This window comes from Hymenobacter terrestris (assembly GCF_013377905.1).
GTDB lineage: Bacteria > Bacteroidota > Bacteroidia > Cytophagales > Hymenobacteraceae > Hymenobacter > Hymenobacter terrestris.
Window position 1 is genome coordinate 1 of record NZ_JABKAV010000015.1, and the last position, 57,671, is coordinate 57,671.

Sequence of the window (57,671 nt, forward strand, 5' to 3'; positions counted from 1 at the left end):
GTGGGGCCCCTGCGAGGCCGTCGGGGGGGGGAAACCGGCTGTTCGGGGGAGCCGGCCGGGCGAAGTCGTTTAAGTTGGGGTTGAGCACCGCGGGGCGGCGGAAAGGGGCATCGGCGGGGGGCCCACAGTAAGTGGTTCCTTAGGCCCCCCCCACCCCCCCCCCCCCCCCGGCCAGGCCTCCGCCTACTACCTCCCCCCCCTCGACCGCCTGCACAACGAAAGTCGCCCGGTGTGGGTGCGCACCACCGGCCGTGCCGCCGAGATAATTGTTGCCCAGGCCCCACCCGAGCCAACGCCCGAACCGGCCCCCGTAACGCTGCCAACGCCCCAGCCGAATCCGGCTCCGGCAGGCGAAACCCCGGCCCCACGTCCGCCCGTTGTGCGGCCCGCCCCAGGCACTTCGGCTCCCTCCAAAGTCAAGATAAAAACCAAGACGAAAAAGCGGGGTGGCTTCTTCGAGCGCGTCTTCGGTGGCCGGCGGTAGCCTTCTCTTATTTGGCTGTTAGCGTAGAGTCTATAGTGGATATCTTTTGTTCAAGAGAGGCAGACATTGCGAACAAAAAAAGGGCACTGCACTCAATCGAGTGTAGTGCCCTTTTTGCTTTTTCAGTTATCAGCTAACTACAGCGCCTTTATGGCCAGCATAACGGCTACATCCGTGGTAGAAGTGCGGTTGATGTTGGTGATGGTGAAGATGGCGTACTGGTCGAGGCCACGCAGGCGGGCGATGATGACGTCGCCGACGAGCACATTATCGAGTTGGGCAACCTGGCTGGCGGCGGCTGTGGCTTGGTAGGTCTGGCGGATGCTGCTGAGCGTGGCGTTGCTGTAAGCCGCTGCGCCGCCGGTGGCCACACGCACAAACTTGGTAGTGTTGAGAGCCTGCAAGCGTACAGCATTACTGGCCGTACTGGTGATGGCCACGTCTTTGGTCGCGATGGGCGCGGTGGCTGCTACCGCCCCAAAGGTCGTCAGGTCGAAGGCAGCCAGGTCGCCGCCGGCGGTGCCGGTGTAGCTAAGCGTGGCGGTGCGTGCGGCGGCCAGAGGTGTGGCCGCTACGGGCGTGAGGGCGGCCACTGTGGCCGTGGCCGAGCGGGTGCTTGGCGGTACACTCAGGAAGCGGCTCTTGGCTTCGAAGCGGAACACCACCGGCTGGCCCGCGCTGCCGGCTGGTAGCGCGGCATCGACGTTCACGGTGGTGGCGGCGCCGCTCTGGGTGCCAGCTACGGGCACGCGCTGGCGGGCAAAGCGCCGCTCGGCGGCCGCACCCACCTTCACATACGTAATCAGGCTGTCGATATCCTTATAGAGAGTACCGGTGGCCGTGAAGGAAGAGGCCGTGTTAATGCCGCCTTCGTTGATGACTACCGGAAAGCGCACCACGTCGCCGGGAGCAGGGGCGGCACCTGCTGGCAGGGTTACGTTGGTTGGAGTATTGAGGCGAACGGTAGGCGTGGCCTCAGCCAGCCGAAAGCTGAAGTTACGGCCCTTGATCTGGCCGTTGGTGCTCACCAGCAGAGCATCCACTTTCACGTTGGCTTTGTTGGCACCGGCCGGCACCACGTAGTTCACCACCAGCGTATCGGCCTGCCGGATGCGCGAGAAGGACGTTTTGTACGGAATCGTGGCAACCAGCGTCGAGTCGCGTCCGGGCTCTATTTTCTGGTAAATCAGGATTTCCTTGAGCGGGTCGGTTTGGGGAGAGAAGCGCAGCTCGAATGGCACTACCTCGCCGGTGGCGTATTTGCTGGCCGTGCCCAGGGCGTTGGTGGAGAAGGTAGGGAACTGGGGCCCGACTTCGGAGTAGTACGTATCCAGCTCCTTCTCGCAGCTGCTCAGCAGCAGCACCGCCGCCAGCGGCAGCAGCCGGGCCAGGCGGGAAAACAGAGGTGTAGGGTTCATATCGAAAGGGGAAAAGTCGAAAGAGAGGATGGGGAGAACGGGTAAGGCACCCGTCATGCTGAGCCTGCCGAAGCATCGCTACCGTAACACTAACTCAGCCGTGGTAGTCAACGCTACAACGAAGCGGTAGAGATGCTTCGGCAGACCCAGCATGATATGTACTTTGGCAACGTCAGCATGCCAGATACTTCGTGGCCTCAGTACAGGTCGCCTATTAAGGCCGGTCGAACCACAGGGGTTTGCCGATGTAGTCGTCGTTGGTGGTGGCGCCGGCTTCGGAGAACTGGCGGGCCACTTCCTCGGGGTTGTACAGGGTTTCGGTGGCACCTGGCAGCAGGCGACGCGGGAAGCGCAGCTTGGGGTCGGGGTTGCCTGACAAGTCTGCGTTTACGCTGTTGCCGGTGGGGTACTGAAAGTTCACGTACACGTCGGAGCTGAAATCATAGCGCCGCATATCGGTCCACGACTCGGGGTTGAGGAACATGGCAATGTACTTCTGCTCCATAATGGCGCGGGGTACGGCGGGGTTGGTGGGGGAGGCCAGTTGTTCGGTCGTCTGGGCCACGGCGGCGCTGTTGAGGTAGGCCGTAATCTGGGCTGGTGTGATAACGGGGAATGTAACGGCCGGCGCGGCAAAAGTGCCACCCACGCCAATTTTGGCCATGTGGGCCCGAATTCCCTCCTTGTAAGCCGTTAGGGCCCGGGCCTTATTGCCGGCTTTAAAGGCGGCCTCGGCCTCAATGAACTTGAGCTCGTGGTAGGTAATTACCTCGAAGTAGCCCAGGTCGCGGGCGTACCAGCTGGCGTAGAAATCGGTGAGCGTGCTGCCCGGCGTGAGGTTGGTGCCAGCAGGCGTACCGGCGCCGGGAGCCGCCCCGGTACTGGTGGTAGGGGCCATAATGCCGAAGCGTGGGTCAGTTACGCCCGGAAACCTAGTGCCGTCGAGGTAGTCGAGGAAGTTGTTTGAAAACGTAGCCGTGCCGAAGTTAGCGCGGCTGGTGCCGAAGATGTTGGTGGAGTTGACCAAGGGCGCTACCGCCGCCTGGAACTGCAGCTGGGCATCGTCGGCCGTAGCCTTAAAGCCCTTGTCAACCAAGGCCAGTACAGCATTGGGGTCGTAGCTGGCTTTTTTGGTGAGGTGGTTGAGCTGCCGGGCCTTAAGCGAATAGGCCAGCTTAACCCACTTAGTCGGGTCGCCCTTGTACAGAATGTCGCCACTCTCGCTGGGCGAGGTGCTGTAAAGCGGCCGCATGTTTTCGATTGCCGGCTTGCTCATCTCCACAATGCCCTCATCGAGCAGCTGGTTGATGGACGCATACAGCTGCTCCTGCGAGTCATACTTGGGCTTGTAGTTGGCCCCGCCCTGGTAGGCTTCGGAGTAGGGCACGTCGCCCAGCATGTCGGTGAGGTGGGCCAGAATCAGGGCCTGCATAATCTTGCCCGCGCCCACGTAGTACACCGAGCCCTCAGCCTGCGCTGCCTTTATCATGGGCGGAATGTTACCGCCCGACTGAAAGTAGGAGAAGTTGAACGTGTTGGTGCTCTGGGCGTTTGTAAAGCGGTACTGGTCGTTGCCGCCGCTGTTCACGGTGCGGCTCACAATGTACTGCTCTATATAAGGCGTGCGCAGACTGGTAAACATCTGCGTTTGAATACCGTTGGCGATGATGTTGGGCAGCAGGAAATTAGGCGTGGCCTCGGAGGGGTTGTTGGGGTTGTCGTTCACGTCGAGAAAACTCTCGCACGAGCTCAGCGCCCCGGTTCCACCCACGAGCAGCCCCAGAAACAGAAGATATTTTTTCATGTTAGAAATTATTAGCTGATGGGAGACTTGCCGGAGTGATAATCGAGACGCAGCATGTTGCGGCTTTGTTCCGGCAGGCTACCGGTCAAGTTTAGAAAGTGACGCGCAGGCCCATGTCCACGCCGCGGGTGGCGGGCACGTTGCCGTAGTCGAAGCCGTTGGAGCCGCCGCCGCGCACGCCTGAACCGGAGGCCGCCGTTTCGGGGTCGGCCCCGGTGTACTTGGTCAGCAGCAGCAGGTTGCGGCCGGTTACGTTCAGCTCCAGACCTTTGATAACACCGGTGCGCTCCAGCAGCGCGGCTGGTAGCGCGTAGCTGAGCGTGGCGTAGCGCAGGCGCGTCCAGGAAGCATCCTCAATGAAGGGCGTACCTACAGCGCCCAGAATGTTCTGGTAGTAGCCCTGGGTTAGCTCGACGGGGCGGGCGTTGGGCGAGTAGCTACCATCGGAATTGGTCACCACGCCATCAAATACCACCTCCTTGTAACGTTCGGTGGTACGCGGGCCGGTGCCGGTAACGGTGCTGTACAGGTCGTTGCCGTTCACTACTTTGCCACCCACCCGGAAATCAAGCAGGAAGCTCAGGCCCAAACCTTTATAGCTGAACGTGTTGGTGACCTGGGTGGTGAAGCGCGGGGCCCGGTTGCCAACGTAGGTAAACGTATTGCCCGGAATAGGATAGCCGGTGGTGGGGTTGATGAGCATCTTGCCGAAGTCGGGGCTTTCGGGGTTCGTGACACGCTGGAAGTCGTAGGCGGCAATGCCCGTAATGGGGCGGCCCACAAAAGCGCCGCCCTGGTGCACATTGGTGATAAAGGCATCCGACTGGAACACCACCGTCAGCGGCGAAGGCAGCGACTCGGTGCGGTTGGTGTTGTGGTAGAAGTTGGCCAGAATATCCCAGCTGAAGCCCGAATCCGAACGAACGGGCGTGCCGCTGAGCGTGACTTCCTGGCCCTCGTTGGTTACTACTCCGCCGTTGATGTACTGCAGAATAAAGCCCGTGGCCTGGCTGACGCGCGGGGCAATCAGCTGATCTTTGGTGCGCGAGAAATAGTAGTTGAAATCGAAGCCCAGCCGGTTCTGGAAGAACTGCAGGTTAACGCCGGCCTCGTAGGAGCGGGTCTGCTCGGGCTTGAGCAGCGGGTTGGAGCCGAAGAAGTCGTTACGGAAGCCGCCCCCAATGTAGGTATTGCTCGTGAGTGGCGACAGCACCCGGTAGGGGCCCGTGTCGCGGCCCACTTGGGCCACCGAGGCCCGCAGCTTGCCGTAGTTGAGGATGCTGTTCTGCTCTAGGCCCAGCGTGCGGGTAAACTCGTAGCCAAGCGCCGCCGAGCCGTAGCCGAAGCCCTTGCCGAACACTTTGCCCTCATCAGGCCGCGGCAGCGTAGACGATTTGTCATAGCGGCCCTGCAGCTCCACAATAACCTGATCGAAGAGCGTGGTGCTAAGCTGGGCGAAGTTGCCCACCAGCCGCCGGGTGCTCACCCGCTGCAGGGCGTTGCGAAACGCCGTGTTGTTGATGCTTACGAAGGTCGGATTCAGGAAAACCAGACCCAAATAGTCCACCGCCTCACTGCGGCTCTGTTCAATGGTATTGCCCAAAATCAGCGAGCCGCGCAGATTTTCGCTGAACGTGTGCTGGAACGAAGCCAGGGTAGTGGCCGTAATCAGCCGGTTGAGGTCCACGGTTTCGGCAATGCCGCCGTTCTGGTTGCCCACTTGCGAGGTGCCCACCGCCCGCACCGAAGTCGAGTGGGTGGTGGCCAGGTCGGTACCAATGTTGTGGCTTACCGTTAGGAAGGGCAGCACCTTGAAGCTAAGCTGGGTGTTGCCCAGAAACCGGTTGGTGCGGTCAGTCTGGGGGTTGAAAACGGCCGACCAGTAGGGGTTATCCGCGTCGACGTCGGTGCCGTTGTTGGGCGGCAGCAGGCGGCGACGGCTGCCGTCGGCATTAAGGTAAACGCGGGCGTCATCATTCTGGGGCCAGTTAAGCAAACTCAGCAGAAAACCGCCCTGCGAGCCAAACAGCCCCGGGCCCTGTAGGGTGCGCCGCCCGCCCGAGTTCAGGTACTGGGCCGAGCCCGTTACGTTGAATTTGGGCGAAAGCTGGGCCGTGCCCGAAAGACGTACCGTGGATTTGTCGTACTTGTTTTCGGGCGTTACGCCAGTCTGGTCGAGGCGCGAGGCCGACACGAAGAAGGTCGCCTTCTCGGTGCCGCCCGACATATTCAGAAAGTTCTGGAAGGCATAGCCCTTATCAAAGAAGTTGGGCAGGTTGTCGAACTGTGCCTGCCCCGGCGCGAAGCGCGGCCCCCACGAGTTGCGGGTGGTGGCGTCGAATACGCCGTTCGAGCCCTGCTGGTACTGGTCCTGCGTTTTGGGCAGCCGGTTCACCTCATCCACCGAAAACTGCGTGCGGTAGTTGATGGTAGTGCGGCCAGCGGTGCCCTTTTTGGTGGTGATAACCACGGCCCCGTTGGCGGCGCGCAAGCCGTAGAGGGCGGCGGCGGCCGGTCCTTTCAGCACCGTCATGCTGGCAATATCTTCGGGGTTGAGGTCGCCGGCGCGGTTGGGCGTACCCACCGAGCGGCCCAGCAGGCCGTTGAACTGCGAGCCTCCGCCCGGTGCCGTGCTTTCCTGAAACGACGAGTTGTCCATAATCATCCCGTCGATGATGAACAGCGGCTGGTTGTCGCCATCGAGCGAAGTGCCGCCCCGGATAACAATGGCCGAACCCTCGCCCGGTGAGCCGCCCGACGAGGTGATGTTGACGCCTGCCACCTTGCCCTGCAGCGCATTCACAATGTTGGTCTGGCGCGAGTCAATAATGTCCTTGGCCTTCACTTCCTGCACAGCCGTCACAATGTCGCGCCGTTCTTGGGCAATGTTGTAGCCGGTAATCACCACGTCGTTGAGAGCGGTGGTATTCTCCTTCAGCGCAATACTAATGGGCCCGTCACCGGCATCCACAGCCCGCTCCTGGGTGGTGTAGCCTATAAAGCTGAATGAGAGTGTACTACCCGGGGCAGCCATTACCGAAAAACGTCCTTCAGAATCGGTGGTAGCGCCAATGGTGGTGCCCTTCACGATTACCGTTACGCCAGGCAACGGCGAGCGGTCGAGGGCGGCCGTTACAACGCCCGTTACGGTACGTTGCGCCGTTGTCTGGGCCCGAACCACCTGGGGCGGGAGGGCCAGCGCGGCTCCCAGCGCGGGGGCCAGCCAGTAGAGTTTTTGCATGATGCAGGAAGAAAAGTGGTGGGAAATGCAGCAGCGGCCGGTATTGCCTACAGCCAATGGGCTGGCCGCACCGGGCTGAGAAAAGCCGTCGGCAACGGTACAAAATGCGAAAAAAAGCACAATCGGCCCACCTAAGCGGCGGACTAGGGTACTAAGATGCTGATAAAGCTGAAAAATGCCCAGCTTGAAAGCAAGTATATTGTTCGGTAGCTTGCCCGCCAGATCGGCTACGAACCGGCGCTATTGGCCGTGTCCAGCGTCGGCTGCGTTCTATTGCGTCCGCTTATTATTCCTGCCCATGCCCACCGCTACCACCCAGGCCGCTCTCGATACTACCGGCGCGCAGCCGCTGGCCGAGGCCTCGCAGCCGGCCCGCCTCATCAGCCTCGATGTGTTTCGGGGGCTGACGGTAGCGGCCATGATTCTGGTGAACAACCCCGGCGACTGGGGCCACATTTACGCCCCGCTGGAGCACGCCAAATGGCACGGCTGCACGCCCACCGACCTCATTTTTCCATTTTTCCTATTTATCGTGGGCGTCAGCATCAGCTACGCGCTGAGTGCGGCCCGGCAGCAGCCGGCCACCCACGGCGCGGCCATGTGGCGGGTGCTGCGGCGGGCGGCGGTGCTGTTTGGGTTGGGACTTCTGATGGCGCTGTACCCGAAGTACGAGTTTGATACAGTGCGAATTCCGGGGGTGCTGGCCCGGATTTCGTGGGTGTTCCTTGCCTGCGGTATCCTGTTTTTGAAAATCAGCCGCCGCCAGCAAATTGGGTTGCTGATTGGGCTGCTAGTAGGCTACAACGTGCTGCTGCAACTCGTGCCGGTGCCTGGTTTCGGGCCAGCTAACCTAGAGCCCGAAACCAACCTCGGGGCCTGGCTTGATAGGGCGGTGTTTACCGAGGCGCACCTCTGGAAGCAGAGCCGCACCTGGGACCCCGAGGGCCTGCTGGGTACGCTGCCCGCCATTGCCACCGGCCTGCTCGGGATGCTGGTAGGCCAATACCTGCGTCGCCGCGAACTGGAGCCGGCCGTGCGGGTGGTCCAGCTATTTGTGGTCGCCACCGGCCTCATCGTGGGCGGCCTCATCTGGAACCTATGGTTTCCCATCAACAAAAGCCTCTGGACCAGCTCCTACGTGCTCTACACCGGCGGGCTTGCCACCGCCGCGCTGGCCCTACTCTACTGGCTCTGCGATGTGCGGGGCCGCCGCGGTTGGTGGACGAGCTTCGGGCAGGTGTACGGCGTGAATGCCATTACCGTGTTTTTCCTCTCGGGCATCGTGGCCAAAACCCTTAATGCGGTGCATGTGGGCGAAGGAGTACCGCTTAAAGCCTGGCTCTATAATACCTTTTTTACGCCCTATTTCAGCCCGGTAAATGCCTCTTTGGCGGGCGCGCTGGTGTGCGTTTTAATTTGGTTCGGGGTGCTGTGGGGGATGTACCGGCGCAATATTATCGTGAAAGTCTGACCGCGTGAGGCCGGTAACCGCTGCAAATTCGTCGTTCTTCGAGCTCGCGAATTTTGCGAACTACTAGATGTTAGCTGCTGGTTCTTAGTATTTCGCAACCTAAGTTTGTTAGCGAATCCAAGGAGCAAAACATCAATATTTCGTACCTCTGCAGAATGAAAAGAACCTTTTTGCTGCTGGCCGCCGCCATGGTGCTGGCCCTGCCCGCTTCGGCCCAGACGACGACGACGGCCCCCGCCGCTACCCAGCTCTCTGTCGGTCACCGCCGGGCAGCCGAGGCCCTGCTGACCGCCACCAACTCCGAGCAGAACATAACGCTGAACATCGACCAGATGCTGGCTGCCCAGCTAGCGCAGAACCCCAGTATAAAGGCCGTGGAGCCCGAAATGCGCAGCTTCTTCGCCAAATATATGAGTTGGGCTTCGCTAAAAGAAGAAATGGTGCAACTGTACGCCAACGCCTTCACCGAGAAGGAACTCCAGGAGTTGACCAAATTCTACCAGACCCCCATTGGCCGCAAAACCATCGAACAGCTGCCGCAGATAACCGCTGCGAGTATGGAAATCGGGCAACGCCGCGTGAAGGAGCACCTGCCTGAATTGCAGCAGGCCATTGCCGAGAAGATGAAAAAGTAGTTGCCCGCCCCCGAGTGGCCGTGAAGCAGTTGCTTAGGCCGGCCACTGGTAGCCCACGAAATCCTCGCGCAGCTGGGTTTTGCGGATTTTGCCGGTGGCCGTGTGGGGCAGTTCCTCCACGAACTCTACGGCCTCGGGAATCCACCAACGGGCTACTTTTCCTTCGTAAAACGCCAGAAGTTCATCGGCCGAAACCTCGTGGCTGGGTCGGCACACCACTACCAGCAGCGGCCGCTCGCTCCATTTGGGGTGAGGCCGGCCGATGACGGCGGCTTCGGCCACGGCAGGGTGGCCCACGGCCAGGTTTTCCAGCGCAATGCTCGAAATCCACTCGCCGCCCGACTTTATCACGTCTTTGCTGCGGTCGGTTATCTGCATGAAGCCAACCGCGTCGATGGTGGCCACGTCGCCAGTGCTGAACCAGCCGTCGGTAGTCAGCTGACCGGGCGTATCGGTGCCAAAGTAGTCGGCTACCACCCAGGCACCGCGTACCAGCAAGTCGCCGAAGGCCACGCCGTCGTGGGGCAGCGTCTTGCCCGTGTCGTCCACAATCTTCATATCCACCCCATAAATCACCCGGCCCTGCTTGGCCAGTAATTCGGCTTGCTCTGCCGCACTCAGGCTCGACTGCTGGGGCTTGAGGGTGCTGACGGTACCCAGAGGTGAGGTTTCGGTCATGCCCCAGGCGTGGCGGATTTCCACGTTCAGCTCCTCGCCGAAGGCCTTGAGCAGTGCCGGTGGGCAAGCCGCTCCGCCCACAATCATCTTGCGCAGGGTAGTGAACTGCAATTCCTTTTCGCGCATGAAGGCCAGCAGCCCGAGCCAGATGGTGGGCACGCCGGCCGAAAACGTCACGCCTTCCTGTTCGAACAGCTCGTAGAGGCTGGCCGCATCAAGCCCCGGACCGGGCAGCACCAGCTTGCAGCCCAGCATGGGTGCCAGGTACGGAATGCCCCAGGCATTGACGTGGAACATGGGCACGACGGGCAGAATCACATCCTGAGCCGAGCAGTTGAAGCAGTCGGGCAACCCGGCGGCAAAGGTGTGCAACAGTGTGGAGCGGTGCGAATAGAGCACGCCCTTGGGCTCGGCCGTAGTGCCCGAGGTGTAGCAGAGCGAGGAAGCCGTATTCTCGTCAAACTCCGGCCACTCATACACTTCGGATTCGGCCGCAAGCAAGTCTTCGTAGCAGCGCAAATTGGGTAGCGTGGTGCTCTCGGGCATATGGGCCCGATCCGTCATCAGCACCCAGTTCCGCACGTTGGGGCAGGCGGGGGCTAGCTTCTCGGCCAGGGGCAAAAAGGTGAGGTCGAAGAAAATTGCCTGGTCCTGAGCGTGGTCGATGATGTAGGTGAGCTGCCCGCCAAACAGGCGCGGATTTATGGTGTGGCACACGGCCCCCATGCCCGACACGGCGTAGTACAGCTCCAGGTGGCGGTAGTTGTTCCAGGCCAGTGTGCCCACGCGGTCATCGGGTTTTATGCCCAAGCGGCCCAGTACATTGGCCAGCTGCCGGCTCCGGCGGCCCAGCCCGGCGTAGGTGTAGCGGTGGAAACCGCCCTCGGCCAGCCGGCTCACAATTTCGGTGTCGGCGTGCCACTTCTCGGCGTGTTCGAGCAGCCCGGCAATGCGCAGGGGCTGGTGCATCATGAGTCCTAGCATCTTCGGAGGGCTTCTGTGGTGGGAGCCTTCAAGCTAGGGGTTTTCCGGCAGATTAGGGCTTGAGCGGTAGTTGGCCAACAATGCCAGTCAGAAGCTAAGGCAGTTTATACCACAAAGTACCACCCTCCACAAAGCCTACTACTCCGCGCTGGCGGGCGTAGTACAACCGCGACACCAGCCGGACGCCGGGTAGCGTAAGTTGTGGGTAGCTATTCTCCGCCACCAATACCTGTTGGTAGGTAGTCGGGCCGACCGTGAGCGTAGGCAACAGGCTCACACCCTGGTAATAGCGCTGGTTAATTGGCTTGCCGCCATTCACCGAATCAATGGGCAACGTTGCTTTGTAAAATCCTTCCCAACTGAGCTCCGAAAAAATCAGGCTTGGTGCCTTGCGGTCTGGGTTGTAGGAAAGTTGGAGATTCAAAAGCGGAATCCGGCTGGTAACGGAGTCAGTTCGTTGCATCCGCACTGCTATCCGCTGCACCAACACTGCCGTTTGGCGGCGAACCGGCAGTGGTATGTAAACGCTGCCCGTACTCATTTCTTCCATCACGTCAACAATCTCTGGGATTTTATACGTGCGAATCCGGTTGTTGTGGTCGTTGCCAAAGCGCAGCACGTCTCCGGTGCGGTAGGGTTGCCAGGCCAGTTGCTCGGCCGTAAACCGATATTCCACGAGTGGCGGCTCCTCCGAAGTAAGACAGCTGGTGCAAAACATCAAGGCGCAAAGCGAGGTAAGTGTGGAAGATTTCATAGGAGGCTAACTTGGATAAAGATATTTTTAGCTTAGATCAGCATATGACACGCCAAGTTGCATCAGCTGATCAATTGGATAACCCGCGTATCACTATTCTTCCACCGTCGTTTCCACTGGGGCCCGCCGAATACTCTCCAGCGCCACCTGCAACACGTTGGTGCGCACATTCATGGAGGATATCTTATTGTTGCGGCGCGTCGGGTTCACGCGGTTGGTGAGCACGATGCAAATCAGCTCCTCCTTTGGGTCAACCCAGAACAGCGTGCCCGTAAAGCCGGTGTGGCCGTAGCTAGCAGGCGAGGCGCTTTTAGCCGAGTTCAGGCCCGGGTTGGTGGCGGGCCGGTCGAAGCCCAGGGCGCGGCGGTTGTCGGGGCAGAACTGGCAGCGGGTGTACTCGGCCAGGGTTTCGGACTTGATGAGCTGCTGCCCGCCGTAGCTCCCGTTCCAGGCGTAAAGCTGCACGAGCTTGGCCAAATCGTTGGCCGAGCCGAACAGGCCCGCGTGGCCCGATACGCCCCCGAGCAGGGCCGCGCCCTCGTCGTGGACTGTGCCGTGCAGCTGGCCGTGGCGAAATAGCGAATCGTACTCGGTGGGCGCAATGCGGCTCAATGGGAAGCGTCGGGTGGGGTTGAAGCCCAGTGTGGTGGCGCCCAGCGGCCCGTACAGCTCGTCGCGCACAAACTGGTCGAGCGGCTTGCTGGAAGCGGCTTTCACGAAGCGCGGATACATAATAAACGACAGGTCGGAGTACACGTAGCCGGGCTTTTCATTCAGCGGCGAATCGGCAATGGCCTGCGTAATCAGCTCCGGAAAATCCTGGCGGACCCACAAGCCCGGTCCGGCCGGCAGCGGGAATTGGGCCGAAGAATCGGGCCGGAAGTAACGGCGGTTCAGCTCGGCGGGCTTCGTGAGTGAAACTGTGCTGGCGGCCGGGCTCTTGCCGAAGATGGAATTAAACAGGCCGCGAGGTTTGGTGTAGTCTTTCCAGAACGGAATCCAGGACTTGAGGCGGGCCTGATGAGTGAGTACGTCGCGCAGCTTCAGGTCTTGCTTGTTGGTGCCTTTGAACTCCGGGAACAGCTGGCCCAGCGTCATGTCGGGCGAGAATTTTCCTTCGTCTTGCAGCTTCATCAGGGCCGGCAGTGCGGCGCTTACTTTCGTGAGCGAGGCCAGATCGTAGAGGTCGTCGTTGCGGACTGGGCGGGCCGTAGGGCCGTAGGTTTGGGTGCCGTAGCTTTTGCGCAACACCACGGTGCCACGGCGGGCAATCAGCACCTCGCCGCCCGGGAAGGCTCCGGCGGCCAGCGCCCCGTTCATCACCGAGTCAACCCGGCTTTCCAGGTCGTTACTCATACCCACGGCTTCGGGGAAGCTGTAGCGCAGCCGCGTACCGCCGGCCGTGGCCAGTCCGGCCCCGTAGCCGTAGGTGCGCGACACGGTGACCGGCAGCTGGCCGCTGGCCGAAATACCGCCGAAAATAGCCTCGGCGGCTACTTCCTGGGCGTTCTGACTTTCCTGGTAAGCCAGCACCACGGCTCCGGCCCGGCTCAGGTCGCGCAGGCGGTCCACAGCGTAGGCCGTCCCGAATACGCTCACCACCAGCTGCTGGCCCTTGCCACCCAACTCGCGCAATAGCACGTTCATTTCGGGCGTTACGCCGAAGCCGGTGGCCGGCTGCCGGCCCAGGTTGTTCACGCCCACCAACACTGTGTTGTAAGCTTTCAGGGTTTCGCGCATCCTCGTCAGCTCGTCGAGCGAGGGCGTGGCGGGCAGCCAGAAGTGGCGCACGGGCGCGTAATCTGCCACCCGGCGCTGGAACGCGGTGGTGTCGGTGGTGCCGAGCGTGAGCGTGGCCAGCCGCAGTGTATCGAGGCGCTGCAGCGGCAGCAGGCTGTTCTGGTTGCGTAGCACCGTTAGGCTCAGCTCCGAAAGCTGCCGGCTCAGGTACTGGTCGTGGGGCGTGTTGAGGTCGGCCACGATGTTCTTCAGCTCGATGGGGTGGTAACGGTCCAAGCCCGACCACTGTTTCAGGGCCAGCACCTTGCGGCAACGGCGGTCAATTTCGGCCTGGGTAATCTGGCCCTGGGCTATGGCTTCGCGCACCATTCGCAGCGCCAGCGGAATATCCTCGCTGAACTCCAGAATATCATTGCCGGCCAACAGCGCCCGCACGTCAGCCTCACCGGCCGGGTACTTGGTCGTTACGCCCTTCATGTTCATGGCATCAGTGAAGATGATACCTTCGAAGCCCATTTTCTGGCGTAGCAGCCCTTCAATAATCGGCTTGGAAAGGGTAGAGGGTACGCCGGTGGTGTCGAGGGCCGGAATGTTGAGGTGAGCCACCATCATGCCACCCAAGCCTTTCGCCATCAGCTCTCTAAATGGAAATAGCTCCAGCGTGTCCAGCCGCTGCCGGTCTACCCGCAGCAGTGGCAGGGCGAGGTGCGAGTCCACATCGGTGTCGCCGTGGCCCGGGAAATGTTTGGCCACCGCCAGTACGCCCGCATCCTGCATGCCTTGCATGTACTGCAGGCTCTTTTCGGTGACATTTTCGCGGCTCTCACCCCAGCTGCGGAAGCCAATAACCGGGTTCTGAGCGTTGTTGTTGATGTCGATTACGGGCGCGAAATTGACGTGCATACCCAGCCGCTTGAACTGCGCGGCGACCTGCCGGCCCATTTGATAGATGGGCGCATTGTCCTTCAGGCCGCCCAGGCTCATCTGAAACGGGAAGCGAACCACGCTGTCGAGGCGCATGCCCACGCCCCATTCGGCATCCATGGCCACCAGCAGCGGCACGCGGGCCTGGCTCTGATAGCGGTTCAGCAGCCGGCTCTGGCGCACGGGTCCGCCCTGAAAGAAAATCAGGCCCCCGATGCCGTAGCGCTGAATCAGAGCCGAAACTGAATCCTCATCGGCGCGAGTGCGGTTGGAGTAGGCGGCCACCATGAACAACTGGGCCACGCGCTGGTCGGGCGTGAGCGTCGTCATCACCGAATCAACCCAGCGCGAGCCAGCTAGCTGCCCGGCAAATGGCACGGGCTGGTTGCGCGGTGGGACCGGTTTGGTAGTGGCCGGCACTTTGGCCGGGCGAGCAACAGAGCGGCGCTGGGCCGGGGCCGTAGTGGCGGCAGTCAGCAGCGCAAGCAGGAGAGTAAACCGGCGGAGGTAAACCAAGGCGGGCAGGAATGAAGAGTGAAGGGGCGGGTTCAATGTACGGCCTGCAGCGCGAAGGCGCGGCAGGCCGGCGCTTATTCCAGACGGATTGCCTGCTCGTAGAAGACGCGGTCAGCCTCGCCGCGCAGCGACATATCCAGCAGCAGCCGGCCCTCCGGAGCCCGGAAACGGAACAACGCGTAGTGCTTCTGATTGACCAGCGGCCCCACCCGTAGCGCGTTTGGCTCGCCGGTATTCTGGGTGGCCGGGTGCGTCAGGCCGCTCGATGTTACCTCCAGCACCGGTCGCGCCAACCCCGGCACTGCCAGCTCCGACACCTCGCCAATGTGCCGGTCGCCGCTGACGAGTAGTAAGCCTTTAGGTTGGGTTTCAGAAAACAGGTTGAGCAGGCGCTGACGGGCGGCCGGGAAGTTGCTCCACTTCTCGTAAGGGTGTTGTGTGGGCAGAAACTGGATGCCCGAGCCGATGATGTGCGCGTCGGCATCGGAGCCGGCCAGCTGCGCGCGCAGCCAAGCCCACTGCGCCTCGCCCAGCACGTCGCCGGTGGGGTTGGGCTGGTACACCTTTTGGGCATCGCGGTACAATGGGTCCTGGAAATACCGGTCGTCGAGCAGCAGCACTTTCACCTTTTTACCGGCCACCCGGTACTCGTAGGCGGCATAAATTCCTTCCTGACGGCGGCGTGGGCTGTCGGCGGGCTCCTCCAGAAAATCGAGGGCCAGCTGCTGATTCTGGGCTTTGAAGGGGTAGTTCTTGTCGCCGTCGTTGCGGCCGTAATCGTGGTCGTCCCAGGTGCCGATGATGCGCGTGCCCTGCTCGCGTAGCTGGCGGTAGCCGGGGTTGTTGAACTGGGTGGCGTACTTGGCCCGCAGCACCGCCGGGTCGTCGGAGTCGCCGTAGATGTTGTCGCCCAGCCACATCCATACATCAGGCTGGTCGCGGGCAATGTCGGCCCACAGCGGCTGGGGCAGATTTTGGCGGCTGCAAGAGCCAAAGGCAATCCGCAGTTCAGCTCCAGACTCGGCCGGAGCAGCCGAAGTAGTAGCAACAGGAATAGTAGCCAGCGGAGCCTTGGGCGAGCAAGCGCCTAGCAGACCCAGCAAAATCAAGCAATGGAGAAGCAGTTTCATGCCCCAAAGATGACTCCCAAGGCCCAAAGCTGCGCCGCTCAGTTACTTTTAGCGCGCTGGCCGGTTACTTTCTCATGCCTGAAAACCCTGAGCCGCGCCGCGCCTACCATTCCAACAGTGACATCCGCCTGTTCAAATTCATCGGCATTGGCCTGGGCTGCGCTTTCCTAACCGGTCTGGTGCTGATGGGGCTGGTGCTGTATTTCAGCTTGTGAAAGTAGAGTTCATGACCAAAAAAACGTCATTCAGAGCGAAGCGAAGAATCTCGCGTGCTACAGTATTCCTCACAATAAGGGGTTAGTGTGCGAGATTCTTCGTTTCGCTCTGAATGACGTTTTTTAAGCTAACCGCTAGCGCCGGGCGGGCTTGCGGTTCTGGCCTTTCACCATTGAGCCGAAAGCGCCCTTCTTCTCGAAAGCGGATACTACCTCATCCTCCGCTGGGGTACGCTTAACCACCGGGTTGTTGGCCCAGAACTCGGGGTCGTAAGGCTTGGCCCGGATGGCGTCCAGGTCACGGTCGTTGAGGCTGGCCTGGGCATACGGCAGGCGCGGGTTGGTAGTGCTCTGGTTGTAGAAGTAGGTGAACGACGTCACCTTAACGGCCAGCGGCTCCTTGCCCGGCTCAGTCAGGTCAGTCGTCAGGTCCATTTTCATCAGCTCCAGCGGGGCCACACCGGCCGCGCCGCCGGGCTTAAAGGTCATTTCGATGGTGAGCTTGGCATTGGTGAATTTCTGGCGCGGGTTGCTGGTGCTGCCCGTGAAGCTGGGCTGTACCACCCGGTAGCGCACCACCTGGTTGGTTTCCAGGTCAATCCAGACGGTGCCCTGGGCCTGGTAGGCCAGCTCGGGCCGGGTTTCGAAACCGATTTCAGCAACCCCACCAGTCGAGTCTTCGCCCACAATGCCTTTCAGTTCCAGCAGGTAGTTTTTCTCCACGTTGGGGCTGAACAGCGCCAGCGAAGTGGTGCTGTCCTGCCGGATGTCGAAGAGGCCGTAGCGGCGGGTGTACACCGAAAAGTTGTTCAGGCTGATAGGCGCCTGCACGCCGGCATAGCGGCCCTGGGCCAGCGTGGTCCCCTCGATGCGGGCCGGGTTGGATTTCACGTTCCAGACTACCTCCTGCAGCTCGGTGGGCTCATCGTCGATGCGCGTAATCTGGCGGTAAAAGGCGCGGCCGTAGTAGCTGCGGCGGTAGTTGCGCGCCAGGTTGCGGAAAGCCCTGTCTACGAGCTGGAACGGGTAACTGGCCACTTTCACTTCGGGCAGCACTACGGAAGCCGGAGCCAGCGTAATGTTCAGCAGTTCGCCACCCGCCGCTACGCGCACCGTGTCGCGCACGTGGCTCAACTCCGATACCAGCAGCTGGGCCGGTAACTCCTTCACAACGAGCGTAAACTCGCCCTCTAGGTTGGTGGTGGTGCCGTTGGTAGTGCCCAACACGGCAATGCTGGCGAAGGGCAGTACTTCCTGGGTTTCCCGGTCGCGCACCACGCCCCGCAGCTGCACCTGCGCCTGACCAAGGTGGGCGAGGCCCAGCAAAACCAGCAGAAGAGAGAGAAAACGAACGGCAGACGGCGAATAGCGAAGAGTTGGCATATGCATCAGAAGGCGAGAAGCCGCGGGACGGCGGCCAGAAAAGAGGTAACGCGGGCCGCTCCCAAAACCGTGCCCGAGCGCGTAAAAGTACGGCCAAAACCGAACCTAGACCGGCAATTGCAGTTAAGCCTTGGTATATTGGAGCAGTATCTGCTGCTGGTTACTCGTTTTTTGAGGAAGATCTTTCCAGCGTATTAGACGAAGAGTTTTGCCTCGGAAACGAACCAATCGGCCCCGAAAAACGAATAACTAACTATTGAAAACGAAAGCCTCCTTCCTATGATCAAGCGTGATTTCCTCAAAACCGGCCTGCTCACTGCCCTCGGAGCCATAGTAAGCCCTGCCCTGCTGGCCGCCGCCCACGACGAGAAGCTGTTGCGCCAAGCCCGCGCTACCCCCATTGCCGACGGCCCCTTTACGCTGCCTGCGCTGCCCTACGCCTTCAATGGCTTGGAGCCCCACATCGACGCCCGGACGATGGAAATCCACCACGACGCCCACCACAAGGGCTACGTGAGCAAGCTGAACGCGGCCGTAATGGGCACGCCGGCCGAAAAACTGAGCATGGCTGACTTGCTGGCTTCCATGAGCAAGCAGAGTGAAGCCGTGCGCAACAACGCCGGCGGCCACTGGAACCACTCGTTCTTCTGGCTGACCATGACCCCCAAAGGTGGCGGGCAGCCTACCGGTACCCTCAAAGCCGCCATCGACAAAGACTTCGGCTCCTTCGATAAGTTCAGCGAGGAGTTCACCAAAGTGGCCAGTTCGCGCTTCGGCTCGGGCTGGGCTTGGCTGATAGTGGACAGGAAAACCGGCAAGCTGGCCGTCACCTCGACTCCCAACCAGGACAATCCGCTCATGGACCTGCCCGGCAACCAGCGCGGCCTGCCCATAGTCGGCCTCGATGTTTGGGAGCACGCCTATTACCTCAAGCACCAAAACAAGCGCCCCGACTACATCAAAAATTTCTGGAACGTTGTCAACTGGCCCGAAGCCGGCCGCCTATACGACGCTGCCAAAAAAGGCTGAGTAGGCTGAAAGCTGAAGAGAAAAAGGCTGGGCCGCTGAACGCTACCATTAGGTTCGTTCAGCGGTCCAGCCTTTTTCTCTTCGTATTGAAAATAAAGAATTCCCCACCTAAGCTGCAGCTTCGCGCTACATGCTCGCGGCCTCTTTTACGTAAGTAGTATTGATGTAAGGCAGCTTCTACTTTTCGGCCACTACGCCCAGCGCCTTTTGCACCTCGTAATCGAGTTTGGTAAAGAGCTTTTGCAGGCTCTCGGGGCCGCCTTCGTCTACGCGCACGCTTTTGGTGCCTTGGGCCGTCGTGATAGCAAGGATGGTAGAAGGCATGTCGAGGGCACCTTTAGAGTACACGTCGCGCAGTTGCATGAAGCCAAGTTGGTCGGCCTCGCGTAGAAGCTGCTGCACCACGGCCGGCGCCAGCTGTACCGTGCGGTTGCCCACCACGGGAGCATGCTCGCGGCCCTCATACTCCAGGCGGCCGTCGGCAAAAAAGCGGGCCGTGTAGTCGGGGCAGGTGCCGAAACAGGCCGTGCGCCCGAATACGAGCACGGCTTCCTGCTGCTGAGGCTGCGTGGTGGTAGTGGTATTAGTGGCAGGGGCCGCAGTGCCGGTAACGGCCGGGCGGCTGGTTTTGCAGGCGGGCAGCGCGGGCAGGCCAAGCACCAGCATAAGCAACGGAAGGAGCAGGGGAGTACGCATGGAGCAGGGGAAAGGCAGGAAGGGAAAGGTGGGTAAATATACTAATTCGCTAATGCCAAAGTTCGGGCCAGAAGCCACCAAAAAGCCCCGCTACCATAACAGGTGCGGGGCTTTGCGGTAGATACAACCGTTACGGAAGCTTACGAGCGGCGGGTTTTGCGCGGCTTCTTCGGGTTGGTTACGTCGTCGGCACCGGTGCCGGGTTCGGCCTCATCGGCCGCGTCGTTGTTGGAGCTCATCTTCTTGCTGCTACCCGGCTTGGCTTGGGCGTCGCGCTCCTGGGCTGCCTTCATAGCATCGGCCAGGCGGGCCGAGAAGCCGCTGGGCTTCTTGTCCTTGTTCTTCACCTTATTGGCTTCGAGCTTGGCCCGTACCTTGTCGTCATCGATAAAGGTGCGGGTAAGTGCTATCTGGCCCATCGTTACCAGGTTGGAAACCAAGTAGTACCAGGTCAGGCCGGCAGAGAAGCTGTTGAGTACGAAGAAGAAAATCAGCGGCATCAGGTAGCTGTAGAACTTCATCGGGCCCTGCATGGCCGAGGGGTTGTTCTGGTTGGTCTGGTAGGTCATACCCAGCGTCGAAATCGTCATCAGCACCGTGAAAAGGCTGATGTGGCTGCCCATGAACGGCAGGGCGAAGGGCAGCTTGAAGAACTCGTCGTAGGTGCTCAAGTCGGGCGCCCACAAAAACGCTTCCTGCCGCAGTTCAATGGCGTTGGGGAAGAACTGGAACATGGCAAACAGAATCGGCATCGTGAGTAGCGTGGGCACGCAGCCACTCAGCGGATTGACGCCCATGCTCTGGTTGAGCTTCATGGTCTCCTGCTGCTGCTTCATCTGGTCATCCGGGTACTTCTCCTTGATGGCGTCGATTTCCGGCTTGAGCACTTTCATCTTGGCCTGGCTCTCGTAGGTTTTGTACGTCAGCGGCCAGGTAACCAGCTTTATCAGGATTACCAGCAGGAAGATAATCAGTCCGTAAGAGGCGATGTACTGCTGCAGAAAGTGGAACACTGGCAGGACCACGAAGCGGTTTACCCAGCGGAACAGGCCCCAGCCCAAGGACACGTTGCGGTCGAATTCAGGCGCCACCGTTTTGAGCAAATCCAACGAGTTCGGACCAAAGAAGAACCGGTAGTTGGCCTTACCCTGCTGCACATCCGTCACCGGAATCTTGAGCGTGCTGCTCAGCGTCTTGATGTAAGTCGAATCGTTAAGGTCAACTGTTGAGTTCAACTGGCCCGACGTAAACTCGTTGTCGGCAATGATACCGGCGATAAAGAAGTCGTGCTTGTGAGCGGCCCACTTCATGGGCTCCTCCACCTTAATCTCCTCTGGGGTCTCGCTGGCCTCGAACAGGACCGTATGGTCGCCCGATACGAGGTAGCGGTTAATGGCGGTGTGGTTGCGGTTCAGCTTGCGGTCCTGCTCGGTCTGGCGCACGTTGTCCACGAACGTGAACGTGAGCGGCTCCTGGGCCAGCGTCTGGTTCAGGCCGTTAAAACGCAGCTGGTAGCCCACCTCGTACGATTCGGGTGCCAGCGTGTAGGTCTGCTCAATCTGTCCGCCAGCCACCTCGGCCACGAAGCGCACCGCATTGCTGCCCTGGGGCTCAGCCCGGAAGTAGAGTTCCGACAGTTTTATCTGCTGGCCACTGATGGTGCGGAAGCGCAGGTCCATCTGGGCGCTCTTTGCATCAAAAATATCGAGTGGCTTACCCCAGAATGTTTTATACTTATGCAGGCGCGCAGCCTGAGGCTGGCCGCCCTTCGAGGAGAAGGTCACGGTCAGCAGCTTGTTGCTCAACTCCGTCGTTTGGGCCGTGCCCTGGGCGGCGGCAGCAAAAGAGCCGAGCTGCTTCACCAGTTGCGCCGAATCGGGTGCGACAGGAGCGGCGGCGGTACGGGCCGAGTCGGTGCCCGCAGTAGCCGACTTAGTCGTTTTGGCCAACTCGACGGCGGCGGGCTCGGGTTTGGGAGCGAACTGAAGATAAATCAGAAGCAAGGCCGCCATCAAGAATAGGCCGATTGCTGAATTTCTGTCCATTTACTGAAATGTGTGCGGAGCTACGCCGAGGCGCTTCCAACGGAAAATAAAGAGCCGGGCACCGGCCAAAGTCCGCCACCCGGCCGCAAAGGTCGGACTTACGCGCCGAATATTTTTCGGCGGGGAAATTTTGAGGTGGGAAACCGGAAGTTGAAGTGATGGATTAGGGCAAAAAGAATGTCATGCTGAGCGAAGCGGAGTGCAGACGAAGCATCTCTACCGCTTCGTCTGCATCGTTGAATGAGGCGGTAGAGATGCTGCGCCTTCACTCAGTATGACGTTCTTTTTCCTCTTCCCATCAACCTTCTACAACCCCTTCCGATACTGAATGGCCGCTTTTACAAAGCGCACAAACAGCGGATGGGGGTTCTGAACGGTGCTTTTCAGCTCGGGGTGAAACTGGCCGGCCACGAACCAAGGGTGGTCGGCCAACTCAACTACTTCTACCAGGTCGGTTTCGGGGTTGCGGCCACTGGCCAGCATCCCGGCCGCCTCAAAGCGCTCCAGGTAGTCGTTGTTGAATTCGTAGCGGTGGCGGTGCCGCTCGCTGATTTGGTTGCGGCCGTAGGCTTTAGCGGCCTTCGAGCCCCGGCGCAATTCGCAGTCGTAGGCACCCAGGCGCATGGTGCCGCCTTTCTGGGTGATGTTCTTCTGCTCCTCCATCATGGCAATGACGGGCTCGGGTGTCTGCGCGTCCATCTCCGTCGACGAGGCTTCCGTCAGGCCCAGCACGTTGCGCGCAAACTCCACCATTGCCACCTGCATGCCCAGGCAGATGCCAAAGAACGGGATGCCGTTTTCGCGCACGTACTGCACGGCGGCAATCTTGCCCTCGAATCCTCGCTCGCCAAAACCGGGCGCCACCAGCACGCCGTGTACGCCGGCCAGCTGCTGGGCCACGTTCTCGGCCGTCAGGTTGTCGCTCTGGATGCTGCGCACCGTTACCTTGCACTCGTTCTGCGCCCCGGCATGAATGAACGACTCGATGATGGACTTGTAGGCGTCGGGCAGCTCCACGTACTTGCCCACCAGCGCAATCGTCACTTCCTCGGTCGGGTTTTTCAGCCGGCCCAAAAAGTCCTTCCAGGCTTCCAAATCGGGCTGGGCTGCGCCGCCTTTCAGGTTAAGCTTCTTGATAACTCGCTCATCCAAATGCTCTTTAAGCATGAGCAGCGGCACCGAATATATGCTGTCGGCATCGAGGCTTTCGATAACCGAGTTGATGTTGACGTTGCAGAACAGCGCAATCTTGCGGCGCATCTCGGCCGGAATCGGGTGCTCGGAGCGGCACACCAGAATATCGGGCTGCAAGCCGGCACTGCGCAAATCGCGCACTGAGTGCTGGGTGGGCTTGGTTTTGAGCTCCCCGGCGGCCTTCAGGTAGGGCAACAGTGTGAGATGAATAACCAGCGTATTGTTCTCGGGCAAATCCCAGCGCAACTGCCGCACCGACTCGACGAAAGGCAGGCTCTCAATGTCGCCAATCGAGCCCCCGATTTCGGTAATGACCACATCAAACTGCCCGGTCTGGCCCAGCAGCAGCATGCGCCGCTTTATCTCGTCGGTGATGTGGGGTACTACCTGCACGGTTTTACCCAGGTAAGCGCCCTCGCGCTCCTTGGTAATCACGTGGTCGTAGATGCGGCCAGTGGTAACGTTGTTCGCCTGTGAGGTGGGTACGTTTAGGAACCGCTCGTAGTGGCCCAGGTCGAGGTCGGTCTCGGCGCCGTCGTCGGTTACGTAACACTCACCGTGCTCGTAAGGGTTGAGCGTGCCGGGGTCGATGTTGATGTAGGGGTCGAACTTCTGGATAGTGACCCGGAAGCCCCGGGCCTGCAGCAGCTTGGCCAGCGAGGCCGAGATGATGCCCTTACCCAGGGAGGAAGTAACGCCGCCCGTTACAAAAATGTACTTGGCCGTTGGCGCCGCGGAAGTGGAATTTCGGTCTGGCATAACGGGAAACAAAGTTAGCCGTTATATCCGGCCGCCGGCCGTTGCAAAGGAGTTATTTTAGGTTAAGGGCTGATGGCAGGATAACAGCTGCTTCTACCTCCTCACCCCAACGACGGCCGCTACTGCTCCAGCGACACGCCAACGACTTCCTGAATCGGGCCAGTACTGAGCAGTTGCTGCCGCACTGTATCGGCAGCCTGCTCCAACTGGGGCCTAATCTGGTCGAGCGCCAGGCGCAGTGCCTGCACGTCGGCGAGGCGGGAGGCATGGCCGTAGCCCTGGCCATAGCCGTGGTACATGGCTACGCGTACTTTGCTGCGACCCTGGCCGGTATAAGTGCCGATGGTTTCGCCGTGGGCGTCGATGATCTGTACTTCAGCGCGGACGTCGGTGCGGTACCACTCCAGCGGAATGCCCAGCAAGCTAGGCGTCATCAGCGTCAGCATCTGAAAAATCTGCAGAACCCGGCCGGTGCGCTGCTGCGTGGCCTGAATGATTTGCAGTTTGGCATAGCCGTACTGCACGCTGTCGAGGCCTACGTCGAGGCCCGTCGTGGCAGATTCGGCCAAATGATAAGACAGCTCCTGGCGGAACAGCTTGCCCGGATCATCGGGGAAACCGTCTTCGGAGTTGGTCGTGAGCGGGCCGGCATCTACTACGGCTTGCAGCTTAGGCAGCGTGCCGATGGCCACGGAGTTGTTGCTCTTGACAGTCCGGGATATGGCCTTTTCAGTCGACTTGCAACTGCCTAGGCTCAGAGCCGCCAGCAGCAATAAAGCACTTCCACGATATATACTTCTCATACACATTCCAGTCAGTGGGCTGTCAGTCAGATAGAAATGCAAAAATACGGGGAAACTGAGGGAAAAGATTTCTGTTGTTAGATGAAAAAAAAGGCTGTTATAGTACTCACATAACAAAAAATGGAACTGCTCCCGGATAATTAAGAAACCCCCGCTTTTTGTACAAAAAAGTGCCCCGCCAGTATCATACTGGCGGGGCACTTTTGGTTGGGTATAATCTCATCCAGAGCGCAGCGAAGAACGACGTTCTTCCACTGTCTTAATGGCCGTGCTGCACCAAAGCGCTGTCGGCTTCGGCCAGGTCGTCAACCGGGTCGGGGGCCACGTAGTTATCGATGAACTCGCCTTCCCAGCGGGCTACTACGGCCGAGGCCAGGCAGTTACCGGCTACGTTTACGGCCGTGCGGGCCATGTCCATGAGGGCATCAATACCAAGGATGATGAACACCGGCCAAGCCGGCAGATTAAACGAAGCCACTGTGGCCAGCAGGATAACGAGTGAGGCGCGGGGTACACCGGCCACACCCTTGCTGGTGAGCATGAGGGTAAACACCATTACCAACTGCTGCCCCCAAGTGAGGTCGACGCCCGCCGCCTGGGCCACAAATACGGCTGCCAGCGAGAGGTAGAGCGTGGTGCCATCGAGGTTGAATGAGTAGCCTGTGGGCATCACGAAGGCCACAATGCGGCGCGGTACGCCCACGCTTTCCATGGCTTCCATAGCTCGCGGCAACGCCGCCTCCGACGAGGTAGTGGCGAAGGCAATGCTCACCGGCTCTGCAATGGCCTTCACGATGCGCATAACCGGCAGGCGCGCAATAAGGGCCACCGGCAGTAACACCACAAACACGAACACAATGAGCGCCGCATACAGCGTAAGCAGCAACTGAAACGCGTTGAAAAGCGGCGCAAAGCCCATTTTACCCACCGTGTAGGCAATGGCTCCGCCCACGCCGATGGGGGCGAAGTACATCACCACGTTGGTAAACTTGAACATCACCTCCGATAGGCTCTCGGTAATCGTAATCATGGGCTGGCGGTGGCGCTGGTGCACCATGGCCAAGCCCACGGCGAAAATCAGGGCAAACACCACTACCTGCAGCACCTCGCCGTTGGCTACCGACTTAGCAATATTTTCGGGGAAAATGTGCAGAATAATGTCGCTGGTGGTCTGCTCCACGGCTTGTAGCTCTTCCACGTCGGCCGCAATGCCGGTGCGGTCGATGCCGGCGCCGGCCTTAGTCAGGTTGATGGCGGCCAGACCGATAAAGAGGGCAAACGTAGTGACGACTTCAAAGTATACCAGCGCCTTGATGCCCATGCGGCCCACCTGCTTAAGGTCGGCGTGGCCGGCAATGCCTACCACGAGCGTGGCGAATACCAGCGGCGCAATAATGGTTTTCACGAGGCGCAGGAAAATGTCGCTCAGCACCTTGAGGTTGCGGGCCACTTCGGGGTAGTCGTTGCCGATTTCAGCCCCGATAAACATGCTGATGACAATCCAGAACGTGAGGGAGCGGCGCTTCCAGGCGGCCCAGGTGAGGGCGGCCAGAAACAGCCAGCGAGCGGCCAGCGCCACATTTGGATCGAGCAGAGTGCGGCTGGCCAGCACCGTGAGGCCGGCGGCCAGCGCGAACAAAACGAGAACCAGGAGCGTGAGTCGGGATATTTTCATGCGGTGTAGGAGTGCGGGGCACGCACCCGCCGGTTTGGTGGGAGTAGTGATGGAGTGCAGTAATTGACGCTGCCTGTAAAAGCAGCATCCGACAAATATAGGCGGCCTGACCGGAGAACCGCAGCCGAACCATTAGCTTCGGCTGCGGCTTGCCCACCATCCGGCCGCCTCGCTCTATGCTTACCTGGACGCTCACGCCCCTGACGCTACCGCTGCGCTTCACCTGGAAAATTGCCCGCAATGCTTCGGCCTCCAAAACCAACCTACTGCTGCAGGTGGCCGGTAGTGGCTACAGTGGCCGCGGCGAGGCGGCACCCAACATCCGCTACCACGAAACGCCCGAAGGCTTGCAACAGGAGTTTGCGCAACTGCAGGCTGCCGACTTGGGCCACTGCGAAACGCTGGCCGAGCTAACCGATTTTCTGGCCCAGCACAAGCCGGCCGCCGCACTCCGCTTCGCCCTCGAATCAGCGTTTGTGCACCGTGAGGCAGCCCGGCTGGGGTTGTCCGTGCCCGAATTTCTGGGCGTGCCCGCCCCGGCCGGGCCAGTGCCCACGGCGGCTACATTGCCTATTATGGAGCCGGGAGAGGTGGCCGGTTTTATCCGCGAGCAGAACCTGGACCGGTTTCCGCTGCTGAAAATTAAAGTGAATCGCGAAGGGGGCCTCGACCTACTGCGCGAGGTAACGCGCCTGCTGCCCGGCCACCCGCTCATCATCGACGGCAACGAAGCCTGGCCCCATGCCGATAGCCTGCGCCAAAGCTGGGAGCAGATACAGCGGTTGCCCGGCCTGCGCGTGCGCCTGCTCGAACAGCCGCTGCCTGCCACCTGCTCCGCCGACTACCGCGCCCTCAAAGGCCAGCTCGGGTGCCCCGTTTTCGCCGACGAGTCCGTTACCGACGGGGCCGACTTCGCCGATATTGCCCGGCAGTTTGATGGCGTGAACATGAAGCTGATGAAGGCCGGCGGCTACCTCAACGGTCTGCGCATCCTGCGCGAAACCCGCGCCCAAGGCCTGCAAACGATGCTCGGCTGTATGGTTGAAACCTCACTCGGCATCTGGTCAGCCCTGCAGATAAGCGCCCTGGCCGATGTCTGCGACCTCGACGGCTTCCTGATTGTGCGCGATGAGCCGTTTGGGATGGTGCAGGAACAAAACGGGCTGTTACGTGACTCGATGAAGAAAGCGTAAGAGAACGTCATTTAGAGCGAAGCGAAGAATCTCGCCTGCTACGGTAATCCTTACGTCAGGAGTTACTGCAGCAGGCGAGATTCTTCGCTTCGCTCTGAATGACGGGCTGCTTACTTCAGCTTGGCATCGATGGCCTGAATCTGGCTGTCCAGTGCCGAAGTGTCGGCGGATTTGCCGCCGCTGCTGAGCAGGCTGATTTTCTGGTTGAGCAGGCCGATTTTCTGCGCCATGAGCCCGATTTTGTCGTTCATCTCGTTCAGGCGGGTTTCCATGGCGGCAGCGTTGCCCGGGGCCGGGCGCGGGTCGGTGTAGGTGCTGAACTCGGCGGTAGTGGCTACCGAATTGTCGCCGCGGGCCTGAGCGGCACTGGCCGGCGAGCCGAACACGATGTCGCCGTTGGGCCGCACGTAGTCGCCCGCTTTGAGAGTAGTGATTTTACCGCCGGGTAGCTCCACAATGCCGCTCTTGTAGTTGATCTTGGTGCCGTTTCTCAGCAGTACATTTTTGCTGAGCGAGGTAGCACGCTGGCCCTTCATGAGCACTACCTCGCCGTTCTGAAGCATAAACCGGTCGGAGGGTGATGTTTCAACGGGGCCGGCGACTTCGCCGGCGGGCCGCGTCTGGGCGTGCAGGGTAGGGGTGGCGGCCAGGGCCAGCAGCAGGGCGCAGAGTATCTTTTTCATGGGTGCCAAGTTAAGTCAGAGAATGCAGCTGCTTACGGCATTCAGGGCGTTGCGTTGGCCGGGCGGCGCGGTTGTTTTCTGCCCGGCCTGATGTATTACCGGAACTGTCGCGGATAATTAAATGTATGTACATATATTTGTCGCCAGTTCTGCCTTTTCCCGCTGCCCATGAAGATTGAGGACGAAATCAAACAGGTTGCCTTCCGCGACGACTACCAGAAGGCGCACGTCAACCTGATTTTTACGGCCAACTGGCTGCAGCAGCAGCAAAGCGGCTTTTTCAAGCAGTTCGGCCTCACGCTGCCGCAGTTCAACATTCTGCGGATTCTGCGCGGCCAGCACCCCAAACCTGCCACCGTTAACTTACTTATTGAGCGCATGCTCGACAAAACCAGCAACGCCTCGCGCATTGTTGATAAACTGGAAGCTAAAGAGTTGGTAACGCGTTGCGTGTGCCCCAGCAACCGCCGCGCCGTCGATATCCGCATCAGCGACCCAGGCCTGGAGTTGCTCGGCCGTCTCGATGCAGCCATGAACGACCAGCAGTTCGGGGTGCAGAACCTCACGTCAGCCGATGCTGCCCAGCTTAGCCGGCTACTCGATAAAATCCGCGACTAGCGGCGACAAGTCATAGTTTCTCCATTTGCTCTTTTCACTTCTTCACTTTTTGTCATGAAAAAAATCTTCCTGCCCGCTTTGCTGGCCGCTTCGTTGCTGGCTGCTGCTCCGGCCTCAGCCCAGAAAAAAGCCAAAACCACCTCGACCCAGACGGCCTCCGTGGCCGGCTACCAGCTTCAGCCTCAGTTGAGCACGCTGGGCTGGGAGGGTAAAAAAGTAACCGGTGCTCACAACGGCACCATGCAGTTCCAGAGCGGTGCCATTGCTGTGCGCGGCAACCAGATTACAGGTGGTAAGTTTATTGTCGATATGAACTCGCTGAAAGTGGAGGACATCAAGGATGCTGATTCCAACGGCAAGCTGGTGGGCCACCTGCGCTCCGATGACTTCTTTAGCATCGATAAGAACGCCACTTCCACGTTCACCATCACCAGCATCGCGCCGCTGCGGGGCGATGCTAAAGGCAACAACTCCACCATCACCGGCGACCTTACCATCAAGGGCATCACCCAGCGCATCAGCTTCCCGGCTAAAACCGGCGTGAAAGGTGGTGTGGCCTCGGCCACCGGTGTTGCTACCATCGACCGCACCAAGTTCGACATCAAGTACGGTTCCAAGTCGTTCTTCGAAAGCATCGGCGACAAAGCCATCATGGACGAGTTTATGCTCAGCTTCAACGTAATCGCCAAGAAGTAAAATAATACTTCGTGCTTAAGCTATGAAGCTTGAAGTCGGTAAACAAAAAGGCCCCGCAACAACCGTTGCGGGGCCTTTTTGTGTGTTCTGAAGCTAGGGTTTACTGCCCACTGGCATTGGGCACAGCCGCCGGGGCTGGCGTGGCAGCCGGGGCGGCTGCCGCGCTGTTGCGGAGCGTGAGCTTGAGCGGAGCTACGTTGGTTTCGCGCAGGGCCACAATGCCGTAAACGGTTTCGCCAGGCTGCAGCACTTTGTTGGTCAGGTCGTAGCGGGCTAGCTCGTTGCGCATGTTTTTGTTGGCCCCACTGGCCCCCAACATATTGCCACCGGCAATGAACGGACCAGTAGGAAGGAAGACCCGGTTATCTTCCGTTATCTGGCCATTCACAGTGGTATAGTTGCCAACATTGAAGTTCAGCAACACATACAATAAGTAAATGGCCACGCCCTGCTTCAGATCTTCGGATGCCTGCATAGAGGAAACCGGCTGAATGGGCCGGTCGCCAAAGGTCAGCTCCAGGTCGCGGGAGAAGTTGAGCTCGTTGGCCGTGTTGTTGCGCAGCTGAACGGCCACCATTTGGTAACCGCGCTTGCGCTCCTTCTTCACGTACTTTTTGTTGGCCCCGTTAGTAAGCAGCGCGCTGTAACGGTAGCCGAAATCGACCGGAGCGCCCGCTGGAGCGGCCGATTGATATGAGGTGATACGCTCCGGCTGGATAGCGTGGTAGCTGCCGGCACAGCTCGACAGCAAAACGGCAGCCGAAACAACGGCTGCCACTTGGGTAAAGGTTTTTCGCATATAAATACGATGAGAATGATAGGATTAGAATACCACACACTGATATTCCGACCAAATGTATAGGACAGCAGAACTGCTTGCTGCTATGCAATGATAAAATTTATACTTTTTGTTAGCCCAGTCTATAACTTTTTTTGAATAGCCTAATTGGCATCATATATTGAACCGATATCAGTCGGCCAATACCAGTTCGCGCGGTAGCTCGAACTTGAGGCTGCGGCTCTTGCTGCGGGCGTGCAGCTGGGTCAGGAAGTCGTCGAGGTCGGCTTTGTATTCGAGCCAGAGGTCTTCGTGCAGGTTCTTCTGTACCAGTTGCGTAGTGCGGGCGGCAAGCCGGGCCGTGGCCGTAAAAAAGCCCGCGTACGGGCTCTCGAACTGGCCGGTGTAATTTTCGAAGATATGGCGCAGCGCGTACAGATTCAGGTCGATTTCCAGGCGCTTGTCCTTGGTAATGCGGCGGGCGCGGGCCACCTCTTTCACCGTTTTGCTCAATGCCTTGGTAAGGCTGCGGTTGAGCAGCCGCCCGGTGGCACCCACCGCAAATAGTTCGTGAATCTGGTCGGAGGCCTGCTCGTACACCGTGGCTGCGTCTACGTCGGGCAGCAGCTCGAAGCAGAGGGTGTCGTACAACTCGGCGTCGCGGCGAGCGGCTCGTAGTAGCAGGGCTTCCTTCTCCTTCTCGGAAAGCTGTTTGAGGGCGCGCTTGAAATCGGCGGACGGGATAGGCATTGGGTTCAATTAAAAAATAAAATTGACGAATTAAAAGTTGTTGGGGCCTTCGCAGGAACCACAAAACCGCTGCGTGGGCTTCAGCAAAACTCTTTTACGGAACCCGGAAACGAATCGGCGTGCCACCCTGTTATACCCGGCTGCCAAGGACGTAGCAGCCAGTTTTCTGGCCGGTTTTTCGTATTTTTGTGCCATGAACAGCAACCCGCAAATCGAGTACGACGAGGACGTTATGCTCCTGGAAAAGACGACGGATGTGCGCGACCTAATCGTGTACAACGACGACCACAACACCTTCGACCACGTTATCAAAACCCTCGTTGATGTGTGCGGGCACCAGCCCGAACAGGCCGAGCAATGCACGCTGCTTATCCATTACAAAGGCCAGTGCACCGTTAAGCACGGCAGTTACGATGAGCTAGCCAGCATGTGCACCGCCATCCACGACCGCGGCATTTCGGCCGACGTTTTATAATCTGAGCTGTTAGCTGACAGCCGGTAGCGGACAGCTTCTCGTGGAAACGACAGGCGGAAAAAGCTACCAGCCAGCAGCTATCAGCTAACAGCCAACTACATGGAGTTTCCTTCCAAGCTAATTGAAAATGCCGTCGGGGAGCTCTCGAAGCTGCCAGGGGTAGGTAAGAAAACGGCGCTGCGGCTGGCTTTGCACCTGCTGAAGGCCGAAACCGACACCACGGCTTCGCTGGCTGAGGCACTGGCCAAAATGCGCTTCGAGATTCGCTACTGCGACACTTGCCACAACATTTCTGACACGCCCGAGTGCGCCATTTGCGCCAACCACCTGCGCGACCAGAGCACGGTGTGCGTGGTGTCGGACATACGCGACGTAATTGCCATCGAAAACACGGCTCAGTATCAGGGTATGTACCACGTGCTGGGCGGCGTAATTTCGCCCATTGAAGGCATTGGCCCCGGCGACCTCAACATCGACTCGCTATTGGAGCGCATCACCCGCGAGGGCTCCGAAATCCGGGAAGTCATCCTCGCCATTAGTCCCACAATGGAAGGCGACACCACGGCCTTTTACCTCTCGCGCAAGCTGCGCGACCAGCCCGAACTGCACCTTAGCAGCATTGCCCGCGGCATCCCGATGGGCGGCGAACTGGAGTACGCCGACGAAATCACTCTCGGCCGTAGTATCGTCGACCGCCAGCGCCAGGCGCTGTAGGGGAGGAGGCAGAGGGATTGTAGCATGAAGCTCCGGCTTTGCGTGTCGTTGAACGGTTTCCTCGGAAGCCAGCAACGGCACGCGAAGCCGGAGCTTCGTGCTATAGCCCTTCTGTGTAACTTTCGCGGCCCTAACCACTGCCGACGCTCCGCCCTGTGCCGCCCGAAGAAGTTGCCCTGTCCGTTATTATCGTCAACTACAACGTCTGCTACTTTCTGGAGCAGGCGCTGCTGTCGGTGCGGCGGGCGGGCGAGAAGCTGGGCCGGCCGCTGGAGGTGTTTGTGGTCGATAACAACTCGGTGGACGGCTCGGTGGCCATGGTGCGGGCCAGGTTTCCGGAGGTTATCCTCATTGCCAACCACGACAACCCGGGCTTCTCGAAGGCCAACAACCAGGCCCTGCGCGTAGCTAAGGGGCAATATGCGCTGCTGCTCAACCCCGATACGGTGGTAGAGGAAGATACCTTCCGGCTGTGCTGCGAGTTCATGGACGAACACCCGCGCTGCGGCGGCCTGGGCGTGAAAATGCTCGACGGGCAGGGCCGGTTTCTGCCCGAAAGCAAACGCGGCCTGCCCACGCCGGCGGTAGCTTTCTACAAGATATTTGGGCTGGCACGGCTGTTTCCGAAGTCGCGGCGCTTCGGGCGCTACCACTTGGGCTTTCTCAGCCCCGATGAAACCCACGAAATAGCGGTGCTCAGCGGCGCCTTTATGCTGATGCGGCAGGCCGCGCTAGAGGAAGTGGGGCTACTCGATGAGGACTACTTCATGTACGGCGAGGACATCGACCTCTCGTACCGGCTCACGCAGGGTGGCTGGCAGAACTTCTACTATCCCGGCACCCGCATCATCCACTACAAGGGGGAAAGCACGAAGCGCACGAGCGTCAACTATGTGTTCGTGTTTTACCGGGCAATGGTGATTTTTGCCCGCAAGCATTTTGCACCCCAGCGAGCGGGCCTATTTTCGGTGCTGATAAACGCGGCCATCTGGCTGCGGGCGGGCGCGGCGGTGGCCAAGCGGCTGCTGCTGCGGGCCGCCCCCGTGCTGCTCGATGCGGGGCTGCTGTACGCGGGTATGTACCTGCTGAAAACCTACTGGGAGCAGAACCACAAGTACGTGCGCGAGCCCTACCCCGAGCAATATATGCTGATGGCAGTGCCAGCCTACATTGCGGTGTGGCTGGGCTCGGCGTTTCTGAGCGGGGCCTACGACCGGCCGCTGCGGGCCAGTCGGCTGGTGCGCGGCATTGTGGTGGGCACGCTGCTGATTTCGGCCTTTAGCAACTTCCTCGATGCCTGGCGCTTCTCAAAAGCCCTGATTCTACTGGGTGGAATCTGGGCCGTGGCGGCGCTGCTGCTGCGCCGGGCTGCGGGCAATTTTCTGCGCTACCGCCGCTTTGGCCTCACCGAGAGCCAGCAGAAAAACGTGGGCATTGTGGGCTCGGCCGAGGAAAGTCGCCGGGTGCGCCAGCTGCTGGAGCAGGCTGCCGTACCGGCCCGCATTATCGGCTACGTGGAGCCGGCTCCTGTACCGCCAAACCTCAGCGAAACCGCGCCTCCGCCCGACGACTTGCTGGGAGAAGTGCGCCAGTTGGAGGATATTATCCGCATTTATGGGCTCGATGAGCTGGTTTTCTGCGGCCGCGACCTGCCTGCAAGCCAGATTATCGGGCTGATGGCCGGCCTGCCTCAGCACCCGCCGGTAGCCTTCAAAATTCTGCCCCCCGGCAGCCAGTACATCATCGGCAGTTCAGGCAAAGACTCGCCCGGCGACTATTACGCCCTCGATATCACGCTCAACCTGTTCCGTCCTGAGCAAGTACGAAACAAGCGCCTGCTCGACATCCTCAGTAGCCTGCTGCTATTAGCGCTTAGTCCGGTGCTGGTGTGGTTTGAGCAGCACAAAGCCGGTTTCCTGCGCAACTGCCTGCGGGTGCTGGTGGGCTCGCGCACCTGGGTGGGCCTGCGCCACGCCGCTGCGCCGCAAGCTGCTACCCGCGCCATCCTCTCGCCCGCCGATGCTGTGCGCTCCACTGCCCCGCTCACCGAAACCACCCGCCGCCGCCTGGAGTTACTATACGCCAAAGACTACCACCCTGCCACCGACTGGCGCATTATGGTTCAGTGCCTGCGTCAGTTGGGCCGGGAGGAGTAGGGGAAAACGTTAGGCTGAGCGCAGTCGAAGCACCTCTGCCGCAGTGCTAATTCTGCTACTAAGTTGGTGTGGCGACGAAGCGGCGGAGATGCTTCGGGTGCGCTTAGCCTGACGTTCCTTTTTACTCCCTAATCCTCTACCTTCTACCTTTACCCTTCCATCCAACCCCTCTACGCATGCCCGCTACTGTTGCCACCGACCGCGCCCCGCTTGTTCTCTCCGACCGCATCAATGCCATGCAGGAGTCGCAAACCATTGCTATGGCCAAAAAGGCCCGGGCGCTGGCGGCCGAGGGCGTCGATGTGATTAGCCTCAGCTTTGGCGAGCCCGACTTTCAGACGCCCCAATACATAAAGGATGCCGCCAAGCAGGCGCTGGATGAGGGCTACACTTTCTATACGCCTGTACCCGGCTATCTGGAGTTGCGGCAGGCCATCTGCGACAAGTTCCGGCGCGACAACCAACTGGACTACCTGCCCGAAAACATTGTGGTAAGTACCGGGGCCAAGCAGTCGTTGGCTAACGCCGTGCTGAGTCTGGTGAACCCGGGCGACGAGGTGATTGTGTTTTCGCCCTACTGGGTGAGCTATGAGGAAATGGTGCGGCTGGCTGAGGGCGTGAGCGTGCCGCTGATTGGGGCATTCGAAAACAACTTCAAGGTGACGGCCGCGCAGGTCGAGGCGGCCATCACGCCTCGCACTCGGCTCATCATGTACTCCTCGCCCTGCAACCCCACCGGCGCCGTTTTCAGCCGTGAGGAGCTGGCCGAGCTGGCTGCCGTGGTGGCCCGCCACCCTCACATACATGTGCTGGCCGACGAGATTTACGAGTACATCAACTTCGTGGGCGAGCACGTGAGCTTGGCCCAGTTCGATGAGGTGAAGGACCAGGTGATTACCATCAACGGCTTCTCGAAGGGCTACGCCATGACCGGCTGGCGGGTGGGCTACCTGGCCGCCCGGCGCGAAATTGCTGCCGCCTGCGAGAAAATCCAGAGCCAGATTACTTCCGGCACCTGCTCGATTGCTCAGCGGGCCAGCATTGCGGCCCTGGAGGGTGGCCGCGCCTCGGCCGATGAAATGGTGGCTGCCTACCGCCGCCGCCGCGACTTGGTGCTGGAGTTGGCAAAGGACATTCCTGGTTTCCGGACCAACGTGCCCAGCGGCGCTTTCTACTTGTTTCCTGACGTAACCGGCTACTTCGGCCGCACCACAGCGGCCGGCGAAACAATTGCTACGGCCTCCGACCTGGCCATGTACCTGCTCAACGACGCCCATGTGGCCGCCGTCGATGGAGCTGCCTTCGGTGCCCCCGACTGCCTGCGCTTCAGCACCGCCGCCGCCGACGATAAGCTCCGCGAGGCCTTCGAGCGGATTAAGATATCGTTGGCCAAGCTGACGTGAGGCTGCAGCGCGAAGCTCCGGCTTCGCGTGTCATTGCTGAATTGTTGAGGATATCGTTCAACGGTGCGCGAAGCTGGAGCTTCGCGCCACAGCCTATCTTTGCGGCTGCTGAATCAATTCGTTCCTAATGCCTGTTGCCCTGCCGCCCACTTCGCTGCCCGACCTTTTTGCCGCTTTCAACCAGCTGACCGTGCTTATTGTGGGCGACGTGATGCTCGACGCCTATGTGTGGGGCCGCTCGGTGCGACTCTCGCCCGAGGCCCCGGTGCCGGTGGTGAATGTGAGCCGCACCGAGCAGCGCCTGGGCGGCGCGGCCAATGTGGCGCTCAATGTGCAGGCACTTGGCGCCACGCCACTATTGTGTGCTCTGATTGGCGAGGATGTAGGCGGCGACCAGCTGCTGGAGCGGCTGGAAATAAACGGGCTGTCGGCCGAGGGTATTGTGCGTTCGGGTACCCGGCCCACCACGGTCAAGCAACGCATCCTGGCCCACGGCCAGCAACTATTGCGCATCGACTCAGAAGTGGAAACGGAAGCGGATGCCACCGAAAACGAGGCCCTTACGGCCCGGTTTGCCCAGTTGCTGGCGCGGGCCGATGTGGTCATTTTCGAGGATTACGATAAAGGCGTACTTACCGCTAGCAACATCCGCCACTTCATCAGTCTGGCCCGCGAGCGGGAAGTGCCCACCGTGGTCGACCCCAAGAAGAGAAACTTCCTGGCTTACCAGCACTGCAGCCTGTTCAAGCCCAACCTCAAGGAGCTGCGCGAGGGCCTTAAGCTCGAATTCGGCGACCCTACCACCGACCGGGCTGGTTTCGAGGCGGCCGTGGCCCGGCTACGCGAACTACTGGAACCCGATACGGTGCTCGTTACACTATCAGAACACGGTGTGTTTGCCCAGCTTCAGGAGCAGAAAACTTACCTGCCGGCCCACCTACGCACCATTTCCGACGTGTCGGGCGCTGGCGACACCGTAATTAGCATTGCCGCGCTGTGCGTGGCCCTGAACCTGCCGGTTGCGGCCATGGCCGCGTTGGCCAACCTGGGCGGCGGGCTGGTGTGCGAGCAGGTGGGCGTGGTGCCCATCGAGAAGCAGAAGCTGCTACTGGAAGCCGAGCGTCTGGGAACTACCCTAGCGGGCTAATAGAGGGTAATGGATGGGCGTTCATATGCCAAGTACTAGCTAATAGCTGCCAGAATTAAGGCGCGGCCTTACGGAACGGCTCCAACCCGTACGGAGTCGAGGCCGAACCATGTTGCAAGCCTAGTATTGATACCGTAATCCGGACTTTCTGCCAAACCCAGAGGTGGCATAATTATCTGGCGGTTGATAAGCACTGGCTGCGGTTGTAATGTAAGTCTGGAATGCGGCGTAAGCCCGGCCTGCTTTAGTGTTGCGAAACGACTCTGCCATTGCGCGGCAAATGCCGGTGCTTCGTGCCGCAAGTCCAGGTAAGCGTGGCCGCTGGCCATAACTATTACTGCTGCCAAGGCCGCACCCAGCAACCCTCGTGCAGCGGCTGGTATGGGGGTAATAGCAGCGGGCTGGACTGGCAGACTGGCCCAGCCGGCAAGTAGCCACCCTAACAGCCACCACCAAATCAATATGTTCGCGGCCCGCGGAATGAGCGGTATGCGTGCCCAAGTCAGGGCATAAGGCAAAGTGCCTACTATCAGACCAGCCAAGAGTACGGCCGCACTGAGCAGCAGCGGTATTCGCAGGCCCGGGGGGCGGGCCGGCGCTACTTGGGCCGCTATCGGACGCAATAGCAATACAAAGGCCGGAATAACAAGGAAAGCAGGACTGGTGAGCAAATGGCGCAGCAGGGAGAATAGGCGAGCAAGTGCTTCCTGAATAGAGGCAGAAGGCCGTAGGGAGTTGTCCAGCGCTAGGCGTGAGGTATTACCGGGGGCTAGCAAGGCAACTGCGCCAGCCACGGCTAATAGCGTGCCTAACCCCACCCATACCCGGGCGCTGGCCCACTGCCGACGCCATAAGCTCAGCCCAGTACCTAAAAGCATTATCACCGACAGCAGTGCTATGGTAAGCTCGTTGGAGCCGGCCACGGCTATTATACCGGCACCAGCCAACAGGCCCCAAATCCATCGCGCACTGCGGCGTGGTGCCCGCTGCAGGCGGTCAATTGCGAGTGGCACGAGTAACAGCAACCACGCCGGCACTTGGTATACCACTATCTCGGTGAAATAGTAGAGCGCCGAAAATGTGGAAGCAACCATGCTGCTGTAAACCAATGCTAAGCCCGCTGCCAGCAGGCCGGCATCGCGGCGGCGTAGCTGCCGACCAGTTAGTAGGCGTACCACGGCGTACAAGACTATTAGCCGTAGCAGTTGGCTGATAATGGCGGTCAACTGTACCCCTTGCAGCCAGCGGTGGTTTAATGGGTTCCCAACTAGTTGCAACCAATTGGTGAAATAGCGCCCCGACCAATTAATGAATAGGCGTCTTTGGGCACCCCAGAACCCATAAGCCTCGACTTCTGGAGTCCAAGAGAAATCATCGGCATATGGTTGGTTGTAATAGCACAGCAGCAGCAGCGGCAACAGGCCCAAACTCACAACAGTAGCCAACAGCCCCCACCAGTTTCCCGTCACCCAGCGTACTAAACGCGAATCCATGAGCTGCACGCCAATAGCCAGGTAAAAGTGATTATCACGGAGTCAGTACTGTGCCACCAGCATTGATTATGCCGCTTATTAACTGGACCAATTACTCTTTTCGCATCAAACCAATATAAGAAAGGCAGCTTGGTGCAAAAAAAGTAATTGGTCAGAAGATATTTGAGTTAGCCGCGCATTCGGGTGCTATACTCCTTTACCGTTTCAATGAAGACCTTCACATTGTCGGGGTCGGTGTCGGGGTACACGCCGTGGCCGAGGTTGGCAATGTGGCGCTGGGGGCCGAACCGGTCAAGCATGGCTTTGGTGGCTGCCTGAACCTGCGCGGGCGTGCCGAAAAGAGCGCAGGGGTCGAGGTTGCCCTGCAGGGTTTTGTCGGCTACCAGTGGGCGTACGGTGCGCGGGTCCTGGTTCCAGTCGAGGCCGATGGTGCGGCAGGGCAGGGCGGCGAAGTCTTCCATGGCCCAGAAGGCACCTTTAGCAAATACGGTAACCGGCACGTTGGGCAGCGCGGCACAGATTTCGGCAATGTAGCGCTGGCTGAACTCCGCATAATGCGCCGGCGGCAGGATGCCGGCCCAGGAATCGAACACCTGAATGAGGTTGGCGCCGGCCGTTACCTGGGCCTGCAGGTAGGCAATGGTAGTAGCCGTGATTTTACGCAGCAGCTCGTGGGCCAGTTCGGGGTTCTGGTAAAGGAGGCGGCGGGCCTTGCTGAACGTTTTCGAGCCGTGGCCCTCTACCATGTAAGCCAGAATAGTCCAGGGGGCACCGGCAAAGCCGATGAGTGGTACCCGGCCGTTGAGTGCGCGCTTGGTGACGCGCAGTGCCTCCAGCACGTAGCCTAGGTGCTCCTCGGGGTCGGCAATGCGCATGCGGGCTACATCAGCGGCTGTTTTTATGGTTTCGGGGAACAGCGGCCCTTTGGCTTCCACCATCTCGTAGGTCAGGCCCATGGCCTCGGGCACCACCAGAATATCAGAGAAGATAATGGCGGCGTCCACATCGAGCGCATCGACGGGCTGGATGGTGACTTCGGCGGCCAACTCGGGCGTTTCTACCAGTTCCTTAAAGCCACTGAGCCGACCCCGGAGCGCGCGGTACTGGGGCAGAATACGGCCCGCCTGGCGCATGAGCCACACAGGAGTCCGTTCGGTTTCTTCGCCGCGGGCGGCGCGCAGGAGCAGGTCGTTTTTAAGCACGGGTTCTTAAGCTGTCAGCTGATAACTGTTGGTTCTCAGCGTTCTGTTGAAAGTAGCTATTTATAAAGTCGATGAGCGAAGGCCGAAAGCCCTCCGCTTAAATCAATTTACAAATAAGGCCTTAATGGCCGTCATGATGAAGTTTACACCGATGGCCAACGTAATAAAGCCCATAATGCGGGCCAGCGCGGCCAAACCCGGCCGACCCAGAAAGCGCGTGAGCCTGAGCGACGACATGAGGATGATGTAGACGGCCAGGGCCACCAGCACGAAGCCGACGAAGATCAGCCCCATATCGAAATACGTGAGCTTTTTGGTGTACAGGCTGATGCAGACGGCAATGGCACCGGGGCCCGAAAGCATGGGCATGGCCAAAGGCGTGAAGCTGATGTCGTCCTTCTCGCGGCTGGCCTCGATGGTTTCCTGCGACACCTTGCTGCGGTTGCCGCCGGGCGTGAGCAAATCGAAAGCCGAGCGCATGAGCAGAATTCCGCCCGCAATGCGCAGATGGTGAATGTTGATACCGAAGAAGTTGAGCACGTACTGACCCGCGAAAAACGACACCGACAGCACTGCCAGCACCGACAGGCAAGCCTTCAGGCCGATGTTGGCCCGTTCGGCCGCAGTGTCGCTTTCGGTCAGCGACAGAAAAACCGGCATGGCCCCGAACGGATTGACCACGGAGAACAGGGTAGTGAACGTGGCAAGCAGGATATCCATAAGCACTGGCAGGGGCTGGCCGGCAAAGGTACGAGGCTTTAGGCAGCAGGCCACGGGAAAAATCCTAATTTTAGCGAAAACAACTCCTCCACGGTGGGTGCGTAGAGCCTAACTGTTGCTGTGCGCCCCGCTGGGCGAGCGGCGCGGCAACTCCTTTTCCACCCCAATACTTCGCCTAGTGCCCCACTTCGACGACTTTACCTGGCACACACTGGCACAGGCGCTGCTGCTGCTGTTAGCCGCCGCTGCCCTAATTGCCACTTTGCTACCGCTACTGCGCCATACGGTTTGGTGGATCCGCATCTTCGATTTTCCGCGCCTGCAGATTGTGGGCTTGCTGTTGGCGGTGCTGGTAGCAGGCGTGCTGCTGGGCTGGCATCAGCCCACCGGCGGCACTTATTGGATGCCGACGCTGCTGGCGAGCCTGGCGCTGGCTACCGGTTACCAAGCGTTTCGAATTCTGCCCTACACGCCGTTGGCTGGCAAACATGTGGGTGATAGTACCCGCAACGATGGGGAAGGCCATCTGAGCCTGGTGATGATGAATGTGCTGCAGTACAACAAACAGAGCGACAAAGCTTTGCAGGTGCTGCAGGCGGCCGATGCTGACGTTATTATGGCAGTGGAAACCGATGAGTGGTGGCATCAGCAGCTGAAGCCGATGGAGAAAACCCACCCGTATACCTGCCACGAGCCACTCGACAACACGTACGGCCTGTTGTTCTTCTCGCGCCTGCCGCTCGACGGCTGCGAAATTAAATACCTCATCGACGACGATGTGCCCAGCGTGCATGCCAAAGTGCAGCTGCCCGACGGCCGCACCTGGGTACGCGTGTACGGCCTGCACCCCAAGCCCCCGGCCCCTTCCGAGTCGGAGACCAGTACCCGCCGCGACGCCGAGCTACTGCTGGTGGGCCGCGAACTGGAAAAGCGCGACGAGCCCACGATTGTATTCGGCGACATGAACGACGTGGCCTGGTCGCACACCTCCGAACTGTTCCGGCGCATCAGCGGCCTGCTCGACCCGCGGGTGGGACGTGGCCTGCTGCCTACTTTCCATGCCGAATACCGGCTGCTCCGCTGGCCCCTCGACCATGTATTCGTGTCGCCGCATTTCAAAGTCGACGACATGGCGCGGCTCCCTTACGTTGGCTCCGACCACTTTCCCATCTACATCAAGCTCAGTTTTGAGCCCCATGATAAGGCGGAACAGGAGGAAAACTTGGAAGAGTCGGACGCGGATGATGAGCAGGAGGCGGTAGAGAAAATTGAGGAGGGCAAGCAGGAAGAGCGCGAAGAGGAAGCCCAGGAAGCCTCTGAGAAGCGGTAGGGGAGTTTAGAAGATTTATAGTGCCGGCATGCGCCGCATGCTCAGCAGCGCGTTCTTTGTGTTCTTCCCCCAGACCCCAGAGTCCCCCACTCATGCCCGAGCAAGCCACCGACGATATTCTGCACGTGTTGCGCCAGACCTGGGGCCACACCCGGTTTCGGCCGCTGCAGGAAGACATCATTCGGGCAGTGCTGGCTGGACACGACGCGCTGGCACTGCTGCCTACTGGTGGGGGCAAAAGCATTTGTTTCCAGGTGCCTGCGTTGGCCCGGCCGGGGCTCTGTTTGGTAGTGTCGCCGCTGATTGCGCTGATGAAGGATCAGGTGGAAAACCTGCGCCAGCGTGGCGTGAAGGCCGAAGCCGTGTACGCCGGCATGAGCCACCAGGAAATCGACCAGACCCTCGACAACTGCGTGTACGGGCCGGTGAAATTCCTGTACGTAAGCCCCGAGCGGCTCCTGACCGATATGTTCCGGGCCCGGGTGGCCAAAATGAAAGTGAGCCTGCTGGCCATTGATGAGGCGCACTGCGTGTCGCAGTGGGGCTACGATTTCCGGCCGCCCTACCTGCGCATTGCCGAGCTTCGGGCGCTGCTACCGGGCGTACCCTGCATTGCCCTCACGGCCACCGCCACCGAGCAGGTACGCGAGGATATCGTAGAGAAACTGGTGTTTGGCAGCACCCACCGCATATTTCAGCAGAGCTTCGCCCGGCCCAACCTTTCGTACTCGGTGCTCGAAACCGAAGACAAAATGAAGCGGATGCTGGAGGTGGTGCGCGGAGTGGGGGCCGACAAGACGAGCATTGTGTACGCCCGTACCCGCCGCCAGACCGAAGACGCCGCCGCCTATTTGCAACAACAGCGCCTGTCGGCGGCGGCCTACCATGCCGGCCTGCCCTCCGACCAGCGCACCCGCGTGCAGCAGGACTGGATGCAGAACAAAACCCGCTGCATCGTGGCCACCAACGCCTTTGGCATGGGGATCGACAAACCCGATGTGCGGCTGGTCGTGCATCTGGAGGCTCCCGATAACTTGGAGGCTTATTACCAGGAAGCCGGCCGCGCCGGCCGCGACGAAAAATACGCCTTTGCCGTGCTGCTCACCGGCCCCGCTGATGCCGATGAACTGCGCCGTCGCACCCGCCTCAGCTACCCGCCCCTCGATACGGTGCGCCGCGTGTATCAGGCGCTGGCCAACTTCTCGCGCACGGCTGTGGGCGGTGGCGAACTGGTGGCCTTCGATTTCGACTTGCAGCAGTTTGCCGAAACCTACCGTATCAAGGCCCTCGATGCCCACAACAGCCTGCGTACCCTGGCTCGCGAAGGATTCGTGCAGCTGAATGAAGCCGTCAGCAACCCCGCCCGGGTCCATATTCCGATTGACCACACTGACCTCTACCGCTTCCAGGTGGCCAATGTGCAGCATGATCAGCTCATCAAAAGCCTGCTCCGGTTGCACGGGGGCGAGCTGTTTGCCGGTTTTCAGCGGATTTCGGAAAATAGCATCGCCCAGTACCTGCGCCTGAGCGTGATGGAGCTGCGCAAGATGCTGCTGTTTCTGCACCGCTCGGGCGTCATCCAGTTCCAGCCCCGCCACGAGTCGCCTCAAGCCTTGTTTACCACCCCGCGCCACGACGCCGACAAATTACCACTTGACCAGAAGCGCCTGACCAAACAGCGCGAGCTGGCCACCCACAAAACCGATTCGGTCATTCGGTATGCCGCTGGAGGCCGCTGTCGCCAGCAGCTGCTGCTGGCCTACTTTGGTGAGCTGGATGCGCCTGCCTGTGGCGTATGCGACTTTTGCCTGGCCCGCAAAAAGGCCCGCCAGGACTCAGTGCCGCTGCCCGAGCTACGTGCTCAACTGCTGGAGTTAGTTAAAGCCACACCCCAGACGCCCCGCGAAGTACTCACTCACTACGCCCCCGGCCAGGCCTCCGCCATTACCGCCCTGCTGCGCGACTTAGTAGAGCTGGGCGAACTGCGCTACGCCCCCGATGGGCGGTTGAGCGGGTAGGAGCGAGGCAGCGTGTCTTTCTGCTCTTGAGGAGCAAGCCATAAAGCTTAGTAAAGAATCCTGCTTGCACCTCTTACATTAGCCCCAATGAACAATCCGACTTCTCCCGGCAACCTTGCTACCCGCCCCATTGGCGTATTCGATAGCGGCATTGGCGGCCTGACAGTGGCGCGGGCCGTGGCCCAGGTGCTGCCCCACGAGCGGCTGGTATACTTCGGCGACACGGCCCACTTGCCCTACGGCGACAAAAGCACGGCCGCTATTCAGGCCTACGCCGTGAAGATATGCGACCTGTTGCTGCGTCAGCAGTGCAAGGTGATTCTGATTGCCTGCAACTCGGCCTCGGCCGCCGCCTACGAGCTGGTACGCGAATACGTGGGCTCCAAGGCGCAGGTACTCAACGTTATCGACCCCATTGTAGCGCATGTCGGGCGGCAGTACGCGGGCCGCATGGTAGGCCTGATTGGCACCAAGCAAACGGTGAACAGCAACGTATATAAGAAGAAGGTAGATGACCTCGACGCCGGCGTAGATCTGCGCAGCCTGGCTACTCCGCTGCTGGCTCCTATGATTGAGGAAGGTTTCTTCAACGATACCATTGCCGGCAACGTCATCGAAACCTACCTGTCCAACCCTGTGCTGGAAGGAGTGGAGGCGCTGGTGCTGGCCTGCACGCACTACCCGCTAATCAAGGAGCAGATTGCCGAATTCTACCAGGGCCGCACCGAAGTGCTCGACGCCTCCGATGTAGTGGCCCAGCATGTGCGGCAGTACCTGGAGAGTCGGCAGCTATTAGCTCCGGCAGTTGCTGCGCCGCCCCGCCACCACTTCTATGTATCCGATTTCACCCGCTCTTTTGAGGAAAGTACCCGCATTTTCTTCGGCCAGGAAGTGAATTTGGAGCATTATCCGCTGTGGGAGTAGGAGTTTATAAAGTGTTTTTCCGTGCTAAACAAAATTAGTCATATTCATATAGTAAATACTTATATTTAGGCACCAAAAGGGAAGACTAGGTAGTTTGGCCCTTGCGCTTGTGGCTCTTATGCTCCGGCGGTGCTATGAAATATCCGGCTGATTTCGGGCGAAAATGGGGCTTCTGGCTACTGCCATGCCTGTTGCTGCTGGCCCCGGCCGCTCTGGCACAGGGCGTGCGGCAACCCCCGGCCCGCGTGAAGCAGCAAGGCAGCCCTGCGCCAACTCAGGCTCCTTCCAACGAGAGCAAAGCAAACCCGCTTACCCCCAAACAGCTGGAAGAAGCCCTGCGGCTGCTACTCCAGGTAACAGCCGACTCGACTAACACCCAAAAAGTCCAGCGCGGCTTCGAAATAGAGTGCCTCGTCGTTGATCAGACGATCAGCAAGCTCGGGCGCGACTTCTACAGCATGTTTTTTAACACGTTTGAATCCCCGGCCGGCTCGGGCGATTACGTGGTTACGATTACCGAGAAGCCTGCCCGGGGCACCAGCATTCTGGTTACGGTCGCCGTCAACAACATTGATTTGCTCGAAATGCCGCTCCAGCCAAATGAGGAATATATTGATGCTGCTGCCAGCGAAGCGGTTGGCACTGTCACGCAACACCTCATCGAAAACAACCGTCTGGGCAACGAACTGGAAAAGGGCAACAGTCAGCCCTTGGAAGTTTATTAATCCTATCCTCCCTAGCCTCTCCCGTCTCCTCTTTTAACCCATCCCTCATGAAATACCTCTACTGCTCTTTTCTCGCGCTGCTGCTGGCCTTGGTAGCTGCACCAACTGTCAGCGCCCAGGATTTTATATACGAACCTGTCAACCCGAATTTTGGGGGTAACCCATTCAACTACTCATCCTTGCTGAGCGCAGCCACTGCCCAGGATACCTTTAAGGACCCCGCTGCCGAGCAGTCCCGGGCTGTCGAGGATCCTCTGGCCTTATTTGCCACCAACCTTAACCGTCAGATCTTGAGTCAGCTGACTGACCGTTTCATTAGCGACCAGTTTGGCCGAGGCACAGTGCGAGCCGGCAGCTACACGGTGGGCGGCTACCAGATTCAGGTGACACCCGGTTCTAACGGCGTTGTTATCGTCATTGCCGACCCTGCTACCGGCAACCAGACCACAGTTACCATTCCTAACCTGCCTTAGACAATTGGTGAAGTGTCGGCGTCAGACCTCAACTTCTGGCTGCCGGCCTCATGTATCTCAGTGTTTCTTCCTCTCTTCCTCCCTCCGATACTAGTCGCTACCTGTCTATGAATACTGCTACTGCGCGTTCCTCCACCTACGTCTTGTGCTTGCTGGCCGGAGTACTGCTGGCTGCGTGCAGCCCCTACTTCCATCAGCCATTCAGTCCTGAGCGGGCCCGGATGGGTGCTGAGGTGAATGGTAATGCTGATATGCTCAGGCTGCCGGCGGCTAAGTCCCGCACGGTGGTAGCGGTGTATAAATTCCGCGACCAGACTGGCCAGTACAAGCCCCAAGTTAACGGGTCCAGCTTTTCAACCGCTATTACCCAGGGCACCACTACTATTCTGCTGCGGGCGCTCGAAGAGTCGGGCTGGTTTGATCCCATCGAGCGTGAAAACCTGGGTAACCTGCTGAACGAGCGTAAAATCATTCGCTCTACCCGCGCTGAGTTCACCGAGCAGACTGGTGTGCAGCAGCCTGTGCTACCACCCCTGCTGTTTGCGGGCGTTATGCTGGAAGGAGGTATCATCTCTTATGATGCGAATATGCTGACGGGTGGGGCAGGGTTGCGCTACTTTGGTACTGGTGCCTCAGGTCAGTATCGTCAAGACCGGGTAACGGTATATCTGCGGGCCATTAGTACCAGTAATGGCCGCATTCTGCGCACTGTGTATACCTCCAAAACCATTTTGTCGCAGCAGATTCAGGGCAGTCTGTTCCGTTTCGTTAACTTCAAGCGCCTTATGGAAGCCGAAACGGGCTTCACTTATAATGAGCCCAGCGAAATGGCAATTAAGGAAGCTATTGAAAAAGCTGTGCAGGCCCTCATTTACGAAGGTATTCAGGATGGGCTCTGGCTCCCCAAGGATTCAACCGAAGCTACGGGCCCCAAAATGCTGCAGTATGTGAGTGAGCGGGAGTACGGCAAGTTCTACGATGTATTGGGCCGGCAGGTGCTAGACCGTAAAAAGGCGCTGCTGGCCACTGTCTCGGGCGGGGGGCAGCGCTACGCCGGCGACTTTGCTTCGCCCCGCACTACGGCTATTACACAGCTGCAGGTGGCATATCAGCCCGCAGGCGGTTTTCTCAACCCCTATGTTGCTGTTGGGCAAAGCCGGCTGGCCGCCCGCCAGTTCTTCGATCAGAAATTCTATTTCACCGAGGCAGGCGTGATGATGCGTGTGTTGCCGACCGACCGCTTTACTCCCTATCTTCAGCTGGGTGGTGGTGTAACCACCAGTGGTAACAGTTTGTCCACAGTAGGAGCGTCCAGTCGGTTTACACCCCATGTTTCGGCCGGTGCTGGTCTTGAGTATCAATTCAGCTTAAACTGGAGTATGATTGGTGGAGTAGACAGCCGCCTGTTTCTGCGCGATGATATAGACGGCGCTGATGTCGGGCGCTACAACGACAATAGTGTCGGGGCCCGGCTTGGCATCACCTACCAACTAAGTGCCCGCCGAAAAAGTCCGGCCGCTAAATAACTCTCTATAAAAGCACTGTTGCCGCTACTAGTAGCGGCAACAGTGCTTTTATAGAGAGTAGCCCGTGCCTGTACTGACTTGAATACAGCCGCATTATTATAACAGAGGTGCAATCAGGCTGGAATTACGGTACGTAGCACCTCTCAAAAAAGGCCCTCCTATCCCGCATAGCACTGAGCACTACTCTATATTCTCCTTGTATTGGTGTTTAAAATGCCGTCATGCCACAGCTCTTGAAGGGCAGCAAGTTGGTAGCGACCAGAGTACCATAGTAATGCTCCAGTAGAGTGGGTATATCTACTGTGTGGCTCCGCTGGGGCTAACGCGCTTGTGACCGGCCAACATTACCGATATGCCGCCTACAGGAGGTATGGTGTAAGGTTAATGAGTAATTGATACTACGCCCCGCTACTTTAAGTTGATTATACGACTGCCATAGGGCCGGGGACACAGTACTGGCTGCCCGTTGCACGCCCACATCAGGTTCCGTTCGACGGCGGGCGGGGACGAGCCCCGCACCCTCTTTCAATCATCCCCCTATTCTTAAGGCCAGTAAAATGACCCTTCAGCCTTGATGGGATGCAAAGTGGATGCCTTCTAATAGAATAAGGTCAAAGTCAGTTAACGGGCTAGGCGTAGAGTAACGGCACAAGGTCTACTGATTGCGCTGAGCAGCAGGCCAACTATCCTATCTCAGTGCTTTGAAAGATAAACATGAGGGGTGTAAACGATGACGAATAGATTTTTTTGAATGTAATAATCTGATTGTGAGAGTATTACACGCGAAAATGGGCCTAGCCGTAGTGGGGGTATGAATATGCATTTTTTATACAAATAAAATATAATTAAAAAAATATTTTATTAAACTATATTTATTTAAAGCTGAGTATGAGGCACATAGATTGCGAGTCTATATGTTGGTTCTTGTAAATATGATATTACAGTGTAAAAGTATAATTAAAATTTAATTTCCACTCTTGTATGTTGATTATTCTTATTTATATTTGTCTCAATCAAAGGGCAAGGATAATCCTAAAAGGAAATAGTTCTTTTTATGTATCCGGCTTACACATCGAATTTTTTCTCTTATTTTTTTCACTCTTTTCCCCCAACACCATGAAAAAAGTACAACTCCTCGCCGCTGCTGCCGTTCTGTTCGCCAGCTCCGCTTACGCCCAGACAGGCACCCGCGAAACCTTCCGCGCAATCAATGCCTGCATTGGCTGCGAGCCCGCCGCCGCAGTGACCCGTCCAGCCAGCCAGACCAACCCTAATGGTACGCCCACGCTTGCCGCTATCGATAACTGCTCGGTAGTAGTACAAGGTGGTGCTGGAATTCTTGCCGGAGATGACAACCGGGCAGTAGTTGACCAGTCGGGTTCTGGCAACCGTGCCGCGCTCTTCCAGCGTGAAGGCAACCGTAACTACGGACTGCAGGTACAAACGGGTTTTGCCAACCAGGCTACTGCTGTCATCTGGGGTGACCAAAACACTACCCTGCAATTCCAGCGCGGTGACCGCAACAAAGCGGGCATCAACGTAGACCAGGTAGATGGGTCCTTTACTCCCCGTTCTACGCAAAACGGCAACAGAAACTGGGCTGAGCAGAACCAGGCTGGTAACGACAACAATGCCGATATCAAGACCTTCGGCAATGACAACTATGCCTCGCAAAACCAAGTGGGCAGCCGCAACAGCGGTAGCATCTTCCAGCGAGTGAACGGTAGTGCTGCTACGCAGTCGCAGATTGGCAGCGACAACACCGCTGTAACCATGCAGGGCGGTCTGGCCAACGTGCCTTCTACGATCTTCGGTCAGCGCAGCTGCATCGAGCAGGGTGGCAACAGCAACCAAGCGCTGGTAATGCAGAACCGTCGCTAAGCCTTCGGGTATAGCAAGCGAAGCCTGTAAGGCAGGTAACAACGGCCGGGCCTCTTTTCTCGCCGGAGAAAAGAGGCCCGGCCAATGCCTGCTTCCATTGGGTAGGTAGTAGGGTAGGATCCCCTAAAATGTTCTGCTCGGCTGCCTGAATAGCTCTAATCTACAGGACTTTGCGTAACTTCCACTCCTATGAAACAGCTCCGTTTTTTCGCATCTGTCGGCCTGCTGACCTGTTTGCTGGGTTGGGCAAATGTGGCGCAGGCGCAACAGGAAGGCCAGAGTGAGGCCAATAGTGCATCTCAGCGCCTGGTCGAAGACTTTGGTTTCTCCGCGCTCGACCGGCTGCCGGTACCCGCAACGCTCAACACCCGAAACCTGGCAAAATTGGTACAGCTGGGCAGCTTCAACAAGGCCCGAGCCGAGCAGGATAACCCAGGCAGTTTTGCTAACCAGGCGTACATTCTGCAGGTGGGTTCCTCCAATGAAGCACTGCTTATTCAAAAAGGCAGTGGTAATACGACCACTCTCAACCAGCAGGGGAGTGACAACAGAGCCATGAGCAAGGTGCAGGGCGACAATAATACCACGAAGCTCAACCAGATTGGCAACGGCAACGAATTCGAGCGCGATGTAGCGACCAGCCAGACTGAGTTCACGCTGACGCAGTTTGGCAATAACAACCGTCTGCGTCAAACTGGGACCGAGTCGTTGGCTCCTCCGCGCTACGAAGTGGAGATGAAGGGCAACGGCATCCAGCTCTCCATTCAGAACGGCCGAATCGGCCAGTAGCAGAATAGCTGGTCGTTGCACTCTATCCAACCCAGGTTGGCAAACACCCGCCCTCCCAAAGTGGCGGGTGTTTTTGTGTTTCGAATGCTGGTTGCAAGTGTCCTATAAATAATCGAATTTGAATGGTACTATGTTTCTAAAAAAAGGTATATTTGGCGTAAACAAAAAATGCTAAACCGCTATGTACACTTCCTTGTTTTTTTTGGCTGGCTGGGCCGCGCTGATGGGAGTCAGTCAGGCTAAATCCGATCCGTCCTGCCGGGCTTGGTTGGAGGTTACGCCACGTGGCAATATGCTGGAAATGAGTGGCAATTGCGCTAGCCTGACAAAAAAAACAACCTCGTTCAGATACGAAATGACCCTGGAGCGCCAGTCAGTTGGTGGACGCTCAACCAGTCAGCAGGGCGGGGAATTCGAGTTGGCTCCTGGCCAATCGGTTGTACTATCCAGTACGCGGGTAAATGCTGATGGGCAGAGCACTTATATCGGCCGTTTACGCGTCTTCGACGCACATAACGTTTTACTGGCCCAGGATTCTGTACGGCATGAGCCCGGAAGTAAGTAGTTTCAAACACGTCTTAGCCTGTCGGTATCCAGTTGCCGGCGCGGTATAAGTATATAAGTCCCTTCCGTTCCTCATTGTATTATCCTCCCACCCATGTTGCTTTCCATCCGCTCCCGAACGCTGTGGCTGCTGTTAGTTGTTTCTACGCTGTGGCTTACGAGCTGCGAGGATAATCCGGTTGAGCCCGTGCTGTTCGGTAGGGTAACCGGTACCGTACGCGACGCTCGTAACAACCAGCCGTTGGCTAATGCGTCCATTACTACAACGCCTGCCACTTCTTCGGTAGTAACCGATGCCCAGGGAAATTTTGAGCTAACGGGGGTGCCCACTGGCCGCTTGACCATTGTGGCAACCAAGGTCGACTATCGCTCGGTGACGGTAGCCGTAACAGTAGAGAACGAAGCCGCCATAGCTGTAGCTATTGTGCTGGAGAAAAACCTGTCGACCACGCCGCCCTCGCCACCAGTGCGGCCCGCGCCTGCCGACCAGGCCACTGTTCCCGGACCAGATGTAAAGCTGGAGTGGCATCCGGCAGCAGGAACGAGCCGGGGCGACTCACTACGCTACGATGTTGTATTGTATCAGGGCACCAATGGTGTTGCGCGCAATCTGCTCACCAATAGTCGTGATACCACAGTTGTAGCTAACCAACTAAGCTACAACACCACGTACTTCTGGCAAGTAACAGTGCGCAACGCTGGCGGAGGCACGGCCCGTTCGCCATTATGGAGCTTCCGAACCGGCCCGCAGCCCGACAACCGTTACCTATTTGCGCGTACTGAAAACGGCAACACCGATATATACTCCAGCAACGAAACCGGTACCACACTAACGCGCCTTACTACCTCGGCCTTCCTAGAAGCGAATCCCCGGCTCAGCCCCAACCGCGACCGGATAGCCTACACTTCTAATGCTACGGGCCAGTTTCAACTCTACACCATGAACCGCGACGGTTCTGATGTGCGGCAGGTAACCCTGCAGCCCGTGGATGGCTACTTCAACCAAGGAGTTGGCTACGGCTGGTCGCCCGATGGGGGGCAGCTTGTCTACAGCAGCTTCAACAAGCTCTACCGCATCAACCGCGACGGTACTGGCTTGGTACTGTTGGCCACGGCTCCGGCTGAGCGACATTTCCGCGAGGTGGATTGGACGGGGCAGGGCAATCGTATTGTGGTGCAGACGGTAGGCGTAAGCATTTACGATTCGGAGTTTTACCTGCTCAACGCCGACGGCTCAAACTTCACGCAGCTTATCAGTAACGTACCCGGACGGCTTGATTCTCCTTCCTTCAGCGTGGATGGGCAGCGTATTGTGTACACCCGCGACGTAGACGCATTCAACGACGGAAATGGCCGGCAACTCAACGCGCACATTCTCACGCAGAACCTCGACGGTAGCGGCTTAGTAGACGTATCAGCCGGCTCGGGCGGCACTACCAACTCCACCAAACCTGCTGGCTTCAACGACATATTCCCGCGTTACTCGCCTGATGGTGCCCGGATAATATTTGTTCAGGTAAATAACGTAGCTCAATCGGTGCCCGACATTTTTACGGTTGACCTAAATGGCCGTAACCGGGTAAAGCTGTTCGATAACGCTACGATGCCCGATTGGAAGTAAGAGCAGATTACAGAAGACATGAAATGAGGGCTACCTACTTAAGTGTGGGTAGCCTTCAGCTTTTTAAGCTGAGCAGACATCAACACCAGTGTATGCTAATCATTACTCTCAGATGGTGAACATACTTGGGAAACCGATGCTCCAAATGAGAAAGGCATGTTTCATCTATGGTTTGCGAAATTGAGATATGCCGTTTTTCTGCTTTATCAAATACTTTTAATGAATGCAAGGCGTTATTGTATACGAATAGTTATATAACGACTTGTGCTTCTAAGCATGATTATGTGGATACTGCTAGCTAACTTTGTAGCCGCTGAGGATAGACAATGTTTTGATGGACTGCTTGCCAGTCATGTGAAGTGTACTATAGGTGGAAATTATGTGGTGTAACTATTTGATTGAAAATATCTTGTTCATTTTTGAACTAACTGTGAACCATTAAAGTGCTGGTCTGGTATTTGTACATGGCTGGATAAGGCACACAGCTAGTTAGTTGGCACATAAATAAAGGAATTAGTTGATGTCGGAAATATTCAATTAAATAGGATATAAACTATAATATGGAACTCGCTAAGGCCTGTGTAGGGCGGTATCTAAGTTGCATTGTTAGGGCGGAATTAAAGACTGGCATACTCGTTGCCGAAAAATCCATTGGACCGCGACATCCATTTTACAAGTAACCTTTCACTCGTAAACACTCCATTCACCATACTCATGAAAAAGAACTACTTACGCAATAGCAAGCCCGGCTTAACCGGACGCTTGTGGGCCTTATTGGCCTTTCTATGGTTTGTGCCTCTATTAGGTCAGGCACAACAAGTTACACTAACACCTGATGGACCTAATCTGAACTCGGGGGCAAATAGTGCCTCAAATCCTCAGTACTTTGGCTCGGTTGAGGTTGGCGCATCATCTGCGTCAAAGTCTTATACCGTAGCAGCTACTGACTTGGATCCGAATGGTAGCGTGAGCATTGTGATTCCTGCCGGTTTTCAAGGTAGTACTAACAACGTTTCGTTCAGCACAAATACCATAATGCTAGTTGCTAATGCAACTGGTAATCTAAGCAATACAACTGTGTATTTGCGTTTTGCTCCTACTTCCGGAGCTGGAACAACTATCAACCGTGCGATATTTGCCCAAAGCACCTTCGACGGCGGTCCTGTATTTTCATCGCCTTCAATAAGGTTACGAGGAGACGCAATAGCTGGCTCGCCCAACATTACAGTAACGCCCGCTTCCTTGGGCTTTGGTAACCAGACGGTTGGTACGAGTTCGGCTCCAATGATGGTTGAGGTAAATGCTACCTCGCTTGACGCCGATATTTTGGTGACTGCGCCAGCTGGGTTTGAAGTAGCCGCCAGCGGTTCCGGAACCTATGCTCAAACGCTGACACTGACGCGTAGTACTGCGAATAACTCAGTAAATGCTTTCGTGGATGTACGTTTTGTGCCTACGGCCGCACGTGATTATGTAGCGCAGGTTTCGTTTGAGAGCAACGGAGCTACCACTAGAAACGTGAATGTGTCGGGAACAGGCGTATTGCCTCCTGCTTCGTTATCAGCTGCTCCTGTTCGGCTGGATTTTACCACACTACAGGCTGGCCAGGTATCGGCTCCCCAGGACTTTACTATTACCGGCGAGAACATTACCTCTGATGTTGTTGTGAGTGCGCCAAACGGCTACCTTATTCGTTTGGGCTCTAGCGGCACTTTCGTGCGAACTGTTACACTGAGTCCCATTAGCAATCAGGTAAATGCTGTTCTGCAGGCCCGCTTCGCTCCAACAGCAGCAGGTAGCTACAACTCTGCCATTACGGCTACTACTACCGGCAACGGTGGCGCAAACACTAGTGTGATTGTAACTGGTCAAGCTACAGCCGCTCCAACAGGCCCATTCATTGTTGTTAGTCCAACTAATCTGGACTTCCAAACGGTTACTGCCAGTGGCTCGGCTCAGACATTGGCTTTCTCGATCAACGCTGGAAATCTGGCTGCTCCTTTGGTTCTGACCGGCTCCAATAACAATATCGTTTTCCGGGATGCTTCAGCCGGTGGTAGTTTTGTGAACGGTCCAATTACTATTAATCCTGCTCCGGACGGTACAGTTTCCCTGCGCGAAATTGAAGTACGTTTGGTTGCTCCGGTGCCGAGTGGTGCATTTGCTGGTTCTATTACTGCTACCAGCACAGGCGCAGACCCTAGAGTTGTTACCATACAAGCTAATGCTATCAGTGGTAACTCGACTATCAACATTGAGGGTGTGTTGGCGCAGTTCTCTACGGTGCCTGGTATACCTTCCGATGTGCAGTCGTACTTCGTGACGGGTACTAATCTGCTCCAGGATTTGCGAATAGCTGCTCCACAATTTTTTCAGGTTTCACTCGACCCCACTTTTGCAAGTGTTGTAGGAACTGGGAATTCGTTCTCGATAACACCGCGCTCGAATGGCGAGGTGCCTAGGACAGAAGTGTTTGTGCGCTTCCTGCCTCCATCGGCTCTTACTATCACAGATGTTATCATCAACTCCAGCAGCCCTGCAACTTCGCAGGCTGTTCAGGCCAACGGTACCAGTGAGCCAAGCATTCAGATTGTAAGTCAATTCGTGGAGGTGCGTAACGTTGTGCTAAATACAACGTCTGCTTCGCAGGCAATCACTATTAATGCTAAGCGGGTACTGCAACCTGTTACAATTTCCAAGTTGCTGACACCCAGTTCGCTTAATGTTAATAACGAACAGCAGTTTCAGCTTTCGTTAGACAACGTAACATTTAGCAACAGCATTGTTTTGACTCCCAATTCTTCGACTTACGAAGTTAACCAACAGATTTTCGTACGCTACCGTCCAACTTATCTCGGCACTGGCCAGTCTACTCTACAGTTCCAGAGTAATGATTTTGCCAATAAAAGTACCCAGTCGTTTGGTGCAAATGATTTGCTCTCCGGTCGTTCAATTGACGTTGAGCCCACATTGCGGATTATTGCTGATGTGAAGCGTGATGATGCTGACAAGACGAAAGCTATTGTAACGTTCAATCTGCCCGCTAACTACGCCGCCCTTGGCTATGGAGAGGGACGTCTGATCGTAGCCAGTGAGTCGGCAACGCTGCCTTCCGTAAATCAGCCTATTGATGGAACTCCTTATACCACCGGTAACCAGACGTATGGTGCGGGTCCGCAGATTGCTCCCGGTTACTTTGTCGTGTATTCCGGCGCCAACAATTCGGTTATTATTGATGGGTTGAACCCAGCTGTCACGTATTACTTCTATACGTTTGAGTACAACAACATTCAGAACAACTTGAATATTGCGGTTCCCGGTGCTGAGAACTACTTGTCGCCACCAACTCCTAACTTCATTCAAGGTATTGAGGCTCCAGGCAACCCGCCACTGCCCGTTACGCTTGTATCGTTCTCGGCCAAGGCTAGCGGTGCACAGGTTGCTATCCGTTGGGAAACTGCTTCTGAACTCAATAACAAGCAGTTTGAAGTAGAGCGCAGCCTCGACAGCCGTACTTTTGAAACTGTTCTCACGCGTGCCGGCCAAGGCACCACCAATGCCGCTACCGTATACAATGAGGTAGACCGTCAGCCGCTAAACGGCCTGTCGTACTATCGCTTGAAGCAGGTAGACCTGGATGGTAAGACCAGCTACAGCAGCATTGTACCGGTAAGCTTCCTTAAGGCTGGCGAAGTGGTTATGTATCCTAACCCGGTTGCCGACCAGCTTACCATCACGATGAATGGTGGTACCGAAGGAGTATCGGTTACCATCACTGACTTGTCGGGCCGCACCATACAAGCCCAGCAGCTACGGGCCGATGGCAAACTTGACATGGCTAACCTGAAAGCTGGCACCTATTTGGTGACGGTTGGTAAAGGCAACGCCAAAGTGACCCGCCGCATTGTGAAGCAGTAAGGATCATATAACCCTACTGCTAGCGAAAGCGCCTCCCAATAGGGAGGCGCTTTTTTGTTGCCTCAGAGCGCAGAATAGAAGTTTAGTTTAAGAAATAATAAAAATAATTTTATTTAAATATTTATCTAAGTAAATTGATAAGTAACAGCTACTTACGCACTACTATATGCGATACTTCTTTGCTTTCTTGTCAGATCAGCTGGTAAGGATCCGGCCGATAGTTCTGTTCTCGGCCCTTTTGCTGTTGAGCCCGGTGGTAGGATGGGGGCAAAGCAACCCGGCTACATATGACCTGAACGCAGGGTCTTATGAATTCAGCGGGTTCAGCGACGTCACCTCAACCAGCTACCCCAGTGCTGTGCAGGGCCATAGTTTTAGCAGCGAACCGGATGCTACTACCGTCGTGCCCCCGACCGCCAATGTAGTCTTGGTGACTGGGGGATCCATTACCAGCGGCAACATCCGCAACGAAGGGCTTAATGGTATAAGTTTGCTCGGTACTAATACTAATAACATAGGTGCTATAACGCTGGCGCTGAACACGACCGGACGAGCCCAGATAGTAGCCAGTTGGATGACCCGTGTTGTCCATCCGGGAGAGCGGATAAACGGAATACGGTTGCAGTACCGGCTGGGGCAAACCGGTAACTTCACGGAGGTAGCCGGTTCCAGGTTCGAAAGCAATTTAGTGGGGCAAAATGCCTCGTTTGCAAACATCGCTTTGCCCGAGGCAGTCAATGATCAGCCAGTGGTGCAACTTCGCTGGCTGTATTACGCTGTGTCCAGTAGTGGCTCCCGTACCCGAATTGGGCTCGATGATGTACTAGTAAGTAGTAGTGCTGGCCCTACAATACCTGCGCCTATTATCAGCAGCTTCACGCCAGCTACTGGGCCGGTCGGCACCGTCGTTACCATCGACGGTGAGAATTTTATCAATGGGGTTACGGTAAGTTTTAACGGCATGGCCGCTACCGCTGTGAATGTGGTTTCTACTACGCAACTATCGGCCACTGTGCCGGCTGGTAGTAGCACTGGTCCGATATCGGTGGCGTTGGGTAGTAAGGTAGGCAGCAGTAGTGCTAGTTTTGTGATAGAGTCTCTGGTTGGTAAGGTGGTTATCAGCCAAGTTTATGGCGGTGGCGGTAACGCGGGAGCTAACTATAAAAACGATTATGTTGAGCTTTTTAACCGAAGTAGCACAACTGTTTCGATAGGGGGTTGGTCGGTCCAGTATGCATCAGCTACGGCCACTGGCGCCTTTACCGCTACTAACATTCTACCGACCTCCGCTTCCATTCCGGCCGGCGGTTACTACCTTATTCAGTTAGCAGGTTCGACTGTTGGTGCGGACTTACCAAATCCTGACTTTACAGGTACCACCCGGCTGAGTGCAGCAAATGGGAAAGTGGCATTGGCCAACTCCGGGACCCCAGTAACGGAACCTACAAGTAGCAATGTGATTGATTTCTTGGGTTATGGTACGGCTAATCAATCAGAAGGGGGTAGTGCAGCTAATAGTATTTCCGTTACCCAAGCGGCTACCCGAAAGACTAACGGCTGCCAGGATACGGATAACAACAGCGCCGACTTCGTATCCAATCCTCCTGCGCCTCGTAACTCAGGAACGGCAACAAAACCCTGCGAAACGTCAGGTACACTGCCAGTGCAGCTACTTAGTTTCGGGGCCGAGCGGCGGCTGGCAGGAGTGCAGGTTCGCTGGGCTACCGCTACCGAGCAGAACAGCGCCAGTTTTGAAGTACAGCGTTCCGCTACGGGCCAAGCTTTTCGGACCATTTCCACTGTGGCGGCGCAGGGCAACAGCAACAGTCGCCACGAGTACACATTGCTCGATCAACAGCCTTTATCCGGCACGGCCTACTACCGCCTGCACCAACTCGACTACGATGGGAAGAGCAGCTACTCGGTAGTAGTAAGTGTGTCCGCTCCAGGCGAAGTACGCGTGTACCCAAACCCTGTACAGACGAAGCTGACAGTGGAGTTGCCCGCGGTCGGGGGAGGCTACCGCATCCTCAACTCCTTGGGAAGTGTGATGATGGCCGGAGAAGTGCCCGGAAGTGAATCTGAACTGGATATGTCCAGCTTACCATCCGGACTATATCAACTGGAAATAACCACTTCGGCCGGTCGCGAGATGCGTAAAATTATCAAGCAATAGGCCCCGTCGCCCAAACCGCTACAACTGCGCAGATGACGGTTGAAGCGCTTCGGGCAGCGTAGCAGAGGGCACTGCTTTCCAAACAACAGCACATGCGTGTGTAGCATACTGCACACAAAA

The 57,671-nt window shown here is 57.9% G+C and carries 44 protein-coding genes; 25 read left to right on the forward strand and 19 right to left on the reverse strand.

Annotated features, from left to right (window positions below; all coding sequences use genetic code 11):
- Positions 1 to 235: 235 nt before the first annotated feature.
- Positions 236 to 484: a hypothetical protein gene (locus tag HW556_RS18815; protein WP_176899390.1), complete on the forward strand. Its 249-nt coding sequence runs from the start codon at positions 236 to 238 to the stop codon at positions 482 to 484.
- A gap of 137 nt (positions 485 to 621) precedes the next feature.
- Here the strand turns inward: HW556_RS18815 and HW556_RS07420 are convergent, their stop codons facing one another.
- The 3 genes from HW556_RS07420 to HW556_RS07430 all read right to left on the reverse strand — a co-directional run bounded on the left by HW556_RS07420 (position 622) and on the right by HW556_RS07430 (position 6,947).
- Positions 622 to 1,902, reverse strand: coding sequence for a hypothetical protein (locus tag HW556_RS07420; RefSeq protein WP_176899391.1), 1,281 nt, complete (start codon positions 1,900 to 1,902; stop codon positions 622 to 624).
- Between the two features lie 214 nt (positions 1,903 to 2,116).
- On the reverse strand, positions 2,117 to 3,706 hold the full coding sequence (locus tag HW556_RS07425; protein ID WP_176899392.1) for a SusD/RagB family nutrient-binding outer membrane lipoprotein: 1,590 nt from the start codon (positions 3,704 to 3,706) through the stop codon (positions 2,117 to 2,119).
- 91 nt (positions 3,707 to 3,797) lie between these two features.
- The gene (locus tag HW556_RS07430) at positions 3,798 to 6,947 is read right to left on the reverse strand and encodes a SusC/RagA family TonB-linked outer membrane protein (protein ID WP_176899393.1); all 3,150 of its coding nucleotides are present in this window, start codon (positions 6,945 to 6,947) and stop codon (positions 3,798 to 3,800) included.
- Between the two features lie 298 nt (positions 6,948 to 7,245).
- Between HW556_RS07430 and HW556_RS07435 the strand changes: the two genes are divergently transcribed.
- Complete coding sequence (locus tag HW556_RS07435; protein WP_246289558.1) at positions 7,246 to 8,418, forward strand: acyltransferase family protein; 1,173 nt, start codon at positions 7,246 to 7,248, stop codon at positions 8,416 to 8,418.
- Positions 8,419 to 8,573: 155 nt separating this feature from the next.
- On the forward strand, positions 8,574 to 9,053 hold the full coding sequence (locus HW556_RS07440) for a DUF2059 domain-containing protein (protein WP_176899394.1): 480 nt from the start codon (positions 8,574 to 8,576) through the stop codon (positions 9,051 to 9,053).
- Positions 9,054 to 9,086: 33 nt separating this feature from the next.
- On the opposite strand, the gene HW556_RS07445 is transcribed toward HW556_RS07440, so the two are convergent.
- The 4 genes from HW556_RS07445 to HW556_RS07460 all read right to left on the reverse strand — a co-directional run bounded on the left by HW556_RS07445 (position 9,087) and on the right by HW556_RS07460 (position 15,779).
- Complete coding sequence (locus HW556_RS07445; protein WP_176899395.1) at positions 9,087 to 10,715, reverse strand: 3-(methylthio)propionyl-CoA ligase; 1,629 nt, start codon at positions 10,713 to 10,715, stop codon at positions 9,087 to 9,089.
- 94 nt (positions 10,716 to 10,809) lie between these two features.
- The gene (locus HW556_RS07450; protein WP_176899396.1) at positions 10,810 to 11,469 is read right to left on the reverse strand and encodes a hypothetical protein; all 660 of its coding nucleotides are present in this window, start codon (positions 11,467 to 11,469) and stop codon (positions 10,810 to 10,812) included.
- A gap of 93 nt (positions 11,470 to 11,562) precedes the next feature.
- The gene (locus HW556_RS07455) at positions 11,563 to 14,649 is read right to left on the reverse strand and encodes a glycoside hydrolase family 3 N-terminal domain-containing protein (protein WP_246289560.1); all 3,087 of its coding nucleotides are present in this window, start codon (positions 14,647 to 14,649) and stop codon (positions 11,563 to 11,565) included.
- Positions 14,650 to 14,723: 74 nt separating this feature from the next.
- The gene (locus tag HW556_RS07460; protein ID WP_176899397.1) at positions 14,724 to 15,779 is read right to left on the reverse strand and encodes an alkaline phosphatase D family protein; all 1,056 of its coding nucleotides are present in this window, start codon (positions 15,777 to 15,779) and stop codon (positions 14,724 to 14,726) included.
- A gap of 74 nt (positions 15,780 to 15,853) precedes the next feature.
- On the opposite strand from HW556_RS07460, the gene HW556_RS07465 reads away from it, so the two are divergent.
- The gene (locus HW556_RS07465; protein WP_176899398.1) at positions 15,854 to 15,994 is read left to right on the forward strand and encodes a hypothetical protein; all 141 of its coding nucleotides are present in this window, start codon (positions 15,854 to 15,856) and stop codon (positions 15,992 to 15,994) included.
- Between the two features lie 135 nt (positions 15,995 to 16,129).
- On the opposite strand, the gene HW556_RS07470 is transcribed toward HW556_RS07465, so the two are convergent.
- Complete coding sequence (locus tag HW556_RS07470; protein WP_176899399.1) at positions 16,130 to 17,377, reverse strand: carboxypeptidase-like regulatory domain-containing protein; 1,248 nt, start codon at positions 17,375 to 17,377, stop codon at positions 16,130 to 16,132.
- A gap of 279 nt (positions 17,378 to 17,656) precedes the next feature.
- Here HW556_RS07470 and HW556_RS07475 point away from each other — a divergent pair, with 279 nt between their 5' ends.
- On the forward strand, positions 17,657 to 18,406 hold the full coding sequence (locus HW556_RS07475; RefSeq protein WP_176899400.1) for a superoxide dismutase: 750 nt from the start codon (positions 17,657 to 17,659) through the stop codon (positions 18,404 to 18,406).
- A gap of 177 nt (positions 18,407 to 18,583) precedes the next feature.
- Here HW556_RS07475 and HW556_RS07480 read toward each other — a convergent pair whose 3' ends face one another.
- The 5 genes from HW556_RS07480 to HW556_RS07500 all read right to left on the reverse strand — a co-directional run bounded on the left by HW556_RS07480 (position 18,584) and on the right by HW556_RS07500 (position 25,578).
- Positions 18,584 to 19,102 (reverse strand): DUF6438 domain-containing protein, encoded by a 519-nt coding sequence (locus HW556_RS07480; protein WP_176899401.1) that lies wholly within the window; start codon positions 19,100 to 19,102, stop codon positions 18,584 to 18,586.
- A 140-nt stretch (positions 19,103 to 19,242) separates the two neighbouring features.
- Positions 19,243 to 21,147, reverse strand: a complete 1,905-nt coding sequence (yidC, locus tag HW556_RS07485; protein WP_176899402.1) for a membrane protein insertase YidC — start codon at positions 21,145 to 21,147, stop codon at positions 19,243 to 19,245.
- A gap of 306 nt (positions 21,148 to 21,453) precedes the next feature.
- Positions 21,454 to 23,100, reverse strand: a complete 1,647-nt coding sequence (locus tag HW556_RS07490) for a CTP synthase (RefSeq protein WP_176899403.1) — start codon at positions 23,098 to 23,100, stop codon at positions 21,454 to 21,456.
- 119 nt (positions 23,101 to 23,219) lie between these two features.
- A complete protein-coding gene (locus HW556_RS07495) occupies positions 23,220 to 23,792 on the reverse strand; it encodes a hypothetical protein (protein ID WP_176899404.1) in 573 nt (190 codons plus the stop codon).
- A 370-nt stretch (positions 23,793 to 24,162) separates the two neighbouring features.
- The gene (locus tag HW556_RS07500; protein WP_176899405.1) at positions 24,163 to 25,578 is read right to left on the reverse strand and encodes a dicarboxylate/amino acid:cation symporter; all 1,416 of its coding nucleotides are present in this window, start codon (positions 25,576 to 25,578) and stop codon (positions 24,163 to 24,165) included.
- 176 nt (positions 25,579 to 25,754) lie between these two features.
- On the opposite strand from HW556_RS07500, the gene HW556_RS07505 reads away from it, so the two are divergent.
- Entirely contained in the window at positions 25,755 to 26,771 is a 1,017-nt protein-coding gene (locus HW556_RS07505) for an enolase C-terminal domain-like protein (RefSeq protein ID WP_176899406.1), read from the forward strand.
- A gap of 110 nt (positions 26,772 to 26,881) precedes the next feature.
- On the opposite strand, the gene HW556_RS07510 is transcribed toward HW556_RS07505, so the two are convergent.
- Entirely contained in the window at positions 26,882 to 27,454 is a 573-nt protein-coding gene (locus tag HW556_RS07510; RefSeq protein ID WP_176899407.1) for a DUF6799 domain-containing protein, read from the reverse strand.
- Between the two features lie 168 nt (positions 27,455 to 27,622).
- Here HW556_RS07510 and HW556_RS07515 point away from each other — a divergent pair, with 168 nt between their 5' ends.
- Positions 27,623 to 28,072: a MarR family winged helix-turn-helix transcriptional regulator gene (locus HW556_RS07515; protein ID WP_176899408.1), complete on the forward strand. Its 450-nt coding sequence runs from the start codon at positions 27,623 to 27,625 to the stop codon at positions 28,070 to 28,072.
- Between the two features lie 54 nt (positions 28,073 to 28,126).
- Positions 28,127 to 28,768, forward strand: a complete 642-nt coding sequence (locus HW556_RS07520; RefSeq protein ID WP_176899409.1) for a YceI family protein — start codon at positions 28,127 to 28,129, stop codon at positions 28,766 to 28,768.
- A 100-nt stretch (positions 28,769 to 28,868) separates the two neighbouring features.
- Here the strand turns inward: HW556_RS07520 and HW556_RS07525 are convergent, their stop codons facing one another.
- Positions 28,869 to 29,567 (reverse strand): hypothetical protein, encoded by a 699-nt coding sequence (locus HW556_RS07525; protein ID WP_176899410.1) that lies wholly within the window; start codon positions 29,565 to 29,567, stop codon positions 28,869 to 28,871.
- A 171-nt stretch (positions 29,568 to 29,738) separates the two neighbouring features.
- A complete protein-coding gene (locus tag HW556_RS07530; protein WP_176899411.1) occupies positions 29,739 to 30,296 on the reverse strand; it encodes a hypothetical protein in 558 nt (185 codons plus the stop codon).
- Between the two features lie 193 nt (positions 30,297 to 30,489).
- Here HW556_RS07530 and HW556_RS07535 point away from each other — a divergent pair, with 193 nt between their 5' ends.
- The 5 genes from HW556_RS07535 (at position 30,490) to HW556_RS07555 (ending at position 36,191) form a co-directional block, all read left to right on the forward strand.
- A complete protein-coding gene (locus HW556_RS07535) occupies positions 30,490 to 30,771 on the forward strand; it encodes an ATP-dependent Clp protease adaptor ClpS (protein ID WP_176899412.1) in 282 nt (93 codons plus the stop codon).
- Between the two features lie 99 nt (positions 30,772 to 30,870).
- Positions 30,871 to 31,485: a recombination mediator RecR gene (gene recR / locus HW556_RS07540; protein WP_176899413.1), complete on the forward strand. Its 615-nt coding sequence runs from the start codon at positions 30,871 to 30,873 to the stop codon at positions 31,483 to 31,485.
- Positions 31,486 to 31,640: 155 nt separating this feature from the next.
- The gene (locus HW556_RS07545) at positions 31,641 to 33,641 is read left to right on the forward strand and encodes a glycosyltransferase (RefSeq protein WP_176899414.1); all 2,001 of its coding nucleotides are present in this window, start codon (positions 31,641 to 31,643) and stop codon (positions 33,639 to 33,641) included.
- 176 nt (positions 33,642 to 33,817) lie between these two features.
- Positions 33,818 to 35,044, forward strand: coding sequence for a pyridoxal phosphate-dependent aminotransferase (locus HW556_RS07550; RefSeq protein ID WP_176899415.1), 1,227 nt, complete (start codon positions 33,818 to 33,820; stop codon positions 35,042 to 35,044).
- A 127-nt stretch (positions 35,045 to 35,171) separates the two neighbouring features.
- Positions 35,172 to 36,191, forward strand: coding sequence for a bifunctional heptose 7-phosphate kinase/heptose 1-phosphate adenyltransferase (locus HW556_RS07555; RefSeq protein ID WP_176899416.1), 1,020 nt, complete (start codon positions 35,172 to 35,174; stop codon positions 36,189 to 36,191).
- A 68-nt stretch (positions 36,192 to 36,259) separates the two neighbouring features.
- On the opposite strand, the gene HW556_RS07560 is transcribed toward HW556_RS07555, so the two are convergent.
- The 3 genes from HW556_RS07560 to HW556_RS07570 form a co-directional block, all read right to left on the reverse strand.
- On the reverse strand, positions 36,260 to 37,684 hold the full coding sequence (locus tag HW556_RS07560; RefSeq protein ID WP_176899417.1) for a DUF6056 family protein: 1,425 nt from the start codon (positions 37,682 to 37,684) through the stop codon (positions 36,260 to 36,262).
- A 167-nt stretch (positions 37,685 to 37,851) separates the two neighbouring features.
- Positions 37,852 to 38,886: a uroporphyrinogen decarboxylase gene (gene hemE / locus HW556_RS07565; RefSeq protein WP_176899418.1), complete on the reverse strand. Its 1,035-nt coding sequence runs from the start codon at positions 38,884 to 38,886 to the stop codon at positions 37,852 to 37,854.
- 102 nt (positions 38,887 to 38,988) lie between these two features.
- On the reverse strand, positions 38,989 to 39,606 hold the full coding sequence (locus HW556_RS07570; RefSeq protein WP_176899419.1) for a MarC family protein: 618 nt from the start codon (positions 39,604 to 39,606) through the stop codon (positions 38,989 to 38,991).
- A gap of 115 nt (positions 39,607 to 39,721) precedes the next feature.
- Here HW556_RS07570 and HW556_RS07575 point away from each other — a divergent pair, with 115 nt between their 5' ends.
- The 12 genes from HW556_RS07575 (at position 39,722) to HW556_RS07630 (ending at position 57,551) form a co-directional block, all read left to right on the forward strand.
- Positions 39,722 to 40,936 carry an endonuclease/exonuclease/phosphatase family protein gene (locus HW556_RS07575; protein ID WP_218136883.1) on the forward strand — a complete coding sequence of 405 codons (1,215 nt, stop codon included), beginning with the start codon at positions 39,722 to 39,724 and terminating at the stop codon, positions 40,934 to 40,936.
- A 92-nt stretch (positions 40,937 to 41,028) separates the two neighbouring features.
- On the forward strand, positions 41,029 to 42,954 hold the full coding sequence (locus HW556_RS07580; protein WP_176899420.1) for a RecQ family ATP-dependent DNA helicase: 1,926 nt from the start codon (positions 41,029 to 41,031) through the stop codon (positions 42,952 to 42,954).
- Positions 42,955 to 43,041: 87 nt separating this feature from the next.
- Positions 43,042 to 43,878: a glutamate racemase gene (gene murI, locus HW556_RS07585; protein WP_176899421.1), complete on the forward strand. Its 837-nt coding sequence runs from the start codon at positions 43,042 to 43,044 to the stop codon at positions 43,876 to 43,878.
- A gap of 134 nt (positions 43,879 to 44,012) precedes the next feature.
- Positions 44,013 to 44,603 (forward strand): CsgE family curli-type amyloid fiber assembly protein, encoded by a 591-nt coding sequence (locus HW556_RS07590; RefSeq protein ID WP_176899422.1) that lies wholly within the window; start codon positions 44,013 to 44,015, stop codon positions 44,601 to 44,603.
- Between the two features lie 47 nt (positions 44,604 to 44,650).
- Positions 44,651 to 45,076: a curli production assembly/transport component CsgF gene (locus HW556_RS07595; protein WP_176899423.1), complete on the forward strand. Its 426-nt coding sequence runs from the start codon at positions 44,651 to 44,653 to the stop codon at positions 45,074 to 45,076.
- A 107-nt stretch (positions 45,077 to 45,183) separates the two neighbouring features.
- Entirely contained in the window at positions 45,184 to 46,602 is a 1,419-nt protein-coding gene (locus HW556_RS07600) for a CsgG/HfaB family protein (RefSeq protein ID WP_176899424.1), read from the forward strand.
- A 981-nt stretch (positions 46,603 to 47,583) separates the two neighbouring features.
- Positions 47,584 to 48,483 (forward strand): hypothetical protein, encoded by a 900-nt coding sequence (locus HW556_RS07605; protein ID WP_176899425.1) that lies wholly within the window; start codon positions 47,584 to 47,586, stop codon positions 48,481 to 48,483.
- 189 nt (positions 48,484 to 48,672) lie between these two features.
- A complete protein-coding gene (locus HW556_RS07610; protein WP_176899426.1) occupies positions 48,673 to 49,272 on the forward strand; it encodes a hypothetical protein in 600 nt (199 codons plus the stop codon).
- 181 nt (positions 49,273 to 49,453) lie between these two features.
- Positions 49,454 to 49,837 (forward strand): curli-like amyloid fiber formation chaperone CsgH, encoded by a 384-nt coding sequence (gene csgH, locus HW556_RS07615; protein ID WP_176899427.1) that lies wholly within the window; start codon positions 49,454 to 49,456, stop codon positions 49,835 to 49,837.
- Between the two features lie 93 nt (positions 49,838 to 49,930).
- Entirely contained in the window at positions 49,931 to 51,457 is a 1,527-nt protein-coding gene (locus tag HW556_RS07620) for a carboxypeptidase-like regulatory domain-containing protein (protein WP_176899428.1), read from the forward strand.
- A 651-nt stretch (positions 51,458 to 52,108) separates the two neighbouring features.
- Positions 52,109 to 55,375: a T9SS type A sorting domain-containing protein gene (locus HW556_RS07625; RefSeq protein WP_176899429.1), complete on the forward strand. Its 3,267-nt coding sequence runs from the start codon at positions 52,109 to 52,111 to the stop codon at positions 55,373 to 55,375.
- 166 nt (positions 55,376 to 55,541) lie between these two features.
- On the forward strand, positions 55,542 to 57,551 hold the full coding sequence (locus HW556_RS07630; RefSeq protein ID WP_176899430.1) for a lamin tail domain-containing protein: 2,010 nt from the start codon (positions 55,542 to 55,544) through the stop codon (positions 57,549 to 57,551).
- The last annotated feature ends 120 nt before the right edge of the window (positions 57,552 to 57,671 follow it).

Excerpts from the sequence above, each read along its gene's own strand:
- HW556_RS07560 (WP_176899417.1), bottom strand. The coding sequence starts at position 37,684 with ATGGATTCGCGTTTAGTACGCTGGGTGACGGGAAACTGGTGGGGGCTG.
- HW556_RS07510 (WP_176899407.1), bottom strand. The coding sequence starts at position 27,454 with ATGAAAAAGATACTCTGCGCCCTGCTGCTGGCCCTGGCCGCCACCCCT.
- HW556_RS07535 (WP_176899412.1), top strand. The coding sequence starts at position 30,490 with ATGAACAGCAACCCGCAAATCGAGTACGACGAGGACGTTATGCTCCTG.
- HW556_RS07465 (WP_176899398.1), top strand. The coding sequence starts at position 15,854 with ATGCCTGAAAACCCTGAGCCGCGCCGCGCCTACCATTCCAACAGTGAC.
- HW556_RS07460 (WP_176899397.1), bottom strand. The coding sequence starts at position 15,779 with ATGAAACTGCTTCTCCATTGCTTGATTTTGCTGGGTCTGCTAGGCGCT.
- recR (WP_176899413.1), top strand. The coding sequence starts at position 30,871 with ATGGAGTTTCCTTCCAAGCTAATTGAAAATGCCGTCGGGGAGCTCTCG.
- HW556_RS07550 (WP_176899415.1), top strand. The coding sequence starts at position 33,818 with ATGCCCGCTACTGTTGCCACCGACCGCGCCCCGCTTGTTCTCTCCGAC.
- HW556_RS07620 (WP_176899428.1), top strand. The coding sequence starts at position 49,931 with ATGTTGCTTTCCATCCGCTCCCGAACGCTGTGGCTGCTGTTAGTTGTT.
- HW556_RS07580 (WP_176899420.1), top strand. The coding sequence starts at position 41,029 with ATGCCCGAGCAAGCCACCGACGATATTCTGCACGTGTTGCGCCAGACC.
- HW556_RS07470 (WP_176899399.1), bottom strand. The coding sequence starts at position 17,377 with ATGCCAACTCTTCGCTATTCGCCGTCTGCCGTTCGTTTTCTCTCTCTT.
- HW556_RS07420 (WP_176899391.1), bottom strand. The coding sequence starts at position 1,902 with ATGAACCCTACACCTCTGTTTTCCCGCCTGGCCCGGCTGCTGCCGCTG.
- HW556_RS07600 (WP_176899424.1), top strand. The coding sequence starts at position 45,184 with ATGAATACTGCTACTGCGCGTTCCTCCACCTACGTCTTGTGCTTGCTG.
- HW556_RS07520 (WP_176899409.1), top strand. The coding sequence starts at position 28,127 with ATGAAAAAAATCTTCCTGCCCGCTTTGCTGGCCGCTTCGTTGCTGGCT.
- HW556_RS07450 (WP_176899396.1), bottom strand. The coding sequence starts at position 11,469 with ATGAAATCTTCCACACTTACCTCGCTTTGCGCCTTGATGTTTTGCACC.
- HW556_RS07425 (WP_176899392.1), bottom strand. The coding sequence starts at position 3,706 with ATGAAAAAATATCTTCTGTTTCTGGGGCTGCTCGTGGGTGGAACCGGG.
- HW556_RS07590 (WP_176899422.1), top strand. The coding sequence starts at position 44,013 with ATGAAATATCCGGCTGATTTCGGGCGAAAATGGGGCTTCTGGCTACTG.
- murI (WP_176899421.1), top strand. The coding sequence starts at position 43,042 with ATGAACAATCCGACTTCTCCCGGCAACCTTGCTACCCGCCCCATTGGC.
- HW556_RS07475 (WP_176899400.1), top strand. The coding sequence starts at position 17,657 with ATGATCAAGCGTGATTTCCTCAAAACCGGCCTGCTCACTGCCCTCGGA.
- HW556_RS07570 (WP_176899419.1), bottom strand. The coding sequence starts at position 39,606 with ATGGATATCCTGCTTGCCACGTTCACTACCCTGTTCTCCGTGGTCAAT.
- HW556_RS07530 (WP_176899411.1), bottom strand. The coding sequence starts at position 30,296 with ATGCCTATCCCGTCCGCCGATTTCAAGCGCGCCCTCAAACAGCTTTCC.
- yidC (WP_176899402.1), bottom strand. The coding sequence starts at position 21,147 with ATGGACAGAAATTCAGCAATCGGCCTATTCTTGATGGCGGCCTTGCTT.
- HW556_RS07445 (WP_176899395.1), bottom strand. The coding sequence starts at position 10,715 with ATGCTAGGACTCATGATGCACCAGCCCCTGCGCATTGCCGGGCTGCTC.
- HW556_RS07525 (WP_176899410.1), bottom strand. The coding sequence starts at position 29,567 with ATGCGAAAAACCTTTACCCAAGTGGCAGCCGTTGTTTCGGCTGCCGTT.
- HW556_RS07505 (WP_176899406.1), top strand. The coding sequence starts at position 25,755 with ATGCTTACCTGGACGCTCACGCCCCTGACGCTACCGCTGCGCTTCACC.
- HW556_RS07555 (WP_176899416.1), top strand. The coding sequence starts at position 35,172 with ATGCCTGTTGCCCTGCCGCCCACTTCGCTGCCCGACCTTTTTGCCGCT.
- csgH (WP_176899427.1), top strand. The coding sequence starts at position 49,454 with ATGTACACTTCCTTGTTTTTTTTGGCTGGCTGGGCCGCGCTGATGGGA.
- HW556_RS07605 (WP_176899425.1), top strand. The coding sequence starts at position 47,584 with ATGTTGATTATTCTTATTTATATTTGTCTCAATCAAAGGGCAAGGATA.
- HW556_RS07490 (WP_176899403.1), bottom strand. The coding sequence starts at position 23,100 with ATGCCAGACCGAAATTCCACTTCCGCGGCGCCAACGGCCAAGTACATT.
- HW556_RS07430 (WP_176899393.1), bottom strand. The coding sequence starts at position 6,947 with ATGCAAAAACTCTACTGGCTGGCCCCCGCGCTGGGAGCCGCGCTGGCC.
- HW556_RS07595 (WP_176899423.1), top strand. The coding sequence starts at position 44,651 with ATGAAATACCTCTACTGCTCTTTTCTCGCGCTGCTGCTGGCCTTGGTA.
- HW556_RS07515 (WP_176899408.1), top strand. The coding sequence starts at position 27,623 with ATGAAGATTGAGGACGAAATCAAACAGGTTGCCTTCCGCGACGACTAC.
- HW556_RS07435 (WP_246289558.1), top strand. The coding sequence starts at position 7,246 with ATGCCCACCGCTACCACCCAGGCCGCTCTCGATACTACCGGCGCGCAG.
- HW556_RS07610 (WP_176899426.1), top strand. The coding sequence starts at position 48,673 with ATGAAACAGCTCCGTTTTTTCGCATCTGTCGGCCTGCTGACCTGTTTG.
- HW556_RS07480 (WP_176899401.1), bottom strand. The coding sequence starts at position 19,102 with ATGCGTACTCCCCTGCTCCTTCCGTTGCTTATGCTGGTGCTTGGCCTG.
- HW556_RS07630 (WP_176899430.1), top strand. The coding sequence starts at position 55,542 with ATGCGATACTTCTTTGCTTTCTTGTCAGATCAGCTGGTAAGGATCCGG.
- HW556_RS07500 (WP_176899405.1), bottom strand. The coding sequence starts at position 25,578 with ATGAAAATATCCCGACTCACGCTCCTGGTTCTCGTTTTGTTCGCGCTG.
- HW556_RS07440 (WP_176899394.1), top strand. The coding sequence starts at position 8,574 with ATGAAAAGAACCTTTTTGCTGCTGGCCGCCGCCATGGTGCTGGCCCTG.